The 57,671-nt window shown below is 71.6% G+C and carries 43 protein-coding genes and 3 tRNA genes (2 of these 46 cut by a window edge); 31 read left to right on the top strand and 15 right to left on the bottom strand.

Annotation, left to right across the window (positions count from 1 at the left end; translation table 11 throughout):
• A protein-coding gene (locus tag AC07DC_RS12355; RefSeq protein ID WP_478914316.1) for an acyl-CoA dehydrogenase family protein crosses the window boundary here: on the top strand, positions 1-188 show its 3' portion. It extends 979 nt beyond the left edge of the window; 188 of the gene's 1,167 nt are visible here — the last part of the coding sequence; its start codon lies beyond the left edge, outside the window; the stop codon is at positions 186-188.
• Positions 189-261: 73 nt separating this feature from the next.
• Here the strand turns inward: AC07DC_RS12355 and AC07DC_RS12350 are convergent, their stop codons facing one another.
• A complete protein-coding gene (locus tag AC07DC_RS12350; protein ID WP_478914315.1) occupies positions 262-1,989 on the bottom strand; it encodes a beta-N-acetylhexosaminidase in 1,728 nt (575 codons plus the stop codon).
• 178 nt (positions 1,990-2,167) lie between these two features.
• Between AC07DC_RS12350 and AC07DC_RS12345 the strand changes: the two genes are divergently transcribed.
• Entirely contained in the window at positions 2,168-2,443 is a 276-nt protein-coding gene (locus AC07DC_RS12345; protein ID WP_478914314.1) for a hypothetical protein, read from the top strand.
• Positions 2,444-2,531: 88 nt separating this feature from the next.
• The gene (gene glmS, locus AC07DC_RS12340; protein WP_478914313.1) at positions 2,532-4,346 is read left to right on the top strand and encodes a glutamine--fructose-6-phosphate transaminase (isomerizing); all 1,815 of its coding nucleotides are present in this window, start codon (positions 2,532-2,534) and stop codon (positions 4,344-4,346) included.
• Between the two features lie 302 nt (positions 4,347-4,648).
• On the opposite strand, the gene AC07DC_RS12335 is transcribed toward glmS, so the two are convergent.
• Entirely contained in the window at positions 4,649-5,170 is a 522-nt protein-coding gene (locus tag AC07DC_RS12335) for a universal stress protein (protein WP_138355048.1), read from the bottom strand.
• A 1,005-nt stretch (positions 5,171-6,175) separates the two neighbouring features.
• Between AC07DC_RS12335 and AC07DC_RS12330 the strand changes: the two genes are divergently transcribed.
• The 3 genes from AC07DC_RS12330 to AC07DC_RS12320 all read left to right on the top strand — a co-directional run bounded on the left by AC07DC_RS12330 (position 6,176) and on the right by AC07DC_RS12320 (position 8,207).
• Positions 6,176-7,459: a helix-turn-helix domain-containing protein gene (locus AC07DC_RS12330; RefSeq protein WP_478914623.1), complete on the top strand. Its 1,284-nt coding sequence runs from the start codon at positions 6,176-6,178 to the stop codon at positions 7,457-7,459.
• Positions 7,460-7,464: 5 nt separating this feature from the next.
• Positions 7,465-8,067 carry an oligoribonuclease gene (orn, locus tag AC07DC_RS12325; protein ID WP_478914312.1) on the top strand — a complete coding sequence of 201 codons (603 nt, stop codon included), beginning with the start codon at positions 7,465-7,467 and terminating at the stop codon, positions 8,065-8,067.
• A gap of 67 nt (positions 8,068-8,134) precedes the next feature.
• Positions 8,135-8,207, top strand: a tRNA-His gene (locus AC07DC_RS12320).
• A 132-nt stretch (positions 8,208-8,339) separates the two neighbouring features.
• Here the strand turns inward: AC07DC_RS12320 and AC07DC_RS12315 are convergent.
• Complete coding sequence (locus AC07DC_RS12315; RefSeq protein WP_478914311.1) at positions 8,340-9,398, bottom strand: LacI family DNA-binding transcriptional regulator; 1,059 nt, start codon at positions 9,396-9,398, stop codon at positions 8,340-8,342.
• A 261-nt stretch (positions 9,399-9,659) separates the two neighbouring features.
• On the opposite strand from AC07DC_RS12315, the gene AC07DC_RS12310 reads away from it, so the two are divergent.
• The 4 genes from AC07DC_RS12310 (at position 9,660) to AC07DC_RS12295 (ending at position 14,576) form a co-directional block, all read left to right on the top strand.
• Positions 9,660-11,006, top strand: coding sequence for an ABC transporter substrate-binding protein (locus tag AC07DC_RS12310; RefSeq protein ID WP_478914310.1), 1,347 nt, complete (start codon positions 9,660-9,662; stop codon positions 11,004-11,006).
• A gap of 124 nt (positions 11,007-11,130) precedes the next feature.
• Positions 11,131-12,141 carry a carbohydrate ABC transporter permease gene (locus AC07DC_RS12305; protein WP_478914309.1) on the top strand — a complete coding sequence of 337 codons (1,011 nt, stop codon included), beginning with the start codon at positions 11,131-11,133 and terminating at the stop codon, positions 12,139-12,141.
• Between the two features lie 4 nt (positions 12,142-12,145).
• Positions 12,146-13,063 carry a carbohydrate ABC transporter permease gene (locus AC07DC_RS12300; RefSeq protein ID WP_478914308.1) on the top strand — a complete coding sequence of 306 codons (918 nt, stop codon included), beginning with the start codon at positions 12,146-12,148 and terminating at the stop codon, positions 13,061-13,063.
• A gap of 55 nt (positions 13,064-13,118) precedes the next feature.
• A complete protein-coding gene (locus tag AC07DC_RS12295) occupies positions 13,119-14,576 on the top strand; it encodes a GH1 family beta-glucosidase (RefSeq protein WP_478914307.1) in 1,458 nt (485 codons plus the stop codon).
• 102 nt (positions 14,577-14,678) lie between these two features.
• On the opposite strand, the gene AC07DC_RS12290 is transcribed toward AC07DC_RS12295, so the two are convergent.
• From AC07DC_RS12290 to AC07DC_RS12280, 3 genes are all read right to left on the bottom strand, one after another.
• Positions 14,679-16,151 (bottom strand): cellulose binding domain-containing protein, encoded by a 1,473-nt coding sequence (locus AC07DC_RS12290; protein WP_478914306.1) that lies wholly within the window; start codon positions 16,149-16,151, stop codon positions 14,679-14,681.
• 126 nt (positions 16,152-16,277) lie between these two features.
• On the bottom strand, positions 16,278-17,672 hold the full coding sequence (locus AC07DC_RS12285; protein ID WP_478914305.1) for a sensor histidine kinase: 1,395 nt from the start codon (positions 17,670-17,672) through the stop codon (positions 16,278-16,280).
• Positions 17,669-18,358, bottom strand: coding sequence for a response regulator transcription factor (locus AC07DC_RS12280; protein ID WP_164295417.1), 690 nt, complete (start codon positions 18,356-18,358; stop codon positions 17,669-17,671). The genes AC07DC_RS12285 and AC07DC_RS12280 overlap by 4 nt, the downstream gene beginning before the upstream one ends.
• Before the next feature lie 96 nt (positions 18,359-18,454).
• Between AC07DC_RS12280 and AC07DC_RS12275 the strand changes: the two genes are divergently transcribed.
• Positions 18,455-18,994, top strand: coding sequence for a hypothetical protein (locus AC07DC_RS12275; protein WP_478914304.1), 540 nt, complete (start codon positions 18,455-18,457; stop codon positions 18,992-18,994).
• Positions 18,995-19,006: 12 nt separating this feature from the next.
• On the opposite strand, the gene AC07DC_RS12270 is transcribed toward AC07DC_RS12275, so the two are convergent.
• Together AC07DC_RS12270 and AC07DC_RS12265 are read right to left on the bottom strand one after the other, a co-directional pair.
• A complete protein-coding gene (locus AC07DC_RS12270; RefSeq protein WP_478914303.1) occupies positions 19,007-19,873 on the bottom strand; it encodes a spermidine synthase in 867 nt (288 codons plus the stop codon).
• 31 nt (positions 19,874-19,904) lie between these two features.
• Positions 19,905-20,264 (bottom strand): hypothetical protein, encoded by a 360-nt coding sequence (locus AC07DC_RS12265; protein WP_478914622.1) that lies wholly within the window; start codon positions 20,262-20,264, stop codon positions 19,905-19,907.
• A 250-nt stretch (positions 20,265-20,514) separates the two neighbouring features.
• On the opposite strand from AC07DC_RS12265, the gene AC07DC_RS12260 reads away from it, so the two are divergent.
• The gene (locus AC07DC_RS12260; RefSeq protein ID WP_478914302.1) at positions 20,515-21,852 is read left to right on the top strand and encodes a tetratricopeptide repeat protein; all 1,338 of its coding nucleotides are present in this window, start codon (positions 20,515-20,517) and stop codon (positions 21,850-21,852) included.
• Between the two features lie 315 nt (positions 21,853-22,167).
• Here AC07DC_RS12260 and AC07DC_RS12255 read toward each other — a convergent pair whose 3' ends face one another.
• Together AC07DC_RS12255 and AC07DC_RS12250 are read right to left on the bottom strand one after the other, a co-directional pair.
• Positions 22,168-22,776 carry a histidine phosphatase family protein gene (locus AC07DC_RS12255; protein ID WP_478914301.1) on the bottom strand — a complete coding sequence of 203 codons (609 nt, stop codon included), beginning with the start codon at positions 22,774-22,776 and terminating at the stop codon, positions 22,168-22,170.
• A gap of 37 nt (positions 22,777-22,813) precedes the next feature.
• Positions 22,814-23,515 (bottom strand): TetR/AcrR family transcriptional regulator, encoded by a 702-nt coding sequence (locus AC07DC_RS12250; protein WP_478914300.1) that lies wholly within the window; start codon positions 23,513-23,515, stop codon positions 22,814-22,816.
• A gap of 214 nt (positions 23,516-23,729) precedes the next feature.
• Between AC07DC_RS12250 and AC07DC_RS12245 the strand changes: the two genes are divergently transcribed.
• The 15 genes from AC07DC_RS12245 to AC07DC_RS12175 all read left to right on the top strand — a co-directional run bounded on the left by AC07DC_RS12245 (position 23,730) and on the right by AC07DC_RS12175 (position 44,259).
• Positions 23,730-24,725: a phosphatase PAP2 family protein gene (locus AC07DC_RS12245; protein WP_478914299.1), complete on the top strand. Its 996-nt coding sequence runs from the start codon at positions 23,730-23,732 to the stop codon at positions 24,723-24,725.
• Positions 24,726-24,746: 21 nt separating this feature from the next.
• Entirely contained in the window at positions 24,747-25,889 is a 1,143-nt protein-coding gene (locus AC07DC_RS12240) for a hypothetical protein (protein ID WP_478914298.1), read from the top strand.
• Entirely contained in the window at positions 25,880-27,442 is a 1,563-nt protein-coding gene (locus AC07DC_RS12235; RefSeq protein WP_478914297.1) for a hypothetical protein, read from the top strand. The genes AC07DC_RS12240 and AC07DC_RS12235 overlap by 10 nt, the downstream gene beginning before the upstream one ends.
• Positions 27,439-28,821 carry an AAA family ATPase gene (locus AC07DC_RS12230; protein ID WP_478914296.1) on the top strand — a complete coding sequence of 461 codons (1,383 nt, stop codon included), beginning with the start codon at positions 27,439-27,441 and terminating at the stop codon, positions 28,819-28,821. Before AC07DC_RS12235 ends, AC07DC_RS12230 begins: the two co-directional genes overlap by 4 nt.
• A 91-nt stretch (positions 28,822-28,912) precedes the next feature.
• The gene (locus tag AC07DC_RS12225) at positions 28,913-29,275 is read left to right on the top strand and encodes a hypothetical protein (RefSeq protein ID WP_478914295.1); all 363 of its coding nucleotides are present in this window, start codon (positions 28,913-28,915) and stop codon (positions 29,273-29,275) included.
• Positions 29,276-29,484: 209 nt separating this feature from the next.
• Positions 29,485-30,057: a bifunctional DNA primase/polymerase gene (locus tag AC07DC_RS12220; RefSeq protein ID WP_478914621.1), complete on the top strand. Its 573-nt coding sequence runs from the start codon at positions 29,485-29,487 to the stop codon at positions 30,055-30,057.
• Between the two features lie 57 nt (positions 30,058-30,114).
• Positions 30,115-30,188: transfer RNA gene (locus tag AC07DC_RS12215), tRNA-Lys, on the top strand.
• A gap of 153 nt (positions 30,189-30,341) precedes the next feature.
• Positions 30,342-31,070: a class F sortase gene (locus AC07DC_RS12210; protein WP_478914294.1), complete on the top strand. Its 729-nt coding sequence runs from the start codon at positions 30,342-30,344 to the stop codon at positions 31,068-31,070.
• 126 nt (positions 31,071-31,196) lie between these two features.
• A complete protein-coding gene (locus AC07DC_RS12205) occupies positions 31,197-32,582 on the top strand; it encodes an alpha/beta hydrolase (protein WP_478914293.1) in 1,386 nt (461 codons plus the stop codon).
• 13 nt (positions 32,583-32,595) lie between these two features.
• A complete protein-coding gene (locus AC07DC_RS12200; RefSeq protein ID WP_478914292.1) occupies positions 32,596-35,163 on the top strand; it encodes a phosphatidylglycerol lysyltransferase domain-containing protein in 2,568 nt (855 codons plus the stop codon).
• A gap of 32 nt (positions 35,164-35,195) precedes the next feature.
• The gene (locus AC07DC_RS12195; RefSeq protein ID WP_478914291.1) at positions 35,196-37,826 is read left to right on the top strand and encodes a phosphatidylglycerol lysyltransferase domain-containing protein; all 2,631 of its coding nucleotides are present in this window, start codon (positions 35,196-35,198) and stop codon (positions 37,824-37,826) included.
• Between the two features lie 280 nt (positions 37,827-38,106).
• On the top strand, positions 38,107-38,796 hold the full coding sequence (locus tag AC07DC_RS12190) for a hypothetical protein (RefSeq protein WP_478914290.1): 690 nt from the start codon (positions 38,107-38,109) through the stop codon (positions 38,794-38,796).
• A gap of 488 nt (positions 38,797-39,284) precedes the next feature.
• Positions 39,285-42,518, top strand: coding sequence for a bifunctional lysylphosphatidylglycerol synthetase/lysine--tRNA ligase LysX (lysX, locus tag AC07DC_RS12185; RefSeq protein WP_478914289.1), 3,234 nt, complete (start codon positions 39,285-39,287; stop codon positions 42,516-42,518).
• Positions 42,519-42,827: 309 nt separating this feature from the next.
• Positions 42,828-43,703: a polysaccharide deacetylase family protein gene (locus tag AC07DC_RS12180; protein WP_478914288.1), complete on the top strand. Its 876-nt coding sequence runs from the start codon at positions 42,828-42,830 to the stop codon at positions 43,701-43,703.
• Positions 43,704-43,830: 127 nt separating this feature from the next.
• On the top strand, positions 43,831-44,259 hold the full coding sequence (locus AC07DC_RS12175) for an OsmC family protein (protein ID WP_478914287.1): 429 nt from the start codon (positions 43,831-43,833) through the stop codon (positions 44,257-44,259).
• A 95-nt stretch (positions 44,260-44,354) separates the two neighbouring features.
• Here AC07DC_RS12175 and AC07DC_RS12170 read toward each other — a convergent pair whose 3' ends face one another.
• Together AC07DC_RS12170 and AC07DC_RS12165 are read right to left on the bottom strand one after the other, a co-directional pair.
• Positions 44,355-45,572, bottom strand: a complete 1,218-nt coding sequence (locus AC07DC_RS12170; protein ID WP_478914286.1) for a M6 family metalloprotease domain-containing protein — start codon at positions 45,570-45,572, stop codon at positions 44,355-44,357.
• Positions 45,573-45,612: 40 nt separating this feature from the next.
• Positions 45,613-46,788 (bottom strand): M6 family metalloprotease domain-containing protein, encoded by a 1,176-nt coding sequence (locus AC07DC_RS12165; RefSeq protein ID WP_478914620.1) that lies wholly within the window; start codon positions 46,786-46,788, stop codon positions 45,613-45,615.
• Between the two features lie 331 nt (positions 46,789-47,119).
• Here AC07DC_RS12165 and AC07DC_RS12160 point away from each other — a divergent pair, with 331 nt between their 5' ends.
• Complete coding sequence (locus tag AC07DC_RS12160) at positions 47,120-48,904, top strand: putative bifunctional diguanylate cyclase/phosphodiesterase (protein WP_478914285.1); 1,785 nt, start codon at positions 47,120-47,122, stop codon at positions 48,902-48,904.
• 123 nt (positions 48,905-49,027) lie between these two features.
• Here AC07DC_RS12160 and AC07DC_RS12155 read toward each other — a convergent pair whose 3' ends face one another.
• Both AC07DC_RS12155 and AC07DC_RS12150 read right to left on the bottom strand, forming a co-directional pair.
• Positions 49,028-50,755, bottom strand: coding sequence for a glycosyl hydrolase family 18 protein (locus tag AC07DC_RS12155; protein ID WP_478914284.1), 1,728 nt, complete (start codon positions 50,753-50,755; stop codon positions 49,028-49,030).
• A gap of 391 nt (positions 50,756-51,146) precedes the next feature.
• Entirely contained in the window at positions 51,147-52,271 is a 1,125-nt protein-coding gene (locus AC07DC_RS12150) for an LLM class flavin-dependent oxidoreductase (protein ID WP_478914283.1), read from the bottom strand.
• A gap of 301 nt (positions 52,272-52,572) precedes the next feature.
• Here AC07DC_RS12150 and AC07DC_RS12145 point away from each other — a divergent pair, with 301 nt between their 5' ends.
• Together AC07DC_RS12145 and AC07DC_RS12140 are read left to right on the top strand one after the other, a co-directional pair.
• On the top strand, positions 52,573-53,328 hold the full coding sequence (locus AC07DC_RS12145; protein ID WP_478914282.1) for an IclR family transcriptional regulator: 756 nt from the start codon (positions 52,573-52,575) through the stop codon (positions 53,326-53,328).
• Between the two features lie 122 nt (positions 53,329-53,450).
• On the top strand, positions 53,451-53,846 hold the full coding sequence (locus tag AC07DC_RS12140) for a nuclear transport factor 2 family protein (protein ID WP_478914281.1): 396 nt from the start codon (positions 53,451-53,453) through the stop codon (positions 53,844-53,846).
• A gap of 110 nt (positions 53,847-53,956) precedes the next feature.
• Here the strand turns inward: AC07DC_RS12140 and AC07DC_RS12135 are convergent.
• Positions 53,957-54,030: transfer RNA gene (locus tag AC07DC_RS12135), tRNA-Lys, on the bottom strand.
• A gap of 127 nt (positions 54,031-54,157) precedes the next feature.
• Between AC07DC_RS12135 and AC07DC_RS12130 the strand changes: the two genes are divergently transcribed.
• Positions 54,158-57,671, top strand: partial view of a S8 family peptidase gene (locus tag AC07DC_RS12130; protein WP_478914280.1) — the 5' portion only. The gene runs 239 nt beyond the window's last position; only the first 3,514 of its 3,753 coding nucleotides appear in the window; it begins with the start codon at positions 54,158-54,160; its stop codon lies off the right edge, out of view.

The following is a 57,671-nucleotide window of genomic DNA, read 5'->3' as shown; positions in this document are numbered from 1 at the left end:
AGCTGTACTCCTCGGAGATCGCGGTCACCAACGCCCGTGAGGCCACCCAGATCCACGGCGGGTACGGCTTCATGAACGAGTACCCGGTGGCCCGTATGTGGCGGGACTCCAAGATCCTGGAGATCGGCGAGGGCACCAGCGAGGTCCAGCGGATGCTGATCGCCCGCGAGCTGGGGCTCACGGGCTGACGAGGCGGACGGCTGACCGTCGGACCGGCGGCCGGTGGACCGCCGGTCCTGACGGGCCGCCGTCGGCCCACTGTCAGTTGGTCGGCCAGGGCACCTGGGGCGACCGGTAATAGCTGATGCCCAGGGCAGTCCAGCGCGGGCCCTGGGCGGCGAGCCGCACCTTGTAGGTGTCCCACTGGTGGGTGGCTGCCGGGGACCAGCCGATCTCGGCGATTCCCGGCAGTCGCGGGAAGGTCATGTAGTCGGAGTCCGCGCTGGTCACGATGGTCTCCGTCCACAGCGGCGCCTCCACACCGAGGACGGCGGAGGCGGGCGCGCCCTTGATGAAGGTGGCGGGGTCCCAGTTGTAGGAGTCCTTCACCTCGACGAGGCCGGCCCAGCTCAGGCCCAGGGAGGTGGAGGCGTTGTACTTCATGTCCAGGTAGGCGCGGTTGGCGGGCGAGAGGATCAGCCGCATTCCGGCCTTGGCCGCGTCCACGACCTCCTTCTCGTTGCCCTTCGTGCCCCAGTACTGGCCGATGGCCCCGGCGACCGGCTGTGCGCCCGCCAGCTGGTGCCAGCCGATCACGGTCTTGCCGTACTTGGTGACGATCGGCTGGATCCTGTCCATGATCGTCACGTAGTCGGCGTGGCTGGTGGAGTGCGCCTCGTCGCCGCCGATGTGCAGATACGGGCCCGGGGTGAGGGCGGCCAGCTCCCCCAGCACCTGGTCCGCGAACCGGTAGGTGACGTCCTTGGACACGCACAGCGAGCTGAAGCCGACCTTGATGCCCGTGTAGAGCGGCGGAGCGGTGCCGTTGCAGTTCAGTTCGGCGTAGGAGGCGAGTGCCGCGTTGGTGTGGCCGGGCATGTCGAGCTCGGGGACCACCGTCAGATAGCGACTCGCGGCGTAACGCACGATCTCGCGGTAGTCGTCCTTGGAGTACGAGCCGCCGGGTCCCCCTCCGACCTGTGTGCTGCCGCCATAGGAGGCCAGCCGGGGCCAGGAGTCGATCGCGATCCGCCATCCCTGGTCGTCCGAGAGATGCAGATGCAGCTGGTTGATCTTGTACAGGGCGAGCTGGTCGATGTACCGCTCGACCTGGGCGACGGAGAAGAAGTGCCGCGACACGTCCAGCATGCCGCCGCGATAGGCGTAGCGCGGCGCGTCGGTGATGGTGCCGCCCGGCACCTGCCAGGGGCCGCTCTGCACGGAGCGCTTCTCGACGGCGGCGGGGAGCAGCTGGCGCAGCGTCTGCACGCCGTGGAACAGCCCGGCGACCTCCTGTGCGCCGAGGGTCACCGACTGCGCGGAGACATCGAGCAGGTATCCCTCGGCACCGAGGGCCACACCCTTGTCGACACCCGCGGCGTCGCTGCTCGCCGAGCCACCCTTCGCCGCGTCACCCTTCGCCGCGTCGTTCTTCGCCGTACCGCTCTTCGCCGCGCTACCGCTCGCACCCCCGTTCACCACCCCCAGCTTGAGCACGATGCCGTCGCCGACCCCGTCGTCCGCGACGACCGGCAGCGGGTATCCGGTGGACGGCCGCAGCACGCCCGCGAGGTACTCGCCGATCTTCTGTACCGCGTCCGAGCTCCGGGGCACGTGGATGCGGGTGGCCGCGCCGATGACATAGGGAGTGCCGCCGGGCCGTACGGAGGCCGGGGCCGGGACGACCCGCCCCAGGGCGGTCGGCGAGGTGTCGGCCGAGTCGTCCGGAGTGGCCGGAGCGTCCGGGGCGGAGGAGCAGGCAGCGGCGGTGACCAGCAGCAACGAGCACAGGACCTGGGGCAGGAGATTCCGGACGCCGGGTCGTCTCACAGGGGGTTTCCCTTCAGCGGGCGGCGGAGAGTGCCGATGCCCCCTGGGTACCGTGCGCCCCCGGAACGGTCAAGGTGTAGACCAATTTCCCCACACTTTTGGCCCACCCCGACCCAACCCCTGCCCGAAATCGGGCAGGATTCTTGCAAATGGGCGATGATCACACCAGTATCTACGGATGCCCGAACGCCAGACGTCCTATGAGGACCTCGTCGACCACCTGGTCCGCACCACACCGCTGCACCGCGGTGAGGCGTCCCGGGTGGTCCAGGACGTGCTGGCGTACTTCGACGAGACGACGGAGCTGTTCGTCCGCCGCCGGCACCGCGAGCTCCAGGCCAAGGGCCTGGTCAACGCGGTGATCTTCGAGCGGATCACCGAGGAGCTGCCGTACCGCGCGGTGGCTCCGCCGGAGCTCTCCCTGCGGCAGCTGCGCCGCATCGTCTACGGCTGACAGACACACCCTGACATACCAGTACCACCCGGTGCCCCCGTGCGGGCGGGGCACCACCTACTGACATACGACGGAGAGGGACGACCATATGTGCGGGATCGTCGGATACATCGGTAAGCGCGACGTGGCTCCACTACTGCTGGAAGGCCTGCAGCGGCTGGAGTACCGGGGCTACGACTCGGCGGGCGTCGTCATCACCGGCAAGTCCGGGGTCCTCAAGACGGTCAAGGCCAAGGGCCGGGTCCGCGAGCTGGAAGCCCGTATCCCCAAGCGCTTCGCCGGCACCACCGGCATCGCCCACACCCGCTGGGCCACGCACGGCGCTCCGAACGACGAGAACGCGCACCCCCACCTTGACGCGGAGGGCAAAGTCGCCCTCGTCCACAACGGCATCATCGACAACGCCGACGACCTGCGCGCCAAACTGATCGCCGACGGCGTGGAGTTCACCTCCGAGACCGACTCCGAGGTCGTCGTGCACCTCATCGGCCGCTCGCAGGCCGACACCCTGGAGGCCAAGGTCCAGGAGGCGCTGCGCCGTATCGAGGGCACCTACGGCATCGCCGTCATGCACCAGGACTTCCCCGACCGCATCGTCGTCGCCCGCAACGGCTCGCCGGTCGTGCTCGGCATCGGCGACAAGGAGATGTTCGTCGCCTCGGACGTCGCCGCGCTGGTCAGCCACACCCGCCAGGTCGTCACCCTCGACGACGGCGAGATGGCCACCCTCAAGGCCGACGACTTCCGCACGTACACCACCGAGGGTTCCACCACCTCGGCCACGCCGACCACCGTGGAGTGGGAGGCCGAGTCGTACGACATGGGCGGCCACGACACGTACATGCACAAGGAGATCTCCGAGCAGCCCGACGCGGTGGACCGCGTGCTGCGCGGCCGCATCGACGACCGGTTCTCCACCGTGCACCTGGGCGGCCTGAACCTCGACCCGCGCGAGGCGCGGAGCGTCCGCCGGATCAAGATCCTCGGCTGCGGCACGTCGTACCACGCGGGCCAGATCGGCGCCCAGATGATCGAGGAGCTGGCCCGCATCCCCGCCGATGCCGAGCCGGCCTCCGAGTTCCGCTACCGCAACCCGGTCGTCGACCCCGACACCCTCTACATCGCGGTGTCCCAGTCCGGCGAGACCTACGACGTGCTCGCCGCCGTCCAGGAGCTCAAGCGCAAGGGTGCGCGGGTGCTGGGTGTGGTGAACGTCGTCGGCTCGGCGATCGCCCGCGAGACCGATGGCGGCGTGTACGTGCACGCGGGACCCGAGGTCTGCGTCGTCTCCACCAAGTGCTTCACCAACACCGTGGTCGCGTTCGCGCTGCTCGCGCTGCACCTGGGCCGCATCCGCGACCTGTCGGTCGCGGACGGCAAGCGGATCATCGCGGGGCTGCGGAAGCTGCCCGCTCAGATCGCGGAGATGCTGGAGGGCGAGGCGGAGATCGAGAAGCTGGCCGCCGAGTACGCGGGCGCCAAGTCGATGATGTTCATCGGCCGGGTGCGCGGCTATCCGGTGGCCCGTGAGGCCTCGTTGAAGCTCAAGGAGATCAGCTACATCCACGCGGAGGCGTACCCGGCCTCCGAGTTGAAGCACGGTCCGCTGGCGCTCATCGAGCCGGCGCTGCCGACGGTGGCGATCGTGCCGGACGATGATCTGCTGGACAAGAACCGGGCGGCACTGGAGGAGATCAAGGCGCGGAGCGGGCGGATTCTCGCGGTGGCGCACCAGGTGCAGGAGAAGGCGGACCACACCATCGTGGTGCCGAAGAACGAGGTCGAGCTCGACCCGATTCTGATGGGGATTCCGCTGCAGTTGTTCGCGTACCACACGGCCAAGGCGATGGGCCGGGACATCGACAAGCCGCGCAACCTGGCGAAGTCGGTCACTGTCGAGTAGGTCGCGGGTTGGTTGGTGGTTCCGGGGGCCGGGCCCTCCGGGGCGGGGCTTCGAAATCGACTGTTTAGGGCCTGGCGGCCCACAAATAGCTCGGCAGCATTTCGAAACCCCGCCCCTGCGGCCCCGGCCCCCTCACGTCCAAGCCACCGGGGGTGGGCGGGTCACGTGGGTGACGTGGCGTCCGCCGGTGGTGGGTGGGTCGGTGCATCAGGGGCGTGCGGGGCGCGAGCACGTGAGTGGCAGGGGCGTGCGTGAGCGCTCGCAGGTGGGGTGGGGCGCTGTGGGGACGCCTCTCGGTGGTTCTACGGGATGACGATGACCGGGCGCTGGGCTCGGCGGGCCAGGCGGCCTGCTACTGAGCCGAAGATGCGGCCGATGATGCCCTGGGTACCGCCCACGACGATGGCGTCGGCCTCGTACTCCCGGCCGACCTCCTCCAGTTCGTGGCAGATGTCGCCGCCGCGTTCGACCAGGATCCACGGGACCTCGGCGAGGTGGTCGGCGCAGGCGAGTTCCAGCCCCAGGACCTCGGTCCTGTGGTCCGGGACGTCGACGAAGACCGGTGGTTCGCAGCCGGCCCAGACCGTGGCCGGCAGGCGGTTGGCGACATGGACGATGATCAGCGCCGAGCCCAGTCTCCGGGCCATGCCGATCGAGTACGCGAGCGCCCGCTCGCTGGAAACCGAACCGTCGAAACCCACCACGACACCGTGCCGGAAGGCCGGGTCGCAGGACGAGCGCAGCTCGGGGGCCGCTTCGGGGAGCGCCGCCGATTCGGCGAGCGGCTTGCCTTCAGCGGGCTCAGGGAGCTCATAACCGGCCATGATGCGGTTTCTCGACAAGGGCGGCGTGGGGACGCCGACCGGCGGACAACGGCGGTGCTGCGGTCTTCACAGCGGCCTTCGCTGCGTCTTCGGTAATACCCTGACGGGGGCCGCGAGGCTGACCGGTTTCGGCCAGTTCGAGGCTTCCGATCCTGGTCACTCCAGAGTACGGCGGAGATGTATCCCTGCACAGACTCGTCAAGCTCTCGCAGGCATTACGTACCCGGAGTTTCCAGGAGAATGCCGGAGCCCGGCCGCGAGCGCAACGTCGCGCCGTCATCCGGCCGGACGAATCCGCGCGGCGGGAGCGACCGACCCGCGCGACCCGCCTCCAGAACGGCTCCAGGAGGAGTCGAGAGTGGCTCAGCCGCGGTGTGAAGCCCCCCGGAAGGTCCCCTGCCCGGCGTCGGGAGCACCCCAGACCTGCGGCGGACGCCCCACCGCACGAACGCCGCCCGCGCGCAAACCGAATTCTTCGCGGTACCGGCGTGAACAAGACATCCGCGCGGCAAGAGACCGGCAAATGGCCCGATAACGCCCCGACGACGCCGGCGGCCGTAAGGGGCGCACCGGGGCGGTTGGCTGGCCAGGGGGCGCACCACCCGGCGCCGGCCGGGGGTGCGCACAGGAGTGCCTACGTTTTTCAGCCAACTTCTGGCCGCAGTACCCCTGTTGGTAAAAGCGCTTGCTGACACGCCTGCCACCTGCAATGAAACGGCTCCAGGGGGCGCGAGGGGCGTCCCAGGCCACTGCGGGAGCCAGAGGCGTACTTCCCAGCAGGCTCGGTGAGTGGAACGCTTCGTGATCGAATGCTTCACGCCACGTGGTCAAGTCGACTTAGCGCCAGGTGGTGAAGTATTCACAACTGCCTCACCAGACACACCAAACACAGTAGATTTCGATCTTGGGAAATACGGCGGGGGAAACGTGCAGGACCGAGGGGCCGCGTCGATCGAGGGGGGCTTGAGCTCCATGATGAGCCAGGAGTCCAGGACCGGAACGACGATGGAGAACCTGTCGCCATCTGCCGGATCCTCAGTACCGTCAGCGTCGTCCCGCGCCACTCGCAAACTGTCGGCACGGCGGCGCGCCGAAGTCGTCGCCGTGCTGCTGTTCAGCGGCGGGCCGATCTTCGAAAGTTCCATCCCGCTCTCCGTGTTCGGCATCGACCGGCAGGACGCGGGCGTGCCCCGCTACCGGCTGCTGGTCTGCGCCGGCGAGGACGGACCACTTCGCACCACCGGGGGCCTGGAACTCAGCGCCCCGTACGGGCTCGAAGCGCTCTCACGGGCCGGCACCGTAGTGGTGCCCGCCTGGCGCTCGATCTCCCAACCACCGCCCCCCGAGGCCCTCGACGCGCTGCGCCGGGCCCACGAGGAGGGCGCCCGGATCATCGGCCTGTGCACAGGGGCGTTCGTACTGGCCGCCGCGGGGCTGCTGGACGGCCGCCCCGCGACCACCCACTGGATGTACGCGCCCACCTTGGCCAAGCGCTATCCCTCCGTTCATGTGGACCCCCGGGAGCTTTTCGTGGACGACGGCGACGTACTGACCTCTGCCGGCACCGCGGCCGGAATCGACCTCTGCCTGCATGTCGTCCGTACCGATCACGGCGCCGAGGCCGCGAACGCGCTCGCCCGGCGACTGGTCGTCCCGCCGCGCCGCAGTGACTGGCCTTCCAGCCAGCGCCACCTCGACAGGTCATTACCAGAAGAGATCGGGGGCGACCCGCTGGCCGAGGTCGTCGCCTGGGCGCTGGAGCACCTGCACGAGCAGTTCGACGTGGAGGCACTGGCGGCTCGCGCCTACATGAGCCGCAGGACCTTCGACCGGCGGTTCCGGTCGCTCACCGGCAGCGCCCCGCTGCAGTGGCTGATCACCCAGCGGGTACTGCAGGCACAGCGGCTGCTGGAGACGTCCGACTTCTCGGTGGACGAGGTGGCGGGCCGTTGCGGCTTCCGCTCCCCCGTCGCGCTGCGCGGGCACTTCCGCCGCCAGCTCGGGTCGTCGCCCGCCTCCTACCGGGCCGCGTACCGGGCCCGGCGCCCGCAGGACGACCCGGAGCGGCCACCTGCGCCGGCCGAGCACCTGCCGTCCCGCCGGGGCACCCCACCACAGCTCCTGACGGTGCCGGGCAAGCCCGACTCCGACGTGTACGCCCCACGGGTGCCCGAGCAGAGCCGCATGGACGGCTCCGAGGGCATCATCAGGGGGCGGCTGCGCGCGGAGCGCATCGCACGCGGCCGCAACCCGGCTATGCCTGGTCCACGCGATCGCCCCTTAGGGTGAGACCCATGAACGACCGCATGGTGTGGATCGACTGCGAGATGACCGGACTGTCCCTGGCCCACGACGCCCTCGTCGAGGTGGCGGCGCTGGTCACCGACTCCGAGCTGAACATTCTCGGCGAGGGGGTGGAGATCGTCATCCGCCCGCCCGCCGAGTCCCTGACGACCATGCCCGACGTCGTACGCGAGATGCACACCGCCTCCGGGCTCCTGGAGGAGCTCGACGGCGGTGTGACGCTCGAGGAGGCCGAGAAGCTGGTGCTCGACTACGTACGCGAGCACGTCTCGGAGCCGCGCAAGGCCCCGCTGTGCGGAAACTCGGTCAGCACCGACCGCGGCTTCCTCGCCCGGGACATGCCGGCCCTCGAACAGCACCTCCACTACCGGATCGTGGACGTCTCCTCCATCAAGGAGCTGTCCCGCCGGTGGTACCCCCGGGCGTACTTCAACAGCCCGGAGAAGAACGGCAACCACCGCGCCCTGGCCGACATCCGCGAGTCCATCGCGGAGCTGCGCTACTACCGCGAAGCCGTCTTCGTCCCGCAGCCGGGCCCGGACACCGACACCGCTCGGGCCATCGCGGCCAAGCACGTGCTGGGCGCCGAATAGCCTGAGGCGAGCACCCTCCCGGACCCTGTATGCTTCTTCAGGTCGGCGCCGAGAAGCGCCGGACATGGTGGGTGTAGCTCAGTTGGTAGAGCACCTGGTTGTGGTCCAGGTGGCCGCGGGTTCAAGTCCCGTCACTCACCCTGAAACGGTGAAGGCCCGGTCTGTGAAAACAGGCCGGGCCTTCGTCATGTCCCGGGTCTTCGGGGCGCGGTGGGGGCCCCGTCCCGCTGTGTCCGACGTCACACTTCTCGGTGAACGCCGCCCCCGTTCCGCTACGCCGAGTCCCGTCGCACCAGTTCCGTGGCGAGCACCACATGGCGCCGCACCGACGTGCGTTCCGCGATCTCCTCCAGGAGGACGCGGGCCATGGTGCGGCCCATCTCCTCGATGGGCTGGCGCACGCTCGTCAGGGCGGGGTCCATGTGGCGGGCGATGACGGAGTCGTCGAAGCCGACGAGCGCCACGTCGTCGGGGACCCGCCGGCCGGCCTCACGCAGCACCTGGAGCGCGCCGGAGGCCATGACGTCGGAGGCCGCGAAGACGGCGTCCACGTCGGGGCGCCGGGCGAGCAGCTCGCGCATCGCGCGCCGGCCGCCCTCCTCGGTGAAGTCGCCGCGGGCGACGAGCGACGCGTCGTCGCCCAGACCGGCCGCGTCGACGGCCTGGCGGTAGCCGTCGAGGCGGCAGCGGGCGACGTACATGTCGACGGGTCCTGTGATGGTGGCGACGGCGCGGCGGCCGCGGCCGAGCAGATAGCCGACGGCGGAGCGGGCGCCGCCCACGTTGTCCGAGTCCACGTAGGACACGGACTCCAGGTCGGAGCGGCGGCCGTTCAGGACGGCGGGCATGTCCAGCTGCTCCAACAGATCCGGCAGCGGGTCGTCCTCGTGCACGGACACCAGCAGGACGCCGTCGACCCGGTGGGCGCTGAGGTACTGGGCGAAGCGGGAGCGTTCCTTGGGGGTACGGATCAGCGTCAGCAGCAGCTGCATGTCGGTGTCGGCGAGCTCGGCGCCGACACCGCGGATGATGTCGGAGAAGTACGGCTCGGCGAAGAGCCTGGTCTCCGGTTCCGGGATGACGAGCGCGATGGCGTCCGTCCGGTTCCCGGCCAGCGCGCGGGCGGCGCGGTTGGGGACGTACCCCAGCTCGGCGATGGCGACCTCGACGGCGGTCTTGGCCCGGTCGCTCACCCGGGGGGACCCGTTGATGACCCGGGAGACCGTGCCGCGCCCCACTCCGGCGCGCGCGGCGACCTCTTCGAGCGTGGGCCGTCCGCTGTGCCGACCGTTCACGGTCACTTCCGCCTCCCGACATGACTGACGCGTCATCCTAGGCGCTCCGACGCGCCGTGCGTGAGAGCGCTCCCACGATCCCTCACGATAGCGGCCGCTCGGTGCCCGCTTTCGTTCAAGAAGTGATCGAAGGTCCGCTCCGGACACGTTCCGGCAACGAAATCGACTTCATACCTTGACACTTCCCCCTCCGAGGCAGGACTGTTCCGGCAAGCCTTCGTGGGAGCGCTCCCACACCTCGTCGTACACCCGAACGTCAGAACGAACGCCAGACCCACCCTGGACAAGGAGAGTGGAATGCGCACTTCCAGCGGCACTCGCGCCCGCAGGACCGCACTGATAGCGGTCGCGGGGCTCGCGACCTGCGCGACCCTTATCACCGGCTGCAGCAGCGACAGCGGCTCGGACACCGGGCAGAAGGGGAGCACCGGGACCGAGAACATCACCCTGCATGTCGGCGACTTCGGTTCGTTCGGCTACGACGACAAGACGGGCGCTGCCCTGTTCGCGGAGTACCACAAGCTGCACCCGAACATCACGATCGTCGAGGACAACGTCGCCGACGGCCAGAAGTACTGGGACGCGCTGAAGCTGCACCTGTCGCAGGGCAGCGGCCTGGCCGACGTCCAGGCGATCGAGGTCGGCTTCATCGCCGAGGCGACCGCCACGCTCGGGGACAAGTTCATCGACCTCGGCAAGGCCACCGGCGTCGACACCACCAAGTGGCTGGACTGGAAGGAGAAGCAGGCCACCACGAAGAGCGGCCAGGTGATCGGGCTCGGCACCGACGTCGGCCCGATGGCGGTCTGCTACCGCAAGGACCTGTTCCAGCAGGCCGGCCTGCCGACCGACCGCGAGGCCGTCGCCGCGCTGTGGGCCGGCGACTGGGCCAAGTACATCGCGACCGGGAAGCAGTTCAAGGCCAAGGCCCCGGCCGGGGTCTCCTTCACCGACTCCGCCAGCGGCGTCTTCAACGCGGTGGTCTCCAGCCAGGCGCAGCAGTACTCCGACGACCAGGGCAAGCTGATCTACGACACCAGCCCGGGTGTGAAGAAGGCCTGGGACCTGGCCGTGGAGGCGGCGCAGCAGGGCCTGAGCGGCAAGCTGCGGCAGTTCGACGACAAGGGCACCTGGAACGCGGCGTTCAAGAACTCGAAGTTCGCCACCATCGCCTGCCCGAGCTGGATGACCGGCATCATCAAGGAGCAGGCGGGCCCGGCCAATACGGCCAAGTGGGACATCGCCGCCGCCCCCGAGGCCGGCAACTGGGGCGGTGCGTTCCTGTCCGTTCCCAAGGCGGGCAAGCACACCGAGGAGGCGACCAAGCTCGCCGCCTGGCTGACCGCGGCCGAGCAGCAGGCGAAGGTGTTCGCCAAGAACGGCAACATCCCGTCCACCAAGGCCGGTCTCGACTCGCCCACCGTGACGGGTGCGACCAACCCGTACTTCGGCACGGCGCCGATCGGCAAGGTCTACACGGCGACCGCCAAGGGCGTCACACCGGCGCCGATCGGCCGCTACGACGGCCAGGTGAAGACGTACATCACCGACAACGGGATCCTCGACATCGAGCAGCACGGCACGTCCAAGGACAAGGCGTGGTCCAACGTGCAGGCGCTGGTCAAGGACAAGATCGACCAGTAGCCGGCGGGGCCGCCCGGCAGTGACCACTCCTGCCGGGCGGCCCGCCCCAATGACGCTGATCCGGTCGTGACCGTCAGTCCCGACCGTGACCGACCGACTGACCCGACCGGGAAGGACGCCACTCGTGGCCACCTCCGTCAGGGCGTCGGCCGACGGCAGTCCGCCGCCGGCCCGGCCCGTCCCCGCCTCCGCACCGCCGGGCACCCCCGGCACCCCCGCCGGCCCCTCCTGGCGCTCGCGGCTGTACCGCCTGGACCTCAAGGCGACGCCGTACGCGTACATCGCCCCCTTCTTCATCTGCTTCGCCGCCTTCGGGCTCTTCCCGCTGATCTACACGGGCTGGCTCTCGTTCCACCAGGTCGAACTGGGCGGCACCGCGCAGTGGCGCGGCTTCGACAACTACACCCGGCTGTGGGACAGCGAGTTCTTCTGGAACGCGCTGCGCAACACGTTCTCGCTGGGGGTGATCTCCACCGTCCCGCAGCTGCTGATGGCGCTGGGCCTGGCCCATCTCCTCAACTACAAGCTCCGGGCACGCGGGTTCTTCCGGGTCGCGGTCCTGGCCCCGTACGCGACGTCGATCGCGGCGGCCTCGCTCGTCTTCGTCCAGCTCTTCAATCCCGACTACGGGATGGTCAACCAGCTGCTCGGCCACTTCGGGGTGCACAACATCCAGTGGGAGGCCGACAAGTGGCCGTCCCAGATCGCCATTTCGACGATCGTCACCTGGCGGTGGACGGGGTACAACGCGCTGATCTACCTGGCCGCGATGCAGGCCGTGCCGGGCGATCTGTACGAGGCGGCCGCGCTCGACGGGGCGTCGCGCTGGCGGCAGTTCCTCAGCGTCACCATCCCGTCGATCCGCCCCACGATCCTGTTCACGATCATCGTCTCGACGATCGGGGCGACCCAGCTGTTCGGCGAACCGATGCTGTTCGGCGGCGGGTTGGGCGTCAGCGGCGGATCGGCGCACCAGTACCAGACGCTCAGCCTCTACATGTACGAGAAGGGCTGGCAGAACGGGGCGCTCGGACAGGCGTCGGCCGTCGCATGGGTGATGCTCCTCATCCTGCTGCTCGTGGGCGCCGTCCAACTGATCATCACGCGGGTCAACCGCAGGAAGCTGGGGGGCTGACCTCATGGCACACGCAGTCGCCGACCGGGCCGCGCACCGCTCCGGGAACGGTCCCGCCACTCCCCCGCGCAAACCACGGCGGTTCGCGGCCCGCGCCGGACGGCAGGACCACGCGGGGCCCGTCACGTACGCCGTCCTCGTGGTCGCCGCGCTGGTCTCGCTCTTCCCGCTGTACTGGACCGTTGTCGCGGCCTCCAGTACCGACACCCAGATCGTGCAGCCGCCGACCGAGCTGCTGCCCGGCAGCCATCTGATCGACAACCTGAAGATCGCCTGGGACCAGGTCCACATGGGCCAGGCGCTGATCAACTCCACGATCGTGGCGGGGTTTGTCTCGCTCAGCACGGTGCTCTTCGCCACGCTGGCCGGCTTCGCCTTCGCGAAGCTGCGCTTCCGGGGACGCAACGGCCTGCTGACCCTCGTCGTCGCGACGATGACGATCCCGCCGCAGCTCAGCGTGATCCCGCTCTACCAGATCATCACCGATCTGGGCTGGGTGGGCCGGCTGCAGTCGGTCATCCTGCCGTCGCTGGTGGCGGCGTTCGGGGTGTTCTTCATGCGGCAGTTCCTGGCCGAGGCGCTGCCGATCGAGCTGATCGAGGCGGCCCGGGTGGACGGGGCGCACAGCCTGCGGATCGTCTGGCACGTTGTGTTCCCGATCGCGCGGCCCGCCATGGCGGTACTGGGGATGCTGGTCTTCGTCCAGTCCTGGAACGACTTCTTCTGGCCGTTCATCGCGCTGAACCAACAGAACCCGACGGTGCAGGTGGCGCTGGCCGGGCTCGGGTCCGGTGACCACACCATCGACCACGCGGTCGTGCTCACCGGGGCGCTGATCGCGACCGTGCCGCTGCTGCTGGTCTTCGCGCTGCTCGGCAAACACATCGTGGGCGGCATCACCGCCGGCGCGGTCAAGAGCTGACCCCCCCGAAGGCCACCGCCCCCATCCGTCACGCTCACCTTGGGAGTGCCCCCGTATGACCGCTGTCCGTCCTGAGACCGCATCCACCGGTCTGCTCCGCTTCCCGCCCGGCTTCGTCTGGGGCGCGGCCACCGCCGCCTACCAGATCGAGGGCGCCGTGGCCGAAGACGGCCGCACCCCCTCCATCTGGGACACCTTCAGCCACACTCCCGGCCGGGTCCACAACGGCGACACCGGCGACATCGCGGCCGACCACTACCACCGGTTCCGCGACGATGTCGCCCTGATGTCCGACCTCGGCCTGGGCGCCTACCGCTTCTCCGTCTCCTGGTCACGGGTCCAGCCCACCGGCCGGGGGCCCGCCGTCCAGCGCGGGCTGGACTTCTACCGCGCGCTCGCCGACGAGCTGCTCGACAAGGGCATCACCCCGGTCGCGACCATCTACCACTGGGACCTGCCGCAGGATCTGGAGGAGGTCGGCGGCTGGACCGTACGCGACACCGCCGAGCGGTTCGCCGAGTACGCCGCGATCATGGCGGGCGCGCTCGGCGACCGCGTTCCGTACTGGACCACCCTCAACGAGCCGTGGTGCTCGGCGTTCCTGGGGTACGGATCGGGTGTGCACGCCCCCGGCCGTACCGAGCCGGACGCCGCACTGAAGGCCGCCCACCATCTCAATCTCGCCCATGGCCGGGCGATCGGGGTCCTGCGCTCCACACTCCCCGCCACCGCGCGGACCTCGATCACCCTCAATCTCCACCAGGTGCGCCCGCTCGACGAGTCGGCGGCGGCACTCGACGCCGCACGCCGGATCGACGCCGTCGGCAACCGGATCTTCACCGGGCCGATCCTGCGCGGCGAGTACCCCGCGGACCTGCTCGAGGACACCGCGCACCTCGTCGACTGGCAGGCGCTGGTGCGCGACGGGGACCTCGCCGAGATCTCCCGCCCCATCGACCTGCTGGGCATCAACTACTACACGCCCACCGTCGTCTCGGGTCCGCAGGCCGCGCCGGACGGGACACAGGCCGCCCGTTTCGACGGTCACGGCGCCAGCGCGCACTCCCCCTGGCCCGGCTCCGAGCAGGTCGCCTTCCATCTCCCGCCCGGCGAGACCACGGCGATGAGCTGGGCGGTCGACGCCAGCGGACTGTACGACCTGCTGCGGCGCACCGCCGAGGAGAACCCCGGTCTGCCGCTGATGGTCACCGAGAACGGCGCGGCCTTCGACGACTACGTCTCCCCCGAAGGGGCGGTGAACGACCCGCGGCGGATCGACTTCCTGCGCGGCCATCTCGCGGCCGTGCACCGGGCGATGGCCGACGGCGCCGATGTCCGCGGCTACTTCCTGTGGTCGCTGATGGACAACTTCGAGTGGTCCTACGGCTACAGCAAGCGGTTCGGGGCCGTGTACGTCGACTACGCCACCCAGACCCGGATCCCGAAGTCCAGCGCCCACTGGTACGCCCAGGTCGCGCGCACGGGTGAGATCGCGGAGCCTGACGCTCCGTAAGGGACGTGGCGTGGTGCGATGGTTCGGGGGTGCTGTCGCACCGCTCCACAGCACGGCGGCCCACCGGCGGGGAATCCCCGCCGGTGGGCCGCCGTCGTGCGATCAGCCGAAGGCGCCGAACGCCTTGGTGAAGGCGAGGTCGCTCTGGGCGATCGAGCTGCAGCTCGCGTCGGCGAAGTTCTTCGCACCGCCGGGGCACTGCTTGTCACGGGTCGAGGACCACATCGACAACCAGCCCAGGCCCTTGGACTTGGCGAAGTTCACCAACTGGGTCGCGTCGTCCACCTTGAAGATCTCGGTGTTGACGTCGTTGACCCCGAGCATCGGGGTGACCGCCACTGCCTTCCAGGCGGCCGCGTCCGACAGCCCGAGCACGCTCTTGACCTGTGCCTGCGTCGCCGTGGCGCCGTCGATCGCGTACTGGCCCATGTCGCCGCTGAACGCGGGTCCGTAATCCATCGCCATGATGTTGACGGTCGAGATCTTCACGCCGTTCTTCTTGGCGTCGGCCAGCAGGTTGATGCCGTCCTGCGTCAGGCCGGTCGGCATCGCGGGGAGGGTGTAGGAGACGTCCAGCCCGCTGTGGCTCTTCTGGAGCGCGGCGATGGCCTGCGCGCGGCGGCTGTTGGACGCGGTGTCCGGGAGCGCGCCGCCCTCGATGTCGAAGTCGACCTTCGTCAGCTTGAACTGGTCGACGGCCTTGCCGTACGCGGCCGTCAGATCGGCGACCGAGGTGCAGGCCGTGCCCAGCTCGGAGCCGGACGCCCCGCCGAACGAGACGCGGACATCGCCGCCCATCGCCCGCAGCGCGCCTATCCGGCCGGCCACCGAGTCGGCGCCGAGCTCCGTCACACCGCCCCACTTGGGGGTGCAGCCGCCGCCGGAGGTGATGAAGGCGAGGTTGTACTGCTTGACGCCGGTGCTCTTCGCGGAGCCGACCATGTCGTAGGCCGGGTAGAGCGAGGTGTCGATGTACGGCGAGAAGCCCGCGCCGGTGACCGGGGTACCACCGGTGTTGGTGGGGGTGGGGGTCGGCGTGCTGGACTTGGTCGGCGTCGGCGTCGGTGACGCGGTCTTCGTCGGGGACGGCGAGGCGGTCGGGGTCACGGTCGGGCGGCCGCTGGGGGTGGCGGTCGGGCCGGAGTCCACCGAACACTTGGCGTTGTTGATCAGGCAGTTGACCGGGTCGGCGGCCGTGCCGCCGGACGCCGCCACGAATCCGACGTCGACCTTCGCGCCGGGCGCGATGGTGGCGTTCCAGCCCTCCGGCTTCACGGTGATGTGCTGACCGCTCGCGGTGGACTTGCCGTTCCACAGCGAGCTGAGCGTGGTGCCGGCCGGCAGGTCGAACGACAGGGTCCAGTCCGACAGCGCCTTGTCCGACGAGTTGGTGATCTCGTACTGCCCGGTGTAGCCACCGGTCCAGCCGCTCGTCTTGGTGTAGGCGGCGCCGACCGGGGCGGCACTCGCTGACCCGGCCAACGCGAAGGCGCCTCCCGCCACGACACCGGCGGCGACGAGGCCACCGATCGCTTTGGTCTTGAACCCGGGTCGACGGCGATGCGTGCTGGCCATACCGGCCTGCCTTTCGTGGGGGGCGGGGTGCGGCACGACGCTAGCGCGGGCGGAACGGACAAAAGCCCTGACCACAGTGGGGGTTGAGGTTCTTTATGGCGCCCTTAAGGACGGCATCGGAGCGCGTTAAAGGTTCAGACCACTGGCGCTGGGCTTCTGCCCCGGTCTGCGACGGCGCCGTGCCACACGGTGACCTCGGCCGGGGTCGCCGGAGCCGGGGCGCAGCGCCAGCCAGACCCGGACCTCGGTGCCGCCGAGCACGGAGTGGCCGATGGCGATGTCGCCACCGGTGGACTCGGCGACCCGGCGCACGATGTCCAGACCCAGGCCCGTCGAGCCCGGTCCTCCGTCGCCCTGGCCGCGGCGCAGCGCGGCCGCGGGGTCCCTGATCCCGGTACCGGCGTCGGAGACCAGCACGATCACCGCATCCTCGCCGTTGTGCACGTCAACGGCGAAGGCGGTGCCCTCCGGGGTGTGCCGGAAGACGTTGCCGAGCATGGCGTCGAGCGCGGCCGCCAGCTCGCCGCGGGCCACCGGCACCCGGACCGGCCGGTCCACGCCCGCCGTGCGCGCCTCGCGCCCCTGGTCCTCGGCGAGGGCGGACCAGAACGCCATCCGCTCGCGGATCACCTCGGCCGCGTCGCACCCGGCCACGACCGGTGCGGTGATCTGCTGCTCGCGCGCGGTGCGGATGATCGTGTCGACCTCGCGCTCCAACTGCGCGACGGCCTCGCGGGTCTGCTCGGCGACGGGTCCGTTCCCGAGCGAGGCGGCGTTGAGCCGGAGCACGGTGAGCGGGGTGCGCAGCCGGTGCGAGAGGTCGGCGGCCAGTTCGCGTTCGTTGGCGAGCAGTTGGACGACCTGGTCGGCCATGGCGTTGAACGCGACGGCCACCGAGCGCAGTTCGGAGGGCCCGGCCTCCGAGACCCGGACGCCGAGGTCGCCGCGGCCGAGCGCGTTCGCCGCGTTCGCCAGCCGGCCCGCGGGCCGCACCATCCGGGTGCCGAGCCGGTCGGCGATGGCCACCGAGCCGACGATCAGGCCGATACCGACCGCCGCCAGCACGATCCACGCGGTGGCGACGCCCCGGGTGATGTCGCTGTCCGGGACGAAGACCTCGACGACCGCGACCGTGCCCGAGCTGACCGCGTTCGGCTGCAGCAGCGCGTACCCGCCGCCGACCGGGACGGTGGAGGCCCGGCCGCGGCTGGACGCGGCGTCCATGGCGGCGTCGGAGGAGCGGTGCCTGCCGATCTCGACCGGGGCGGTGCCGGGGGTCGCCGGCACATGCAGCGCCATCCGGCCGTCCGCGCCCGCCTGGGTGGAGGCGAGCGCCCGTTCCAGCTGAACGCGGTCGGTGGTGATGGCCAGCGCGGGGCCGATCGCGGCCGCCTGGCGTTCGGCGTTGGAGAACGCCCGGTCCCGGGCCAGCTCCTTCACCACCAGTCCCAGCGGTACGGCGAACGCCACGACGACCATCGCCGTCACCGCCAGGCACACCTTGACGAGCAGCCATCTCATGCCGGTGGCTCCAGCTTCACCCCGACGCCGCGCAGGGTGTGCAGATACCGCGGCCGGGCGGCCGTTTCGCCCAGTTTGCGGCGGAGCCAGGACAGATGGACGTCGATGGTCTGGTCGTCACCGTACGACTGCTGCCACACCTCGGCCAGCAGTTCCTTGCGCGCCACGACGACGCCGGGGCGCGACGCGAGGAAGGCCAGCAGGTCGAACTCACGGCGGGTCAGGTCCAGCGTCACCCCGTCGAGCTCCGCCTGCCGCCTGCGCACGTCGATCCGCAGCCCGCCGACGGCGAGCCGCGCGGTCTCGTCGGGCGCGGCCTCGCGGCCCCGCGCCCGGCGCAGTACGGCGGCCATCCGGGCGGAGAGATGCTCGACCGAGAACGGCTTGACGAGGTAGTCGTCGGCGCCCGCGTTGAGCAGCCTGACCACCTCCGCCTCGTCGTCACGGGCGGTGGCGATGATCACCGGGACATCGGTGATCCCGCGCAGCATCTTCAGCGCCTCCGACCCGTCCAGATCCGGGAGGCCGAGATCCAGGATCACGACATCGAAACCGACCTGCGCCACCTCGCGCAGCGCCTCAAGAGCCGTGCCCACACTGCGTACGGTGTGGGCCGCCTCAGTGAGGTGCCGGATGAGGGCGGAGCGCACGAACTGGTCGTCCTCGACCACGAGCACACTTGCCATGGCCCGCACGGTAGCCCATTCGGGGGACGCGGTACCGCTCCGTCCGTTTACCGCCCTCCGCGCTCGGGCCTGCCGCGCGTACGGCAGGATGTGCCGATGCAACGAGGATTGCTTCACGCCGGGGCCTGGACGCTCGCGACCACCGCCGCGGTGACGATGTCGTGGTTCGGGGTGCACTCCGTGCTCGCCGGCACCGCCTACGATCCACCGCGCGCGCTCCCGGTCTCCGATGCCGTCGCGGGGTCCTCCGCACGGCCGGTGGCCTCCTCCACGCACCGGCCGAAGCCGGCGCCGTCCACGACGTCGCCCGCACCGACCGTGCCGCCCACCACCAAGTCCGCGACGAAGGCGCCTTCCCTGCCGCCCGAGCGGCCCCCAGGTGCGTCGCACGACGCCTCCACCAGCAACACCACCGGCAATGTGCACAGCTACAAGGTCACCGGCGGCCGCGTCGTGCTCGACCTCGGGCCGTCCTCGGCCACCCTCGTCTCGGCCACCCCCGACTCGGGCTGGGCGATGAAGGTCTGGAAGCTGGACGAATGGATCCGGGTGGACTTCAGCAACGGAACCACCACCTCGTCGGTCTTCTGCACCTGGAACGGCCACCCGCCCGTAGTGGAGATGTACAAGGCCTAGAGGGCGCGCGGTTCAGCGGAAGACCGACTCCGGCGGAGCCGGGGACGGGGCGGCCGTCGCGTCCGTGACCGGGGTCGCGCCGCCGGCGAAGTCGGCGAGCGGGCGGCCGTGTTCGACGCGGCCGGGGTGCGGGTCGGAGGCGACCCGCCGGGTCAGCTCGGCGAGCGGCAGCTCGACGTCGGCGGCGAGCAGCACGGCGTTGCCGAACCGGCGACCGCGCAGCACGGCCGGGTCGGCGGACACACAGACCTCGGCGAACGCCGACCGCGCGGTGGCGATCTGGGCGCGCAGGAAACCGAGCGCGCCGCCGTCCGCGAGGTTGGCCGCGTAGAAACCGCCGGGCCGCAGCGCGCGCCTGACCTCGTGCAGGAATTCGGCGCTGGTCAGATGCGCCGGAGTGCGGGCGCCGCCGAAGACATCGGCGATGACCAGGTCGGCCCAGCCGTCCGGGACCTTCGCGAGCCCGGCCCGCGCGTCCCCGCCACGCACCTTGATCCGCCAGGTCCGGTCCCACGGCAACTCACGGCGGACCAGCTCGACGAGCGGAGCGTCGATCTCGACGGCCTGCTGCGTGGAGCGCGGCCGGGTCGCGGCGGTGTACCGGGCCAGGGTGAGCGCGCCGCCGCCCAGGTGCAGCACCTGCAGCGGGCGCCCAGGGGGCGCGACCAGGTCGATGATGTGGCCGAGCCTGCGCTGGTACGAGAAGTCCAGGTACGACGGGTCGTCGAGATCGACGTGCGACTGCGGGGCACCGTCGATGAGCAGCGTCCAGCCGCGCGGCCGCTCCCGGTCCGGGACCAGCTCGGCCTGCCCGCCGTCGACCGCGGCGCCGACCGCTTCCCGGGACTGCGCCCTTCCGCCCTGCTTCTTACCTGCCACCCGACCAGTATCGGCCAGCAGGCGGCTGCCGTCAGACGCCGCCGGCCAGCCTGATCGTGCGGGCCGCCTCGCCGAGCGCCGCCCGCAGGACGGCCGGGTCGGTGGCCGTGATCCGGCCGGGCCCGCTGTCCGGCGGCACCAGCCAGCCGGAGCCGGCCAGCGGCGGCTCGGCGCCGATCGAGAAGCCGCGGCCGTTGCTCCGGGTACAGGAACTGCCGGGCAGGTCCCAGCCGTCCGCGGTGCCCGGCGGCACCAGGAAGCCGATGCCGTCCCCCGCCTTGTCGTGCAGCACCGGCCCGACGCCGGTCCGCAGCCGCAGGATGTCGACGGCCTCCAGGCCCTGCTGGGTCGGGACGGTGACGAGATCGCACGGCGGCGTCGCCGGCGGCATCTCGCTCCGCTCCGGGCTCGGTTCGTGCCGATCGATGTCCAACAAGGGGCCCTCCTCGCGGGCGGACGCAGCACCGCCCTTACGAGAGGTACAACGCGCCTCCGTGTCAACAGCTACGCCCGGCTAACGCCGCAAGGGGTGGCATTTCATGGCGGATCGCGGGTGAGATATCCGTTTTGTAGGCAAACCCTCGGTATCTGCCCGGTCACAACGGGTACCGTCGTCGCGCCGTCCGCACCAGGAGTCCGCCATGGCTTCACTGTCCTCCAGCCCCGATCCAGCCCGAACCGCCACCATGGCCAACACGGCCTTCCGGCAGTTGCGCGGAGACCGTTCCCCCAGCGAGTTCGCGGCGGCGGTACGCCGCTGCGCCCGCGAGATCGGTGAACAGGTCAGCTGCGACGCCCGCTACATCGGGCGCGTGGAGGCCGGGGAGATCCGGTGCCCCAACTACGCCTACGAGCGGGTGTTCCGCCACATGTTCCCCGGCCGCTCGCTGGGCGACCTGGGCTTCGCCCCGCGCGAGGTCGTACGGGGCAGACGCGGCGGCGCACCACCGCAAGAGACGTACGAATTCGAGTTCGAGGAGAGCGACGTGCTGCGTCGCGTGTTCATGACCGGCGGCCCCGCCGTCATCGCGACCGCCCTGGTGTCCGGCTCCGCCGTGCACCCGCCCGCCGGCCGGGTCGGCGTCAGCGAGGTCCACGCCGTCGAGCAGGCCGTCCGGCACATCCGGCTGCACGACGACCGGCACGGCGCGGACGGCCTGTACGAACAGGCCGGCTCGGCCCTGCGCACCGCCTACCGGCTGCTCGACGAGGGCGCCTACAGCCAGTCCGTGGCCGACGGGCTGTACGCCGGCGCGGGTGAACTCGCCGTCTCCGTCGGCTGGTTGGCCCACGACTCCGGCCGGTTCACCGACGCCCGCTCCTACTACGCCGAGGCGCTCGCCACGGCCCGGGTCTCGGGCGATGCGGCCCTGGAGGCGCACGCGTTCTGCAACACCGCCTTCCTCGCCCGCGACGCGGACCGGCCGCACGAGGCGGTCCGCGCCGCACAGGCCGCCCAGGCCGCCGCCAAGCGCCTCGCCTCGCCGCGGCTGCTCTCCCTGCTCGCGCTGCGCGAGGCGGGCGGCCGGGCAGGACTCGGCGACCGCACCGGGTGCGAACGCGCCCTGTCCCGCGCGCAGTCACTGTTCGGGCGCGGCCCGTCCGACGCCGATCCGCAGTGGATGACGTTCTTCGGCGAGGCCGAACTCGCGGGCCTGGAGGCCCAGTCCTGGTCGGCGCTGGGCGACCACCGCCGCGCCGCGGAGGCCGCCCGACGCGCGGTGAGCCTCCAGGACCCGCACTTCACCCGCAACATCGCCCTCTACGGCGCCGAGTTGTCCGCAAACCTGGCCGCCGGCGGCCGCCCCGACGAGGCCGCCGCCGCGGGCTCACGCGTCCTCGACCTCCTCGGCCGCGTCCAGTCCTCCCGCGTCCGCGCCCTACTGGACACCACAGCCACCCGCCTCCGCCCCCACCACCGGACGACGGCGGTAGCCGACTTCCTGAGCCGCCAAACACCTCCGGCGGGGGTCCGCTGACCACGCTCCGCATGCGGCTACGTCGGCGCCCGCGACACCGTCACGCCTGCGGCGGGCCGCGCCGCCTCCGGCGGGGGTGCGGCTACGTCAGCGCCCGACCCAGCGTTGCGCCTGCGGCGGGCTTTCCCCACCCACCCGCCCGATACCGGCACCGATCGACGTACGTCGGCACCAGCGGACCAGCTGTGACGTGAGGGGGACGGGGCCGCAGGGAGGGGGGTCCGAAATGCTGCCGTGTATTTGTGGGCCGCCAGGCACGTAAATATACGATTTCGGACCCCCCTCCCGGAGGGCCCGGCCACCGACCCCACAACGTCACCCGAGGTGCCCCGTGTCGTTCCAGCGCTCCACCGCCGGATCCCCGTAAGCCCACCCCAGAACCGACAGCGACGCCGGATCCAACCTGATCGACGCCCCGAACGACGGATCCAACCCCAGCCACCGCGACCCGAGCGTCCGCAGAAAGTGCCCGTGGGCGAAAACGAGTACATCCCGGTCCGCCGACCGCGCCCACGCCACCACCTCGTCCGCCCGCCGCGCGACCTCCGCGAGGGACTCCCCGCCCACCACCCCGTCCCGCCAGATGTTCCACGCCGGCCGCCCCGCCGCGCGCTCACGCTCCGCGATCCCGTCGGGGGTCAGCCCCTCGTAGTCGCCGTAGTCCCACTCCATCAGCGCGTCCCACTCCTTGGCGCGGTCGCCGAAGCCGGTGAGCTCGCAGGTCTCACTGGCCCGGACGAGCGGGCTGGTGCGGACCTCGACGCCGGGCAGCGCCTCCCAGGGCGCGCGGTGCAGTCGCTCGGCGAGGAGCCGGGCGGTGCGGCGGCCCTCCTCGGTGAGGGGGATGTCGGTGCGTCCGGTGTGGCGGCCGGAGAGGGACCACTCCGTCTGGCCGTGCCGGACCAGAAGGATGCGCGGAGCCATGCGGAGGGCCTTTCATCACGTAATGGAGATCACTCCATCATCGCGCACCGCGCGCACCCCGACCGATGAGGCCGGTCAGCAGGCCGTCGAGGCCCAGCTCGTACTGGGCCATCCCCGCGTCCTGCGCGATGGCGAGCTCGGGGACGAGCTCGGTGAGAGCCGGGTAGCGGTCCGAGGGGAGGTCGGCGAGCCGGGCGCGTACCCGCTCGCGCAGACCGTCCTCGCACAGGGCGCGGTCCCGCCGGACGTTCCACAGCGCGGAGCCGACCGTGTACTGCATGAGGGCGACATGGGCGCGCGCGGCGTCGACGCGGTCGAGGCCGGCGGCGCGCAGCAGGCCGAGCATCCGGTCGATGACGGCGATGGCCTCGTCGCCGCGCATGGGCCGGGTGGTCAGCAGCTGCAGGGCCGAGGGGTGGTCGGCGAAGAGCCGGAAGACGCTGCGGCACACCTCGCGCAGCTGCTCGCGGGGGTCGGCGTCGCCCGCGCCCACGGCCGGCAGTTCGACCTCGCTGAGCAGCCGCTGGGCGACGGCGTCGCTGATCTCTTCCTTGCTGCGGAAGTGCGAGTAGACGGCCATCGTGCCGACGCCGAGCTGCGCGGCGAGCGCGCGCATGGTGAACGCCTCGGCGCCGTCACGGTCGAGAAGTGCGACCGCCGCGTCGAGGATCCGGTCCGGGTTGAGCGTGTTGCGAGGGGCGCGGCGCCGTGGGGAGCGCGCCGTCTGGGTGACGGTCATGCCATTCTCTTACTTCTCGCGGCGAGCAACCTGGGAGGGTGCCCCGGGCGTCTTCCCGCACGCATACCCGACCAAGACATGTTGAACACGGAACGAACGCTACGTGGCCAGGAATTTCCGGGGCGATGTGCGGGCTGTCTAGCGTACGACGTACGGTAGAGCCTACGACATGGTCCGCAAGGAGCCACATTCGCAGAACGGGGAGACCGGCCGCATGACGATCACCGCCACAGCGCCTCGCGCCTCGGCCTATCGGGGCCGGCTGCGCTGGTGGACCGAGCTGCCGCTCATCGCCGTCGTGTACGCCCTCTACTCGTGCGGCCGGCTCCTGGTCCGCGGCGACGTGGACAACGCCGTCAAGAGCGGCATCGACATCATGCGTCTCGAAGAGCTGATGCGGATCGATCCGGAGCGCTGGCTCAACGGCATCTGCACCAAGTACGCCGCCATCGGCGTCCCGGCGGACTTCGCGTACGCCTCGCTGCACTATCTCGTGACCCCCATCATCCTGGTGTGGCTGTGGCGGCGGCGGCCGACCCACTACCGCGCGGCCCGCACATGGCTGATGCTCTCCACCCTGATCGGGCTGATCGGATTCACCCTCACGCCCACGGCGCCGCCGCGGCTGCTCGACTCCAGCCACGGCTTCATCGACACCATGGCGCAGTACGGCTCCTACGGCTGGTGGGGCCAGGACGCCAGCGCCCCGCGCGGCCTGGGCGGTCTCACCAACCAGTACGCGGCGATGCCCAGCCTGCACGTCGGCTGGTCGCTGTGGTGCGGGATCATGCTGTGGCGCTACGGGCGGACCCCGCTGGTGCGCGCGCTGGGCATCCTGTACCCGCTGATCACGACGTTCGTGGTGATGGGCACCGCCAACCACTACCTGCTCGACGCGGTCGCCGGCGCGGCCGTCATGGGCATCGGTTACCTGCTGGCCCCGCAGGCCCTGCAGGCCGTCGACGCGCTGCGCGCCCGGTTGGCCGTCCGGTCCGGCGCCACCACCGCCGTCGAGGGCCACAGCCCGGTCGTGGCGGCCTCCGCCTCCGCCTCCGTCTCCAGCGTGAAGGCCCCCGCCTCGCCGGCTCCCAGGACGGCACCGCACGGCCCGGTCCCCGGCGGGGTCCCGACCCCGCGGACGGCGTCGGCGGACGAGCACAGAAGCGATCCCTCGGGCAGGTCTTCCGTGGGTCAGGGCCGATTGTCCTAGCCGGGTGCGAGACTTCCGCGGGTGAGCACTACGCACTATCTGCGGGAGCGGCTGGCCGAGTTGCGCGGACCGGCCACGTCACCACGTCCGCTCGACGCGCGGGCCCTCGCGGCCCTGGCCGCGAATCCCGGCTGCCGCCGCCGGGCCCTGCTCGACGCCGCCGGGATCGACAAGGGCGCGGTCGCGCAGGTGCTGGGCGCACCCGCCCCGTTCGGGCAGTCCCAGTTCGCCTTCGCGCGCGGCCATGCCTTCGAGGCCCGTGTCAAGGCAGAGGAGTGCGCCGAGCTGCTGCGGCTGCTGGGCGCCCCCGAGGGCAGCGGCGCCCTGCTGCCCGACCTGTCGGCCGCCGGCCCTGAGGGCCGCACCGCCAGGACGCGGCTGGCGCTGGCGGAGGCGACGTCCGCCGGCTGCTGGACGCTGCTGGACCACCCTCTGCTGGCGCTCGACGTGGCGGGTTCCGCCGCCTACCTGGAGCCGGACGCGGTGGCCATCGCGCCGGACGGCTCCTGGACGGTGGTCGAGGTCAAGTCCTTCCCGATCCTGGACGGCGGCGCGGACGCGGTGAAGGTGGGCGCCGCCGCCCGCCAGTCCGCGGTCTACGTGCTCGCGCTGGAGCGGGTGGCCGGGCTCCTGGAGGAGACCGCAGGTCCCGTGCGGGTCTCGCACGATGTGCTGCTGGTGTGCCCCAAGGACTTCTCCAACCTGCCGACCGCCCAGTTCGTCGACGTGCGCAAGCAGCTGTCGGTGACCCGTCGGCAGCTGACCCGGCTGACCCGTATCGAGGAGATCGCCGCCGAGCTGCCGGACGGCACCACGTTCGACCTGCGCTGGTCCGCGGACGGCCGCACCCCGACCCGGCCGGTCCCCGAACTGACCGCCGCCGTCGACGCGGTCCCCGCCGCGTACTCCCCCGAGTGCCTGGCCGCCTGCGAGCTGGCCTTCCACTGCCGCGACCGCTCCCGCGCCTGCGGCTCCGTCGAGTCCCTCGGCCGGGGCCTGCGCGGCGAGCTGGGCACCCTGACCACGGTCGAGGCCGTCCTGGCCGCCGCCCTCGGCACGGACGCCGGCAGCGCCGACGCGGACCCCGCCGTCGCGGCGCTGCGCCGTGCCGCCGTGCTGCGCGCCGAGGCCCTCACCGCGGCCGGGGGTGGCACATGTCACTGATCGGGATCCTGGCGCGGGCCGAATCCGTGGTCGCGGGCCGGGCGCAGCCGGTGGCGACGGTCCGGCACCGGCACCTGTCGCAGCATCCGCTGGTGTTCGTGCCGCTGACCACGGCCGGCGAGGTGGGCGCGCCGCTGGGCGCGCTGGTGGGCCGCGACCGGGAGGCGCCCAGCCTGCTGGTGGTGCCGCAGCCGCGCGACCGGGACCTGCGGTTCGACTTCCTCGCGGCGCTGGCGACCACGGTCATCGCGCACATGGACCGGTACGCGGACGCGGTGGAGACCGAACCGGCGACGCGGAACCGCGAGGAGTCCGAGGTCTGCGCGGACGCCCCGCAGATCATCGTGCCGAACGTGGCGGCGGCCGATTACGTCCGGCTGCTCGGCCGCTCCACCCGGTTCCGGCGCACGGCGGAGGAGAATCCGGACGAGCCCTACCCCGTGCCGTCGCGGGTGCCGCTGTCCGGGCGCTGGCTGACCCACTACGGGGAGCGCGCCCGGACCCCCGGCGCCTCGCTGCTGCTGTCGATGACGGAGCTCTTGTCGCGCCACTGGGCGACCGGCCAGAGCAATCTGGAGGACCAGCACCTGGGCGCGCTGCTCGGCTGGATCGACCCTCCCGAGGGCATGACCGGCGCCGACGCCGCCCGCCGCGCGGAGACCGGACGCGGACCGGACGGCCTGCTGCTGAGCCCGCCCGCCGGCCCGGCGACCGACCCCGCCTTCGACAACACGGTGCTGGCGCCCGCGATGTCCCGCTTCGACGCGGCCCGCGCGGCGGCGCGCGCGGCCGGGCAGGAGCGCTCCGCGGCGATGTCCGTCGCCGAGGCCGAGGTGCGGGCGCTCGTCGAGAGCCAGTTGCGGCCCACCTGGGACGATGTGTGGCGCGGCCTCGACCTGCTGCGCGCGCTGCCCGAGGGCGGGCATGTGGAGGAGCGCTGGAAGCGCGACCGCTGGTCCTACACCGGGCACCGGGACCGGGTGCGGGCCGGTGAGCCGCCGCAGCCGAAGCGGGACGACGCCATCGCGGCCGCGCAGAAGCTGATGGGCCGCGAGACGGCCCAGGTGCGGCTGGAGGCGCAGGAGGCATTGGACGATCCGCTGGTGATGGCGGGCCGCCGGCTGTCGGGCGAGGCGTTCGCGGGCGAGGTCACCGACGTGGTGATGGCGTACAGCGAGGCGAAGGTGCCGCGCCCGCGCCCGCTGGTGACGGTCGCGACCGGCGACGTGCCGCATTTCGACGCCGACGCGAAGCTCTACCGCGCGCTGCCCGGCGGGAAGACCCAGGAGGCGCGGTTCGTCGAGTGGCCGGCGGCCGGCGAGGTCACGGTGCGGCTGCTGAACGGCATGGGCCGGGGCAAGGTCCCGGACGAGGGATCGGTGCCGGCGCCCGGCGACCACGTCTGCTGGACCCTGTTCGAGCACGCGCCGCGCGGCGGACCCGAGTTGCCCGACCCCGAGGACACCCCGTGGACGCACGGCGGCCCGCCGCAGTCCGCCGCGGCGCCGGCCGCCCCCGCACCCGACCCCGTCACCGTGGAGGACTTCCTGTGAGCCGCACGACGGAGGACTCTCCGCCCCACGGCACGGCCCGCCCCGCCCCGCGCGATCCCGGCGCGGAAGCCACGGCGGTCACGGAGGCGATCCTGCGCGACACGCTGCACGGCTCGTCGCGCGGCGTCGTCGTCGACTCCCCGCCGGGCGCGGGCAAGTCCACGCTCGTGGTGCGCGCCGCGCAGGAGCTGGCGGCGGCGGGCGAGTCACTGATGGTGGTGGCGCAGACGAACGCGCAGGTGGACGATCTCGCGGACCGGCTGGCGACCGCCGATCCCGGGCTCTCCATCGGCCGGCTGCACGGCAGCGAGTCGCCCCCCGATCCGATGCTCGACCGGCATCCGTCGATCGTGAAGTCCCAGAAGGTCGCCGATCTCGCCGCGCAGAAGGTGGTGATCGCGACCTCGGCGAAGTGGGCGTACGTCAAGACCACCGATCTGACCTCCCCCTGGCGGCACGCGATCGTCGACGAGGCGTACCAGATGCGCTCGGACGCGCTGCTGCAGGTGGCCGGGCTCTTCGAGCGGGCGCTCTTCGTCGGCGACCCGGGTCAGCTGGACCCGTTCAGCGTGGTGGGCGCCGACCAGTGGGCGGGGCTGAGCTACGACCCGTCGGCGAGCGCGGTGGTGACGCTGCTGGCGCACAATCCGGGGCTCCCGCAGCACCGGCTTCCGGTGTCGTGGCGACTGCCGGCGTCGGCGGCGCCGCTGGTGTCGCGGGCGTTCTATCCGTACACGCCGTTCCGCAGCGGCACCGGGCCGGGCGTCCGGCGGCTGTCGTTCGGTGTGCCCTCGCAGGGCACGGGGCCGGACGAGGCGCTGGACGAGGCGGCCGCGTCGGGCTGGGGGCTGCTGGAGCTGCCGGCCCGCCACACTCCCCGGACGGATCCGGAGGCGGTGCACGCGGTGGCCCAGGTGGTGCGGCGGCTGCTGGACCGGGGCGGGGTGACGTTCAGCGAGCGCTCGCCGGAGCCGGCGCCGCTGACCGCGGACCGGATCGCGGTCGGTACGGCGCACCGCGACCAGGCGGCGGCGGTGCGGGCGGCGCTCACCGCGCTGGGCGTCTCCGGTGTCGCCGTGGACACCGCGAACCGGCTGCAGGGCCGGGAGTTCGACGTGACGGTCTTCCTGCACCCGCTGTCCGGCCGCCCGGACGCGACGGCGTTCCATCTGGAGACGGGCCGGCTGTGCGTGCTGGCCTCCCGGCACCGGCACGCCTGCATCGTGGTGTGCCGGGCGGGTGTGGCCAGGCTGCTGGACGAGCACCCGTCGACGGAACCGGTGCAGCTGGGCGTCACGGTGAAGTTCCCCGACGGCTGGGAGGCGAACCACGCCGTGCTGGCGCACCTGGACGAGCACCGGGTCCCGTACCGGACGTAGACCCGGTGCGGAACTGCACTTCGGACGGCCCGGAGGCCCACTTGCGCGGGCGCGGGACAATGGAACGCGCGAATCCCTTGGAGGTAGGTACATGTCCGAGCCGCAGTCGGCTCACGACCGGCGCGACGCTGTCCCGCCGGCTACCGCACGGCGCCTGCGCCCCGCGGAGCTGCTCTTCGAGCCCGCCCAGGCCCTCGAGGACGAGGAGCACTTCTTCGACCTGGAGTCGCTGGACGATCCGCGGCAGCTGCTGGCGCGCTCCACGGAGCTGGCGCTGGCCTTCCGCGCCGCCGCCGACCGGGCGACGGAGTACCAGGCGATAGCCGCGGCCCAGCTGGCCGATCCCCGGCGGTTCGACCGGCTGACGTATGCCGCGATCGCGGAACAGTCGGGCTGGACCGAGGACTACGCGAAGAAGATGGTCGAGTTCGGGACACGCCTGCAGGAGCGGTGACCGGAAGCGGTCCCTGAACGGGTTTTCGAGCCGGTGATTGTGTCAAGCGCCTACAACCGTCTGGCATATGCAGGATGCGCAAGGTACCGGACGGCCGGCGTTCCTGTCCCGTATTCGTCCGATTCACATCAACGCAGTGCGAGCGGCCGGTACCTCTAGGTGTTATGAGCGAATGGCAGTGGGATACCTGGAGGCACCCGGACATCACCATGGCCGGCGACCCGACGGACCCTGTACGGCAGTCGCACACCGCGTTCGTCACCGCGGCGGGAGCCGCCTGGCTCGCCTCCGCCAGCGCGTTCCCGCGCAGCGTCCAGGCGCTCTGGAGCGCCCGCCCGACAGCGCCCAGCGTGCTGCCGTGCGGCACCGTCTTCGACGTGGTGAACCTCCCCGCGCTCTTCGGGCGCCGGGTGCTGGAGCAGTTATGGGCGTCAGGACCCGGAAGCGGGCCGGTCGCCCTGCACCGCGGCCGGGTGCTGCTACTGGTCGCCCCCGGGTCCGCGCAGCGGCTGCCGTCACTGCTCGGCTGGGAGGAGTGGGGCAGCTCCGTGCCGCCGCTGATGTGCCACGGCCTCGGGGACGCGGTGACCGTGCCGCCGCTGTACGGCGACGAGACCGGCCTGGACACCGAGGGCGGCTCGTCGCGCTGGGTGGTGGCCCCCGACACCCGTCACCCCTGGCTCCCGGGCCCCGACGTGCTGCTGTGGGCCTGTATCCGCGCGGCCCGCGCCGTAGCCCGTACGACCGCTTCCGCACCGGCTCCCTCGGCCTCTCCGGCCTGATCGGGATATCGATTTTCACTCCGCCGGAAGCGGGTGCTAATGTCTGTCTCGCAGCACGCGCCGCTAGCTCAGTTGGTTAGAGCAGCTGACTCTTAATCAGCGGGTCCGGGGTTCGAGTCCCTGGCGGCGCACCTACGGAAACTCCGTTGACCTGGGCGTTCCTCCTTCGGGAGGGGCGCCTTTCGTCATTTCTCGACACAGTGCCGTTGCGGTACGGGTCCGGTACGGGAGCGGCCCGGCGCGGTAACAAGGCCAGGGAGAGACCGTCTCCAGGAGGCCCCGCCATGCCGCTGCCGCACTACCGTCCCCCCGACGCGCCCGACGGCGCGCGCGCGGACGCGTGGCGTCCGCCGGCCCGCCGCGTCGGCCGGATGGCGGCGGGCTTCATCGCGGTCACGGTCGTGACCGGGGCGTGGCTGCTGCGCGACGGCACGCAGGAGCGGGAGCCGCCGCTGCCCGCCGCGGCCGAGGCGGTCTCCGCGGCCCCGCGGGACCCGGACGGCACGGGGCCGCCGGAGGCGGTCCTGCCGCCGCGCGTGGCGCCGCTGCCCGCCGCCGCCCCGGTACGGATCCGCGTCCCGGTCATCGGGGTCGACGCGCCCGTCATGCGGCTCGGGCTCGACGCCACCGGCCATCTGCAGACCCCGCCGCAGACCGAGCGCGGGCTGGCCGGGTGGTACGCGGACGGGGCCGCGCCCGGCGCGGCGGGTGCGGCGGTGTTCGCCGGGCATGTGGACACCCGCGAGGGGCCCGCGGTCTTCTACCTGCTGGGCGGGTTGCACAAGGGCGACCGCATCGAGATCGACCGCGCGGACCGCCGCACCGCCGTGTTCACCGTCTACGGCATCGAGGTCTACGAGAAGCAGGACTTCCCCACGGATCGGGTCTACGGCGCGACGCCGGACGCCGAGCTGCGCGTGATCACCTGTGGCGGCTCCTTCAGCGAGGCGTCGGGATACCGGGGCAATGTCGTGGTCTACGCCCGGCTCACCGGATCCACCCGCCCGGCCTGACGCACCGGCACACCACCTGCGGAATCCCTCTCCACCAGCGCGCCCACCCCCGGAACGGCCGGTTGGCCGATCCGGGGGCACACCACTGGCAGGTGAGTGAACTATGTCCTAGTTTAAGTATTTCTGATGCCATTTCTGAATCTGCGCGTCACCGGGGAGGCCCCTGTGCGACAGCCGCTGGCCATGACCGGTCCGATGGACTGGTCGCTCACCAACGGCGCCGTGCCCTGGATCGTGCTCGTGATCGGCCTGCTGTCGCTCTGCTGGCTGCTCGTGGTCCGCCGCCGCTCCTGGTGGACCCTCACCGTCCCGCTGATCGCCCTCGGCACCGCCGTCGCGGTGTTCGTCGTGCAGTACCTGGAGGACAACTCCTGGCGGCTGATCGCCGACGAACTGCCGCTCAGCGTCCTGGTGTGGATCGGGATCGGGGTGTTCGGCCTCGCCCTGGGCGTGGCCCGCTGCTGCTACGCACCCCGCTGGCCGATCCGGCTGGCCGCGCTGCTCGCGGGGCTGCTCGTCCTGCTGGCGGCGTGCTCGGAAGTGAACAGGTACTACGACCAGTACCCCCGGCTCCGCACCCTGGTGACCGCGCTGACCCGGCAGAGCACCGACCTCAAGACGGCCGGTGGCGGCGGCAAGCAGAACAACGCCGTCCGCACCCCGGAAGGGGGCACGCTCGAATCGGTGTGGAAGCCGCCCGCGGACATGCCCGACAAGGGATCGCTGTCGAAGGTGCGGATCCCCGGCACCGTCTCCGGCTTCGACGCGCGCGACGGCTGGGTCTATCTGCCGCCCGCCTACCGGACCAACCCCCGCGCGCTCCTCCCCGTCATCGTCCTGATGCCCGGTCAGCCCGGATCGCCGCAGGACTGGCTCGACTCCGGCCAGCTGGCCGACACCATGGACGCGTACGCCGCCCGGCACCACGGGCTGGCGCCGGTCGCGGTCTCCGTCGACACCCTCCACTCGCCGCTCAACAACACCATCTGCGTGGACTCCAAACGCGGCAAGGTGCACACCTATCTCACCCAGGACGTGCCGGCCTGGATCAAGGCCAACCTCCAGGTCGCCGCCGCCCCCAAGTCCTGGGCCGCGGGCGGCTATTCGCTCGGCGGCACCTGCTCGCTCCAGCTGGCCGTCACCGCTCCGGAACTCTTCGGGTCGTTCATCGACATCTCGGGGCAGCGCGAACCGACCCTGGGCGACCACCGGCACACCATCGACGAGCTGTTCGGCGGAAGTACGGCTGCCTACGACGCCATCAGCCCGTTGAAGATCATGCAGACGAAGTCGTTCTCCGGCACCAACGGCCTGTTCATCGTCGGCTCCTCCGACGGCACCTACGCGCCGCAGCAGCGGGACGCGTACGCGGCGGCCCGCAAGGCCGGCATGAACGCCACGTACAAGGAGCTGCCCGGCGGCCACAGCTGGGCGGTCTGGCGGCCCGGCCTCGCCGTGGGGCTGGACTGGCTCGGCGGCGTCACCCATCTGACCTCCCCCTCCAGCGGCTGACGGGACTGCAGCGATGACCGATACGCAGGCGCGGACCCGGGAACACCCCGAGGGCCCGGAGCCGACAGGACCCAGTACACCGAAGCCGCCCGGCCGGTGGCGGTCCTGGGCGGCCAACACCAGGCGCGGCGCCGGGGCGCTGCGGCGCGCACCCGTCACCGCGACGCTGATCGCCGCCCTGTGGATCGTCGGCGCGGCCACCGGATCGCTGCGCTCGGGCCCCGACGACCAGCTGTTCGACAACGTCGGCGTCGGCTGGGAGACCCTCGCACAGGGCCACTGGTGGACCCCGCTCAGCTCCGGCCTGTGGTGCTCCAGCCTCGTCATGTATCTGATCAGCACCGCCGCGCTCGCCGTCCTCTGCACCCTGGCGGAGCGCCGGATGGGCTCCGCACGCACCCTGCTGGCGCTGGTGGCGGCCCAGGTGGCCGGCACGCTGCTCGGGGTGTGCCTGGCCAAGCTCGGCGACCTGGCCGGCGAGGACTGGCTCGAACTGCTCTCCCTGGAAGCGGCGGTCGGCCCCACGGTCGCCGTGGCGGGAGTGACATTCACGGTGAGCGGCACGATGACGGCGCTGTGGCGGCGCCGGGTGCGCCTGGTGCTGGCCGCGGTCGTACTGGTCCTCGCGCTGTACCTGGGCACCCTGCTGGACGTACTGCAGGTCACCGGCGGGGTGATCGGCCTGGCGGTGGGCGCGGTGTTCTGGCACCGGCTGCCGCGCCGGCCGGCCGGCGCGTCGCACTCCGAGACCCGGGTGCTGGTCGGGCTGTTCATCGCCGTCGCCGCGATCGGCCCGGCCCTGACGATGCTCTCGCCCGACGCGCTCGGCCCGCTGGCGACCTTCCGCGATCTGCTCGTCACCTCGCACCCCGACGCCCAGGCGGTCAAGGACGCCTGCGCCGCCTCGGTCCGGTCCTGCGACCAGATCCACGCCGAGGAGCACTTCTACCAGTCCCCCGCGATCCTCATGACGGTCATGCCAGCGCTGCTGCTGCTCGTCCTCGCCGAAGGGCTGCGGCGCGGCCGGCGGCTGGCCTGGATCCTGGCCATCGTGGTCAATCTGGCGCTGATGGCGATCGTCCTCTACGAGCTGATGGACTTCCTCGACACGCTGGACCTGACCACCGACGCGGGCCGGGACGACCGGAACTGGGTGACCCGCGCCTGCGTCGTGCAGATGCTGCTGCCCGCCGCCTCGATCGTCCTGCTGGTGGTCACCCGGAGCCGGTTCCAACTGCGGCTGCCACGCTCCTCGGTCCGCAGGCTGGCCGCTGTCGTCGGCGGCAGCGTACTGGTCGTCGCGGCGGTCTACGTGGGCACCGGCTACGCGATCCGCGATCAGTTCTTCCCCGCCGGCACCTTCCCCTCGCTGTGCCAGGGGCTCGTCTCCGTCTTCCTGCCGCCCATCTACAGCGACCTCGCCGACCAGGGCCCCATCCCCGTCGGCTCGGGCGCGGAGTGGCTGTACGAGTACTGCGGCCTGGTGCCCTGGCTGGTCGCGCTCATCGCCCTGCTGGTGGTCTTCCGCAGCAACCGGCTGCGGTCCTCCGACGAGCAGGCCCGGCAGGCCCGTTCGATCCTCACCGCACACGGCGGCTCCACGCTCTCGTACCTGTCCACCTGGCAGGGCAACCACTACTGGACGTCCCCCGGCGGCGACGCGGGCGTGGCCTACCGGGTGCTCTCCACCATCGCGCTGACCACCGGCGACCCCTTCGGGGAGGCGTCGGCCCGGCCGCGCGCGGTGGGCGAGTTCGCCGCCTTCTGCGACGCGCGCGGCTGGACGCCGTGCTTCTACAGCGTCAACGAGGAGTCCAGGAAGGCCGCCGAGGCACTGGGCTGGAAGTCCCTGCAGGTCGCCGAGGACACCGTCGTCCCGCTGGCCGATCTGGAGTTCAAGGGCAAGAAGTGGCAGGACGTCCGCACCGCGCTCAACAAGGCGGGCAAGGCCGGGATCACCGCCGAGTGGTGGCGCTTCCCGGACGCGCCGCTGGCGCTCACCGAGCAGATCCGGGCCATCTCCGAGGAGTGGGTCGCCGACAAGGGGCTGCCCGAGATGGGCTTCACCCTCGGCGGACTCGACGAACTCGACGACCCCGAGGTCCGCTGTCTGATCGCGCTGGACGCCGACCGGACCATCCACGGCATCACCAGCTGGATGCCGGTCTACCGGGACGGCAAACCGATCGGCTGGACGCTGGACTTCATGCGGCGCCGCTCCACCGGCTTCCGCGGGGTCATGGAGTTCCTGATCGCCTCCTCCGCGCTCGGACTGAAGGAGGAGGGCGCGGAGTTCATCAGTCTGTCCGGGGCACCGATGGCCCGGGTGGACCGCGGCGAGGCGCCGGCGCCGCTGCAACGGCTCGTCGATGTGTCGGGGCGACTACTGGAACCGGTGTACGGTTTCCGTTCATTGCTCGCGTTCAAGGCAAAATTCCAGCCCGACTACCACCCTATGTACATGTGCTACCCCGATCCGGCCGCTCTGCCGACCATCACCCGCGCCATCGGCAAGGCCTACCTTCCGCACATGACGGCGGCTCAGGGCGTACGGCTGGTCCGCCAGCTGTCCGGCTCCTGAGCCGGGGTCCGATCCCGGTTTGAGGTGACGCCATGTGGGACTGGTTGGTCGACGCCTACCGGACGAGGATCGTCGACAACGGTCGCGAACCGCTCTTCCTGCTGCTCGTCGGGTTGATCGGCTCGTTCCTCTTCATCCGCTTCAGCGTGCGGATGATCCGGCGCGGAGTGAGCTGGTGGCCGGGGAACGTCAACCCGGGCGGCCTGCACATCCACCATGTCGTCTTCGGCCAGGCCATGATGCTCATCGGCGGCATCGGCTCCTTCGCGGTACGCGGCGGCGTCGTCGCGCACAACCTGCTGGCAGTGCTGTTCGGCATCGGCTGCGGGCTGGTGCTCGACGAGTTCGCCCTCGTCCTGCACCTGGAGGACGTCTACTGGAGCGAGCAGGGCCGCAAGTCCGTGGACGCGGTGATCCTCGCCGTCTCGGTGATCGGCCTGCTGCTCATCGGGGAGGCCCCGCTGGGCGGCTTCGTCGGCGGGGTCAACGGCGAGCAGATCGGTGTGGCGGCGGTCCTGCTGGGCTTCGTGGTCATCTGCCTGATCAAGGGCAAGGTGTGGACGGGGCTGATCGGCGTGATGATGCCGCCGATCGCGATCATCGGGGCGCTGCGGCTGGCCCGCCCGGCCAGCCCCTGGTCCCGCTGGCGCTACCACTCCCGGCCCCGGCGGCTGGCCCGCTCCGAGCGCCGCGAGGACCGCGTCCACCGGCGGCTGGTCGCGTTCAAGACCACCCTGATGGACGCGGTCGCGGGCGCCCCGCACCTGAAGTCGAAGACCGAGAGCGCCCCCGTGCCCCGCCCGACGGTCGTCGACATCCCGCCGTCCCGGATCGAGGTGTGGCTGCGGCCGTTGCAGCAGCCGGGCGCGTGGGTCGCCGTCTGGTACCTGCGGGCCGCCGCCGTGGTGAACGTCCTGACCGGGCTGATCGCGCCCTTCCGTGAACGGGTGCACCGGGCCACCAACGGGGAGTTCTTCACCGCGTTCCTGCTGAGTCCGGGCTTCACCGGCGCCGCCCTGGCCTTCCTGCTCGCGGTGACGCTGCGCCGCCGCAAGCGCGCGTCCTGGATCGTCGCCATCACGCTGGTCTGGGCATACCTGGCGCTGTGCCTGCTGGCGTTGGACCTGCTGCCGGAGGCCCGCGCGCACCCCTTCAACTGGATCTCCCTCGGCCTCACCCTGCTGCTGGCTCTCGCGCTGGGGGTGTCCCGGCGGGCGTTCAACGTGCGGGGCGAGCGCGGCAACGTCGCCCTCGGACTGGTGTCGCTGCTGATCGGCAGCGTCGTCGCGGTGGGCCTGGGCACCGTCCTGGTGCACACCACCGACGCCGCGCCGCCCGCGAGTTGGCGCTCCTGCCTGCACTACGCCGTGCTGCGCGTGCTCACCGTCTCCAGCCTGTTCGACCTGCCCGAGATCACCGTGCCGGGCTGGACCGACCTCGCCATCAACCTGCTGAGCGTCACCCTGATGCTGATGGTGCTGCTCGCCTTCTTCCGCTCCCCGCGCGGCCGCGCGCGGCTCCGGCCGGAGGACGAACAGCGGCTGCGGGACCTGCTCGCCGAGTACGGCGAACCCGATCCGATCGGGTACTTCGCACTGCGCCGCGACAAGTCGGTGAGCTGGTCGTCCGGCGGCCGGGCCGCCGTGCTGTACCGGGTGGTGAACGGGGTCGCGCTGGCCTCCGGCGATCCGATCGGCGACCGCGGGCAGTGGCCGGCGGCGATCGACGGCTGGCTGGCCGACGCCCGCCAGCACGCCTGGATCCCGGCGGTCACCGGCGCCGGCGGGGGCGCCGCCGAGGTCTATGAACGGGCCGGGCTGAAGGCGCTGGAGTTCGGCGACGAGGCGGTGGTCGACGTCGCCGCGTTCGCCGGGACATACCTGGGCACCTCCGCGGAAGGTACGGACGGCGACGGGGAGCTGCGGCCGCTGCGCGAGGCTCACCGGCTGATCCGCGACGCCGGCTACACCGCCGTCGTCCGCCGCCACCGCGACATCCCCCGCGACGAGATGGCCGATCTGGCCCATCTCGCCGACGCCTGGCGGCGGCACGCCAGTGAGCGCGGTTTCTCGGTGGCCCTGGGCCGGCTGGGTGACCCCGCGGACGGCGAGTGCGTGATGGTGGAGTGCCGTGACCCGCAGGGGCGTACGTCGGCGCTGCTGAGCTTCGTGCCGTGGGGCCGGCGCGGCCTCTGCCTCGACCTGATGCGCCGCGACCGCGAGTCCGGCAGCGCGCTGATCGACTATCTGATCACCGAACTGCTGCTCCTGGGCGGGGCGGACGCCGAGCCCGTACAGGGCATCGAGCGGGTGTCCCTCAACTTCGCGGTCTTCCGCTCGGTCTTCGAGAAGGACGGCAAGGTCGGTGCGGGCCCGCTGCTGCGGCTGTGGCGCAAGGTCCTGCGGCTGCTCTCCCGCCGCTGGCACCTGGAGGCCCGCTACCGCTCCTACGCCGCCTACCTGCCGCAGTGGCGCCCGCGCCACCTGCTGTACGAGCGGTCCGCGGAGCTGCCCCGTATCGCCGCCGCCACCGCGATGGCCGAGGGCTTCCTGACGGCGCCGCGCCTGCCGCGGCTGGGCGGCGCGCCGTATCCGGCGGCGCCTGCGGCGGTTGCCGGGGCGCCGGGTTCCACGCCGGACGGTTCCGGGTCCGGCCCGAACTGAGGCGGGCCGGATGCGGCTTGCCGGGGGGCCGGGAGCCTGGTGCCGGACGGATGCGTGTCACCCGACCGGCGGTGGGGCCGGGATCCGTCCAGGACACGGCTCGGGCACCTCCCTGACCTGCGCCTGCCGTGTCGGACCCGTTCGTCCGCTGGTCCGTTCGGAGTAGTTCTGACGCATCGTCAACAGGCACCGGACGCGCCGTCCGGGTGTCCTCGGAAGGAAGGCAGGTTCCTGCCTGCCCCACGGAATCACCGTCCGTGACCGCGCCTTGGGAGACACGATGCGCTCACAGCACCTACTCGCCGGTTCCGCCCTCGCCGCGGTCATCGCGCTGAGCGCGGCGGGGGCCGCGTCAGCCGGGTCGGCCGCGTCGCCGGAGCCCGTCGCACCCGTCGAGACCACGGATCCGTCGGCGCCCGCCGAGCTCTCCACGCCCGTCGAGCCCGTGGGGCCGGCCGATCCCTCCTCGCCCGCCGAACTCTCCACGCCCGCCGTGCCCCTCACACCGGAGGTGCCCACCACTCCGTTGGTGCCCGTCGGCAACCCTGTGGTCGTCCAGCCGGACCCGGTGGCCCCCGGCAGCCAGTTCTCGGTGTTCGACGGGGGCAACTGCACCGGAACGACCGGCGTCGCCACGTTCACGTCTCGCACGGGCGGCTCGGCCATCCCGCCGGTCACCCTCTCCACGCTCAGCAACCAGGTGGGCGGCGTCGGCAGGATCCCGGAGGGCACCGAGCCGGGCCAGTACGAGGTCTCGGTGACCTGCCAGAACGGCACCGCCGCCAAGGAGGGCCCGTTCACCGGCACCTTCACCGTCTCGTCCCGCAACCCCAAGGGCGCCGTACAGACCGGCATCGGCGGCGGCATCGGCATGGACCCCGGCGAGACCGCCCTGGGCGCAGCCCTGGTTGCCGCCGCCCTCACCGGCACAGTAGTCTTGGGCCGCCGCCGCACCCGAGGCGAGAGCTGACAGACCGCCTGCGGCGGGGAGATGGTTGCCCGCTTCCCGCCGGTCGAAGGCCGGCACCGGGCTCCCGCACCGCGTCACTCATCCGGCGGACGCCGCCGCGTCCATAACCGGCACCAGCCGCTCGCCGCCCTGCACCCCGCCCAACGCCTGGCCCAGGCCCACCCCCTAGCCCGGCCGGCGCTTGAGGCCCACCCCCAGTCGTGCGACGCCCGCCCGAGCCCCACCCTCAACCCGCCCGGCGCCCGACGCCCACCCCCAACCCGGCGACGCCCGCTGCCCCTCCCCAGCCCGGCCGGCGCCTGAGGCCCACCCCTGCCCGCCCGGCCCCACGCCCACCCCCTAGCCCGGCCGGCGCTTGAGGCCCACCCTCCAGCCCGCCCGGCGTTTGAGGGCAGAGGGCGGGTGGGTGGGGAGATGCCCGCCGCAGGCGGGGGGGCCGGGGGGGGCGCCCCGGTTGCGGAAATTGGGGGGGCGGCCAGCATGGTCGTATGGAGGAACCCCGCTGGAAGCGCTCGGTACCGGGGTGGTTCGGGGAGTTCTTCGCCTCACTCGCCATCTTCTGCGCCGTCCTCGCCGTAGTCGGCCCCCTGCACCGCCTCCTCGAACCCGTGCGCCGCTGGGTGGAGATCCTGACGGTGCCGGCGTCCGCGAACCTCGCCTACGCGGCGTTCCTGATCCTGCTGGCCGGGGCGCTCGCGGCGCGCAAGCGGGTGGCGTACTGGATCGTCGTGGTGTTCCTCGGGTTGACAGTCCTGGCCAACGTGGTGCTGATCTTCTTCTGGGAGTGGAGCGCGATCGCGGCGCTGGTGATCACCGGCGCGGCGCTCACCGTGCTGGTGATGGCGCGCGGCGAGTTCTCCGCGCGGGTGCGCAAGGGCGCGTTCTGGCGGGCGCTGCTGGTCCTGCTGGTGGGCCTGGTGATCGGCGTGCTGGCCGGCTGGGCACTGCTCTCGGTGTTCCCCGGCACGCTGACCGGGAAGGACCGGCTGCGGTGGGCGATCAACCGGGTGGTCGGTGGGGTCAACGACCTGCCGGACAACATCGGCCATCCGCCCTTCTGGACCAACTTCTGGCTCGGTCTCTTCGGCGCGCTCGCGCTGCTCGCCGGCGCCGCCGCGCTGTTCCGCTCGCAGAAGGTCGAGGCGGCGCTGCACGGCGACGACGAGCCGCGGATCCGCGCCCTGCTGGTGAAGTACGGGGAGCAGGACTCGCTCGGCTACTTCGCCACCCGGCGCGACAAGTCGGTGGTCTTCTCCCCCAGCGGGAAGGCGGCCGTCACCTTCCGCGTCGAGGTGGGCGTCTGCCTGGCCAGTGGTGACCCGTTGGGCGACACCGAGGCGTGGGGGCCCGCCATCGAGGCGTGGCTGGAGCACGCGGCGAAGTACGGCTGGGTGCCGGCCGTGATGGGCGCGGGCGAGGAGGGTGCGAAGGCGTACTCCCGGGCCGGACTCGGGGCGCTGGAACTGGGCGACGAGGCGGTGCTGGAGGTCGGCGAGTTCGATCTGGAGGGCCGCGAGATGCGCGGCACCCGGCAGGCCGTCAACCGGGTGCGGCGCACCGGTGCGTCGAGCCGGATCCGCCGCCACCGCGAGCTGTCGCCCGAGGAGCTGCGCGAGGTCGTGGAGCGGGCGGACGCGTGGCGCGGCACCGATACCGAGCGCGGCTTCTCGATGGCGCTGGGGCGGCTCGGCGACCCGGCCGACGGCGACTGCCTGCTCGTGGAAGCGCTGGACGGCGCGGGGCAGGTCATCGCGCTGCTGTCGTTCGCGCCGTGGGGCCGGGCCGGGGTCTCGCTGGACGTGATGCGGCGCGATCCCGCCGCCCCCAACGGGATCATGGAATTCATGGTGACCGAGCTGGCCGCGCAGTCGCCGCGGCTCGGCATCCGGCGGATCTCGCTGAACTTCGCGGTCTTCCGCTCGGTCTTCGAGGAGGGCGCCCGGATCGGCGCGGGGCCGGTGCTGCGGCTGTGGCGGCGGCTGCTGCTCTTCTTCTCCCGTTGGTGGCAGTTGGAGGCCCTGTACCGGTCGAACGTCAAGTACCAGCCGGAGTGGTATCCGCGCTTCCTCTGCTACTCCGAGGCGAAGGACCTGGCCCGCATCGGCCTGGCCTCCGGTATCGCCGAGGGCTTCGTGGAGATGCCGCGGCTGCGTTTCTGGCGGGATCGGAACTACGCGCAGGGTCAGGCCGCGGTGACCTCGTTCGTCCCGCTGGAGGAGGCCTCGGCCGCCGCCGCGGACCTGGCGGCGGCGGTCGAGGCCGGCCGGGAGGCCGGTTCCGGACGCCCCGAGCAGGTACGGGTACGGCTGCGGAAGCTGGAGCGGCTGCAGGAGGCGAAGACCGACCCGTACCCGCCCGGCATCGTGCCCACGCACACCCTGGCCGCCGCGGCGGCGGCGCCCGCCGGCACCGAAGTGCGGCTGGCCGGACGGGTGTTGCGGCTGCGCGACCACGGCGGCGTGGTGTTCGTGACGTTGCGGGACTGGTCGGGCGACCTGCAGGTCCTGCTGGACCGCGACCGTTTCACCGCCGGAGGGATGCGTTCGTTCGGCTCCGACATCGACCTGGGCGACCTGTTGGGCTTCGAGGCGGTGATGGGCGCGAGCCGGGCCGGCGAGGTGACCGCCACCGCGTCGACCTGGCGGCTGAACGCCAAGTGCCTGCACCCGCTGCCCGACAAGCGCCGCGGCCTGACCGATCCGGAGGCGCGGGTCCGCCAGCGCTATCTCGACCTGGTGGTCAGCCCCGACGCCCGCGACGTGCTGCGGGCCCGCAGCGTCGCGGTGCACTCGGTACGGGAGTCGCTGGTGGAACGCGGCTATCTGGAGGTCGAGACGCCGATGCTGCAGCCGGTGCACGGCGGCGCCAACGCCCGCCCGTTCACCACCCACATCAACGCCTACGACCTGGACCTGTATCTGCGCATCGCCCCGGAGCTGTACCTCAAACGGCTCTGCGTCGGGGGCGTCGAGAAGGTCTTCGAACTCGGCCGCACCTTCCGCAACGAGGGCGTCTCGTACAAGCACAACCCCGAGTTCACGATGTTGGAGGCGTACCAGGCCTACGCCGACTACGACTCGATGCTGGATCTGACCCGCGAGCTGATCCAGCGGGCCGCGACCGCCGCCAACGGCTCGCAGACCGCCCGCCGGGAGGGCGGCGAGGTCGACCTGTCGGGGCTGTGGCCGGTGCGGACCGTCAACGACGCGATCTCGCAGGCGCTCGGCGAGGAAGTGACCGCCGACACCCCGACCGAGGTGCTGCGGCGGCTCTGCGACCGTGCGGACGTCCCGCACTCCCCCGGCGACGGGCGCGGCGACATCGTGCTGGAGATGTACGAGCGGCTGGTCGAGGAGCGCACCACCGTCCCGACCTTCTACAAGGACTTCCCGCTGGACGTCTCCCCGCTCACCCGGCAGCACCGCGGCGATCCGCGGCTCGCGGAGCGCTGGGACCTGGTCGCGTACGGGACCGAGCTGGGCACCGCCTACACGGAGCTCACCGATCCGGTCGAGCAGCGCCGTCGGCTCACCGAGCAGTCGCTGCTCGCGGCGGGCGGCGACCCCGAGGCGATGGAGTTGGACGAGGACTTCCTGACCGCCCTGGAGTACGCGATGCCGCCGACCGGGGGTCTGGGCATCGGCGTCGACCGCTTGGTGATGTTCCTTACCGGCCGGTCGATCCGCGAGACCCTGCCGTTCCCCCTGGTCCGTCGCCGCTGATCTGCGGATATACCCACCCCAGGGGGGATACGGAACCGCCCGATATTGGCCGAACGGACGAGGGCGTCCGCCGCGGGCTGCGCTTACGGTGGGAGCACGGGACGAACGAAAGGGCCGGTCCGGTGTGCGGACCGGCCCCTTCAGGCCTGAGCGAGTGGGTCGCTCTACCAATGAGCTACGGCCCCGTGCATGGAGCCGGCTGGACTCGAACCAACTTCTCCCCACTCTTCAAAAATCATAACAATCCCCCTATTTTCCGCAATTCGGACAGTCGCGGTACGGGGGCATGGCATCGATGGAGGTACAACCGTGGCGCCGAGCAGCGCGAAGAAGACGACCGCCACCGTTCTGGGGGTGACGCTCGCCGGAGCCGCCCTGGCGGCATGCGGCGCCCAGCAGGACACCCGCACGGCGCCCGTCTCCGCCCCATCGCCTGCCCGGCCCTCCGCCACGATCCCCCACCAGACCCGGACGGGCACGCCGCCCGCCACGTCCTCGGCGCCCGCCTCGTCCCCGGCGACCACCCCGTCCTCGTCGGCCACCACCCCGTCGTCCGACGACGCGCCCGGCAGGCCGCACATCAGCCGGGAGATACAGCACGGCCTGGAGGACGGCGGCAAGTCCGTGGCCCTCACCTTCGACGACGGCCCCGACCCGCGCTGGACTCCGCAGATACTGGCCCTGCTCGCCCGGCACCACGCGAAGGCCACCTTCTGCGAGATCGGACCCAACGCCCAGGCGCACCCCGCCGTGGTCCGGCAGATCACCGCGGCCGGCCACCGGCTCTGCGACCACTCGGTGCACCACGACGAGCACCAGAGCGCCAAGTCCGTCGACTACAACACGCACGAGATCCTGGACGCGCGCCAGGAGATCACCGACGCCGCGGGACCCGGCGCCGAAGTGCCGTACTACCGGGCACCCGGCGGCGATTTCAAGCCATGGATACGGGAGATAGCCGCCTGCCACGGCATGCGCCCGCTGGGCTGGACCTCCGACTCCGACGACTGGAAGCGCCCCGGGGTGGCCGCGATCGTGCACCACGTCAACGCCAACCTCAGGCCCGGCGCGATCGTGTTGATGCACGACGGCGGCGGCGACCGCTCCCAGACGGTGCAGGCCCTCTCCCAGGTGCTGGACCAGCTCGACGCCCAGCACTACACGTACAGCTTCCCCGGCCGCTGACCTTCCCGGGGCCCTGGCCCTTCCGGGTCGCCGACCCCTCCGCGCCGGGGGCCTTTCCCTGCCGGGGACCCGGTGGCGAGGTAGCGTTCAAGAGGCGTTTCCCGCTCTCTCTTGGAGGCTTGTGACCATGGCAACCACCCGCACCGCGACCACCCAGTGGAAGGGCGCCCTCCTCGACGGCTCCGGCACCGTCTCCCTCGACTCCTCCGGGGTCGGCAGCTACGAGGTCTCCTGGCCCTCGCGCGCCGAGGCGGCCAACGGCAAGACGAGCCCCGAGGAGCTCATCGCGGCGGCGCACTCGTCCTGCTTCTCGATGGCCTTCTCCCACGCCCTCGCCGGCGCGGGCAGCCCTCCGGAACTGCTCCAGACCCAGGCCGACGTGACGTTCCAGCCGGGCGAGGGCATCACCGGCATCGTCCTGTCCGTCAAGGGCACCGTTCCGGGCATCAGCGCCGAGCAGTTCGAAGCCCTTGCCCAGGACGCGAAGGCCAACTGCCCCGTCAGCAAGGCCCTGGCCGCGGTGAACATCACCCTCCGGGCCGAACTCCTCGCCTGACGGCCGCCGCACCCGCACTGCCCCCGGCGCGGTGCGCCGGCTCTCCCCCTCCGGAGAGCCGGTGCGCCGCGCCGGGGTCGTCAGTGGCGGGGTCGTCAGTGGCGGGTCACCCGGACCTCCCATTCGCCGGTGGCGTCGCGGCCCAGGACCCGGACCGTCAGGCCATCCGCCGGGTCGGCGAAGGACTCGCCCACGCGGAAGGACGCGTCGTTGAGGGAGTTGAACGATCCGCTGCTGAAGTCGCAGGCGCTGGTGGTGGGATGGGAGTCCCGGACGGTCACCGGGCCGGCGCCGGAGTCGATGTCGGTACGGACCTGGTAGACCAGTACGCCCTCGCGGCAGGCCTCGCGGTCGTTGCCGGACGCCTGCCGGGCCTCGATCACATAGGCGCGGGTCCGCCCGTAGGGAACGACAACGGCCTTGCGGCCGCCGGGCAGTGAGACGGCGCGCAGCGCGTACGTCCATTCGCCGCGTACCGACGCGCAGGCGATCTGCGAGTCGTCCAGCCAGCCGAGCCGCCATTTGTGCCAGGCGAGCAGGTCGCCGCCCAGGCCCCAGTCCAGCGACATGGTGTCCCACTGACCGGCGAGGGTGTCGGTGCGCTGGAAGTCGTCGGCCGCGTAGAGGTCGGGGAGGCCGAAGGCGTGGCCGTTCTCGTGGCTGAGGACGCGGGAGCCCGACTGGTCGTGGCCGTAGATCAGCGAGACCCGGTCGAGTCGGGCGCCGTCGTCGGTGGTGGCGGCCGAGGCGCCGGTCCAGGTGACCGACAGGACGGCCTCGTCCGCGGGCGGGCCCGCGTTCGGGGTGACGAGGATGTTGACCAGGTCGTAGCCGCGGAAGTTGATTCCCCGGTCGGCCACCGAGAGCAGATCGCGCATCATCGCCATGTGCGCGTCCCAGCCGTAGCCGCGGCCGATCCCGTACGAGGAGAAGGGCCGGGGCATCCGGATGTAGTGCATCACGGGCGTCGACTCGTAGCGCAGCTTTCCGTACGAGCCGCGGTCGAACCACTGCTGGACGGCGGGGAAGAACTCCGCGTACCGCTCACTGGCGCTGTACGGCGCGGGCGCGTCGGAGAAGTCGATGAAGAGGGTCAGGGCCCGTACCCGGCCGGTCGACGGGGCGAACTCGCTGCCCACCCCGCGCGCGAACCGGTCGGGAAAGCCCTCCGACATCGCGGTGCCGGGTGTCGCGCGCAGGGCGCACGGCCGGGCGGCCGTCGGCGGGGAGTAGGCGGCCCGCGGCCCGGAAGCGGCCGTACTGCCCACCGCGAGCAGCGCGACAGCCCCGAGGGCGGCTGCCTTGAGCCACACGCCGGGTATCCACGGTATTCGCCCATCGGTCGCCACCGCGCTATTCCTGGCCGACCTTGACGACCCAGGAGCCGTCCAGGGAGCGGGCGGCGACCATCACGTGCACATGGCCGGCTTCGTAGGTGTAGGACTCGCCCGCGGCGAGCGGCGCGTCGGCCAGCGGCGGGTAGGAAGAGCGGTCGTGGCAGGCGGAGGTGGCGGGATGGCCGTCCAGGACGGAGACGGGCCCGTCGCCGGACTCGGTGTCGGAGCGCACCTCGTAGAGCAGCACGCCCTCCCGGCACAGGCCCACGTCGTTACCGGTCGCGGTGCGCGCCTCGATGGCGAGCGCGGTGCGTTGCCCGGTGCGGACGACGACGAGCTTGGTGCCGCCCGGGGTCTCCAGCGGCGACAGCTCGTGCCAGCTGGTGCCGGACCGGGACACGCACTGCACCTGGCTCTCCCGCAGCCAGCCCAACCTCCACTTGTGCCAGGCGAACGGCTCCGGGGCCAGGCCGAACTGGCTGCCCATGAGGTCCCAGTCGCCCACATGGGTGTCCCAGTCGGCGTCGCTGCCGATGGCCGGCCGGGAGTACAGGTCGGGGAGGTCGAAGACATGGCCGGTCTCGTGGGCCAGCACGTTGTGGTCCGGCGGGTGTTGCTCGAAGACCGTGACCAGCCGCCGCAGATCCTTGCCGTCGGCCCGCATCGGGGTGGCCAGGTTCACGACCTTGGTGGCGTCCGCGTCGACGCCGGGGGCGTCCGGGTCCGCGACGAGATAGACGAAGTCGTACGCGGCGAAGTCCACCGAGGGGTCGGCCGTGGCGATCGCGTCCCGCAGGTACCGGGAGCGGTTGTCCGGGCCCCAGTCGCGCCGGATCTCGTAGTCGGTGGACTTCCGCGGCATCGTGAACCAGCGGTCGAGGGGGTGGGCGCGCAACTGGAACTGCCCGTAGGAGGCCAGGTCGTAGAAGTGCGACGTGGCCGGGAAGTGGTCGGCGGCGACCTCGGCGGGGGTCAGGGCCGGCACGGCGTCGGGGAACGAGAGGAAGATCATCACGGCGTCCAGGGCCGCGTGCGGCCGGGAGTACGTGGTGTTCCACGTGTCCACTCCTTCGGAGTGGTGGGCCGAGGTGCGCGGCAGGGCACAGTCGCCGCCGGGTGCGGCGGTCGCGGCGGGCCCGGCGACGAGCGTCCAGGCGACGACGGCGGCAAAGACACTCGCCGCCGCCGCCATCGCGCGCAGGGGTCGCCGCCGCGCCCGTATGAGGAAGCCTGACCGCCGCACATGGACCTCCGGGGAGGAATCGTGAGCCCGTTCGGGCCGCCCACACCACGTTGCTATGAATTAAGGCGATATGTCCTGTTGGGTTGCTCCGCATGGGGTGATTCGCGCTCGATCACTGTGCGTAATGGCCAATCCGAATCGGTCAGTTGCTCGCCGCAATCGTGCAGAAACGATCAATCCGTCAGCCTGCGTGCCGAGAATCACCACGACGGCGCTGGATCCGCCGCTCCGCCAGCGCCTATGATCGCCACCGAGACCAGCGCGACACGGGGAGCGGGCAATGGGCGGACCCTCGGGCGGCCCCAGCGCCGAACCCGACATCACACCGGTAATGCTCACGCAGAGTAATGGCTCACCACCGGGGCCGCTCGGTTCCACGACCGGTGAACCGCGCGACTACCGCGCCGCCTTCACCGCGGCCCGGCTGCCCATGGCGCTGGTGGACCGCGACGGCTGGGTGCTGGAGGCCAACCAGGCGCTCGGCGCGCTCCTCGGCACCAGCCCCGCCCGGCTCGGCAACCGCGTCGCCGCCGGGCTGCTGGGACTGGCCGAGGACGATCCGGCACGCATCGCCTACCGCGAGGTGCTGAGCGGCCGCCGCGACCAACTGCGCTGCACCCGCCGCATCAAGCGCCGGGACGGCGGCTGGCTGTGGGCCGAGGTGACGCTCACCGGCACCGGGGGCGGCGGCGGGACCTGCGGGACCGCGCTGCTCTCCGTCGAGGACGTCGGCGAACGCCACCGCCTGCGCGAGCAGTTGCGCCATCTGCAGATGCACGACTCCGTCACCCGGCTGCCCAACCGGGCGCTGTTCTTCGAGCGGCTCTCCGCCGCCCTCGACGGCGCCGGCAGCAGGACCGGCCGGATCGGGCTGTGCTACCTCGACCTCGACGGCTTCAAGGCCATCAACGACACCCTCGGGCACCGGATCGGCGACCAGCTGCTCGCCGCCGTCGCCCAGCGGTTGCTGGCCTGTGCGGAGCCCGGCGGCAATCTGGTGGCCCGGCTCGGCGGCGACGAATTCGCCCTGCTCGTCAGGGACTCCACCGGCACCGGACAGGCCACCGTGCTGGCCGAGTCCGTACTCACCGCACTGCAGCGGCCGTTCGACGTGGACGGGCAGCGGCTCGCGGTGTCGGCGAGCATCGGTGTGGTCGAACGCGAGGTGGCCGGCAGCTCCGCCACCGGCCTGATGCAGGCCGCCGACACCACGCTCTACTGGGCCAAGGCCGACGGCAAGGCCCGCTGGACACTCTTCGACCCCGAGCGCAACGCCCACCGCATGACCCGGCAGGCGCTCTCCAGCACGCTGCGACAGGCCGTCGAACGCGGCGAGTTCATCCTGGAGTACCAGCCGCTCGTCGGGCTGGACAGCGGTGTACTGCACGGTGTCGAGGCCCTCGTCCGCTGGCAGCACCCGCACTTCGGGCGGCTGGCACCGGACCGGTTCATCGGCCTCGCCGAGGAGAACGGCTCCATCGTCCAGCTCGGCCGCTGGGTCCTTGCCGAATCGTGCCGCCAGGCGCGGGTCTGGCAGAAGGACCACCCGGACGACCCGATCTTCATCAGCGTCAACGTCGCGGTCCGCCAGGTCTGGGACTCCGACCTCGTCGCCGATGTCGCCGCCATCCTGGAGGAGACCGGACTGCCGCCGGAACTCCTGCAGTTGGAGCTGACCGAGTCCGCCGTCATGGGCTCGGCCGGCCGGCCGTTGCAGGCCCTGCACGCGCTGAGCGAGATGGGGGTGCGGATCGCCATCGACGACTTCGGCACCGGTTACTCCAACCTCGCCTACATGAGCCGGCTGCCCGTCTCCGCCCTCAAGCTCGACGGCTCCTTCGTCCAGGGCTTCCGCTCGGCGGAACACCCCAATCCCGCCGACGAGACCATCGTCGAGGCCCTGGTGGAACTCGCCCACCGGCTCGGGCTCACCGTCACCGCCGAATGCGTCGAGAACGCCGAACAGGCCGAGCGGCTGCGGCGGATCGGTTGCGACACCGGTCAGGGCTGGCACTACTCCCGCCCCGTCGCGGCCGAGCGGATCTCCGAACTGCTCGCGGGCTGACGGCGGCCGGTCGTGCATCGCGCACGGTCCGGCACCGGCCGGCGTCCGTCCGCCGCGCACCGCACATGCCGGAGCCCGCGTCCGTGGGGGGAAGGGACGCGGGCTCCGGATGGGGCGGTCAGGTCAGCAGGCTCCGAGGTCCTGCCACACGCCCCATTCGCCGGTGGTGCCGGGCTCCTCGCCCGTCGTCCACCACTTGGCCTTCCAGTTGTGGCCCTTCCAGGAGACCGTTCCGCTGGCGTTGGTGTAGATCGCGGTCGAGCTCCAGGAGGCCGCCGTGCAGGTGCCGGTGGGCGGCGTCGTCGGCGGGGTGGTGGGAGGCGTGGTCGGAGGCGTCGTGGGCGGAGTGGTCGGAGGCGTCGTCGGCGGGGTGGTCGGCGGCGTGGTGGTGCCGCAGCCGCTCGCCGAGCCGCCCACCGCGCTGCTGATCTTGTTGAGCAGCGTGGTGCCGGTGTCGAGGTCCAGGAGCGAGTACATCATCGCGCCGGCCAGTCCGCGGCAGTGCGCGTAGTCCGCGCGGGCCTGGATCGACTGGGCGTTGAGGCCGGTCCAGAACTCCGTGCCGTTGTAGAAGTACGAGGACTTCGACGCGTCGTCCCAGAAGGTGGTCGCGGGGTTGTCGACGATGCCGCCGAGCTCCTTGTAGTACGCGATACCGGGCTGCTGGCTGAGGCTGCGCGCCGGGGCGGGGCCGGTGGCGGGCTGGCCGAGACCGTGGTTGGCGCCGGCGGTGACGCCCGTCCAGCCGCGGTAGTAGAGCTCGTAGCCCAGCGTCAGCTTGTTGGCCGGGAAGCCGCCCGCGATGCCGTACGTGGTGTTGCCGTCGAGCCAGGAGTTCACCGCGTTGGTGACGTTGTACTTCTCGGTGCCCGGTGCGATCGGGTCGGTCGGGTCGGTGGCCGACTGGACGAGCGGCGACTGGTGGTACACCGGTCCGTCGGCGTCCCAGGCACCGTGCATGTCGTAGGTCATGATGTTCGCGTAGTCGAGGTACTGCCCGACCTTGTCGGTCTCGATGTGCGCGATCTTGTCCTGGCCGGCCGGCAGCGCGGCGGTCAGCAGCATCTTCTTGCCGCCGTTGGCGGTGCCGTATGCGTCGAGCTGCTTGCGGAACTCGGCGAGCAGCAGCGTGAAGTTCTGCTTGTCGGCCGCGTCCACGTGGTTGCCGAGGTGGCCACCCATCGAGCCCGGGTACTCCCAGTCGAGGTCGATGCCGTCGAACACGCCGGCCCCGGAGCCGGGGCCGCCGAAGCCGCCGTCGACGGGCAGGTTGCCCTTGATGTACTGGTCGACGCAGGAGGTGACGAACTTCTTGCGGCTCGCGTCGGTCTTCGCGGCGTCGGAGAAGTACTTGGAGTACGTCCAGCCGCCGATGGAGATGTTGACCTTCAGCTTCGGGTACTTCGCCTTGAGCTTCCGCAGCTGGTTGAACGCGCCGGTGATCGGCTGGTTCCAGGTGTCGGCCACCCCGTCGACGCTGTCGGCCGCGCCGAAGGACTTCTGGTAGTCCGCGAAGGAGTCGCCCGCGCCGTCACCGGCGCTGGGGTTGTTCTCGTCCTGCGAGGCGGCCTTGTTGGCCTCGAAACAGGTGAGGTCGGTCGGGTGGATGTTCCCGAACGAGTAGTTGATGACGTCCAGCTTGCTCGCTATCCCGCGGGTGTCGAGGTCCTTGGGGTAGAAGGCGTTGCCGTACACGCTCCACTGGTCGTAATAGGCGATCTTCACCCCGCCGCTGCTCGCGGCCGCGGCGGCCGGCTGGGTGTCGGTACCCGCGGCGCTCGCCGGGGCGAGCCCGCCGACGAGCGCGGTGATCGCGCCGAGGGCGAGGGCCGCACTGGTGGCGGCAGCCACGAGTGATCTTTTCTGGAGCTGCACGAAAGGCCTCCGGGGGGAGAGGGAGGAGCAGGGGGCTGCGCCATGAATAGCGCTCCTGAGATGCTCCGGTCAATGGTCTGAACCAGACTTAGGACTAGACCAATTGACGCGTTACCTACCCGCGGGAAACCGCCTCCGGCCAGCGAAAAGCCGCCTGTCGCAGGTGCTGACAAGCGGCTTTAGGCTGAGTTAAGGATGCGGAACATGACCTTCCGGGGGACGAACCACACCTCTCAGGGAAACCCAGCTTTAACCGGCGAAGCGATCGGCAGGGCGTTCTTGGGGGCGGCCTGCGGGGTGGCCCGACGGTCGGGCCGCGAGGCCGCCGCCGGGTGGCCGGAGAGACCTGCGATCCGCCGCCGAGTCCCTACGAACCGCCCGGCAGCCCGTACGCGTCCGCGATCAAAGCGTAGGACCGCAGGCGCGCCGCCGGGGTGTGCGCGTTGGCGGTGATGATCAGCTCGTCCGCGCCGGTCCGCTTCACCAGGGCGTCGAGCCCGTCGCGCACCTCCTCCGCGCCGCCGTGCACCACATTGACGAGCCAGGAGTCGATGAATTCCCGTTCCAGGGCGCTGAATTCGTACGCCGCGGCCTCCGCGGGGGACGGGATCAACCCCGGCCGCCCGGTGCGCAGCCGCAGCATGCCCAGCGCGCCGGTGAGCACCTGGCGGCGCGCCTCGGCGGGGTCGTCCGCCGCGAGCGCGGAGACGCCGATCGCGGCGTAGGGGCGGTCCAGGACCGCGGACGGGCGGAACGATTCGCGGTAGAGCTCCAGCGCGGGCACGGTGTTGGCCGCCGAGAAGTGGTGCGCGAAGGAGAACGGCAGACCCAGCGCGCCGGCCAGCCGGGCGCTGAAACCGGAGGAGCCGAGCAGCCAGACCGACGGACGGGACGCGGACTGCACCCCGCCGGCGACGGAGCCCTGCACCGGTCCGGGGATCGCGTGGATGCGCGCGTAGCGGTGCCCGTCGGGGAAGTCGTCGTCCAGGAACCGGGTCAGCTCGGCGAGTTGCTGCGGGAAGTCGTCGGCGCCGTCCGGGCGGTCGGTGCGGCGCAGCGCGGCGGCGGTGGCGCCGTCGGTGCCGGGCGCGCGGCCCAGACCCAGGTCGATCCGGCCGGGGGCGAGCGCCTCCAGGGTGCCGAACTGCTCGGCGATCACCAGCGGGGCGTGGTTGGGGAGCATCACTCCGCCGGAGCCGAGCCGGAGCGTCCGGGTGTACGCGGCGAGGTGGGCGAGGATCACGGCCGGGGAGGAACTGGCCACACCCGGCATCGAGTGGTGCTCGGCGACCCACATCCGGTGGAATCCGCGGGCTTCGGCGAGCTTGGCCAGTTCGACGCTGGCGCGCAGGGCGTGCGTCGCGGTGAGACCGCTTCCCACGGTCGCCAGGTCGAGCACCGACAGCGGCACGGGCGCGCTGCCGCGGGCTGCTCCGCGGATGTCATCGGTCGGCTGCGGTTCGTCTCCCACGGGGGCGCCTCTCTCGGTCATGTATTCGCCTGCGGCAACTTGAACCGGAGACCCACTCCGGTTATTCCCGGCCGATCTTCGCCCCGATCCGTCCTCGACAAGGCCGCTGTCATATGCCGTTGCGGCGCTTTCCTGCATATACGCACGAAGCCCACCAATCGCCCGGTCAACGGCCTCTCCCTCGACGGCTGTTGCGGCTATCGTGGGGAATGGCTCGGCTGCCGGGTCCGATCGGTACACCCGTCGGCCGTGACCAGCAGCTACGGCCGTGACGTACGGCACGCCGCACCGGACGCGAACGGCACACCTGCAGGGGGATTCCGTGGCGCTTGAGTACCGACAGATCGCGCCGGTGTACGCGGTCCAGTACGCGCTGCGCGTGCTGGAGGCGGTGGACCGCCACCGGTACGGCGTGACAGCCGAGCAGCTGGCCCGCGAGATCGGCGTGCCCATCGGCTATCTCTCACACCTGCTGGCCATGCTCAAGCGCGAGCGCTATCTCGCGTTCCTGCCCGGTGGCGGATACGTGACCGGCGAATCCCTCGTGCTGCTGGGCGCCGTCGACCGCGAGCAGGCGCTCGCCGACAAGCTCAACGCAATCCTGAACGAGCTGCGCGACGAGGTCGGCGCCGCGGTCTATTTCGGCCGTTACGACGACGGCGAGGTCACGGTGGTGGACGTGGCCGACGGGCCGACCACCCCGCGCGTGAACGAATGGGTGGACTTCCGCTCCTCCGCCCACGCCAGCGCGGTCGGCAAGTGCCTGCTCGCACAGCTCGACCACCGCAGCCGCCGCGAACACCTGTCCCGGCACCGGACGGCGCGGCTCACCTCCCGTACGGTCGTCAACGAGAAGGCCCTGCTGACCGAGCTGGAGAGCCGGCCGGCCAGCCACCCCATGCTCGACCTGCAGGAATACGCGGTCGGCACGGTCTGCGCGGCGGTCCCGGTCACCATCGGGAAGACCGTCGCCTGCCTGGCGCTGTCGATGCCCACCTCCCAGGCGCACCGCCTCAAGCCGGCCGTCGACACCCTGAACGAGCGCGCGGCACCGGTGCTGCTCTCGCTCAGCTTCTGATCCACCGGACCGGGCACTCCGGCAGGCGGGGCCTTCGGCGTGGGTGGTCCGCCGGGCCGGGCGGTGAGAGGGTTGTTACGTCAGCCCTTATCCCTGTCTGTCCAGGAAGGTGGCGAAATGCCATGGCTGAACACCCGAACGCCGCGCTGGTCCGCAAGGGCTATGAGGCGTTCTCGGCGGGCGACATGGAGACTCTCGGTGGAATGATGACGGCCGACTGCGCGCACCATGTCCCCGGGAACAGCATGCTGTCCGGTGACTTCAAGGGCCTGGAGGCGGTTCTCGGCTACTACGCGCAGCTCGCCACGGAGACGACCGGCACTCTGCGCGTCGAGTTGCGGAAGCTCTTCGTCGACGGCCGGGGTCATGTGATGTCGGTGCACCAGATCACCGCCGAGCGGGCCGGCAAGAAGCTCGACATGGCGGGCGGCATCGTGTTCCGCGTCATCGGAGACAAGATCACCGACCTCGACGAATGCGTGGAGGACATCGCGGCGGCGGACGACTTCTGGGCCTGACCACGCACGGCCGAAACGACCACAGAAAACGACCACAGAAACAACGCCGAGAACGACCAAGGGCGCTCTCCCGAAGGAAGAGCGCCCTTGGTCGATCACTTGCCTCGCTGTGCGCCGCCAGGGACTCGAACCCCGGACCCGCTGATTAAGAGTCAGCTGCTCTAACCAACTGAGCTAGCGGCGCGTGCTGACATGGAAGATCGTACCCGATGCCCCGGGGTGCTGAAAAACCGGCGGCGGATCTCCGCCAGGCGGGATCCTGCCAGGCCGTGCCGGTGCGCGACGCGGCTCCGGGCCGATAGATCATGTGCATGACGCCGATAAGACGCCGTGCCTCCCTGCTCGCCAGCGCCACCGCGCTCGCGCTCAGTACCGGAATCCTCCTTCCCACGACCCCCGCGGCGGCCGCCCCGGGCGCCACCCCGCGCACCGCGGTACCGCAGGCCAAGACGTACGACATCACCCTGGTCACCGGGGACGTCGTGCACTTCGCCGACGGGGCCGGCACCCTGGACACCGTCACCGTGGACCGCCCGCACGGCGCCCCAGGTGGTGTGCACATCCAGCAGGCGGGCGGTGAGACGTACGTCCTGCCCGACGAGGCGCTGCCGCTGCTCGCCGCCGGCAAGCTCGACCGCCGGCTGTTCGACCTGACGGCGCTGGTGAAGATGGGCTACGACGACGCACGCTCCGGCGGCGTTCCCCTGATCGCCACCTACTCCGCGGCCGCCCGCAACGCCCGGTCGCTGCCCGCCGCCCCCGCGGGCAGCGCCACCACCCGCCTGCTGCCGAGCATCGGCGGCGCGGCGCTCAAGGCGCGCAAGAAGGAGACCCGGGCCTTCTGGCAGGACGTCGTGGCCGCACCGGCGACCGCGGCGGCGGGCGCCAGGTCGCTCGACAACGGCATCGACAAGCTGTGGCTGGACGGCCGGGTCGAGGCGAGCCTGAAGGAGTCGGTTCCGCAGATCAACGCGCCGCAGGCGTGGGCACAGGGCTACGACGGCAAGGGCCGCAAGGTCGCCATCCTGGACACCGGGATCGACGACACCCACCCGGACCTGAAGGACCAGGTCTCCGCCGAGCAGAGCTTCGTCCCCGACCAGGCCGTCACCGACAGGAACGGTCACGGCACGCACGTCGCCTCGACGATCGCGGGCACGGGCGCCGCCTCCAACGGCGACTACAAGGGCGTCGCGCCCGGCGCGAAGCTGCTGATCGGCAAGGTGCTGTCCAACGAGGGCTCCGGCGAGGACTCCTGGATCATCGCCGGCATGGAGTGGGCCAAGGCCCAGGGCGCCGACGTGGTCAGCATGAGCCTCGGCTCGCCCGTTCCGGACGACGGCACCGACCCGATGTCGCAGGCGGTCGACAACCTCTCGGCGAACGGCGGGCCGCTCTTCGTCGTCGCCGCCGGAAACGCATACGAAGCCGGCTCCATCGGCTCTCCCGGCTCGGCGGCCGCGGCGCTGACCGTCGCCGCCGTGGACAAGCAGGACGGCCGCGCCGACTTCTCCAGCATGGGTCCGCTGAGCGGCTCGTACGCGCTGAAGCCGGACATCTCGGCGCCCGGCGTCGACATCACAGCCGCCCGCTCGCAGGCGCTCGCCTCCGGCAGCGGCATGTACCAGACCATGTCCGGCACCTCGATGGCCACCCCGCACGTGGCCGGCGCCGCCGCGATCCTCAAGCAGCGGCACCCCGACTGGAGCGCGCAGCAGCTCAAGGACGCGCTGATGAGCTCGTCCAAGCAGCTCACCGCCTTCACACCGTACGAGATGGGCACCGGGCGGCTCGATGTGCTCGCCGCCGTCGACGCCACGGTCCAGGCCACCGGCTCGGTCGGCGCCGCCGTCTACAAGTGGCCGCACGCCGGGGCCGCGAGCACCACCCGCACCATCACCTACCGCAACAACGGCACGGCCGACGTCACGCTGAACCTGGCACTGGACCCCGCCGCCCAGGCGGCCGGCGCCTACACGCTGTCCGCGAGGACGGTCGCCGTCCCGGCGGGCGGCACCGGCACGGTCACCCTCACCCTCGACCCCGCGACCGTCCCGTCCGCGACCACCTTCTCCGGCCAGGTCACCGCCACCGACGCGGCCGGCGGCAAGGCCGTCGCACACACCGGTTTCGCGCTCACCAAGGAGCAGGAGCTCTACGACTACACGATCAAGCTGACCGGACGCGACGGGAAGCCGGCCGCCGGCCGGGTCGTCCTCGCCGAGAAGGACAGCCCGTACCCGTCGCCCATCGACGTGGCCGGCGAGCGCACCCTGCGGCTGCCGCCCGGCACGTACATGGCCTACGCGGAGCTCGAGGTCGCCGGCGACACCCCGGACTCCCGCGGCCTGGCGGTGCTCACCAGCCCCGAGACCGTGCTCACCAAGAACACCACGGTGGCGCTCGACGCGAGCACAGCGCACAAGGTCAGCGCCCGCGTCCCGCAGGAGACCGAGCAGCGGCAGCTGCACCTGGACCTGGCCCGCACCTTCTCCAACGGCAACCTCATCCGCGACGCGTACATCGTGCCGCCCGCATTCGACACCATCTACGCCGCGCCCACCGGGAAGGTCACCGACGGCACCTTCTCCTTCGTGACCCGCTGGCGGCTCGGTGAGAAGCAGGTCGACGCCTCGGCGCACGGCCGTGACATCGAGCTGACGCCGCAGGCCGGCGCCACCGTCACCGACGGCTCGGCCAAGCTGCGCGTCGTCACCGCGGGCAAGGGCGCGGCGGCCGACTACAAGGGCCTGGACGCCAAGGGCAAGGCCGTCGTCGTCACCCGAAGCGACGACGCCTCCCCCGCCGACCGGGCCGCGAACGCCGCGGCGGCGGGCGCCAAGCTGCTGATCGTCGTCAACGACGGCACCGGCCGGCTCTCCGAGTACTACGCGGACGACGCGGGCACCAGTACCCCGCTCGGCGTCGTCTCGATGATGCGCGACGCGGGCGCCCGGCTCGTCGCCGACGCCAAGGGCGGCAAGCTCACCCTCGACGTCACGCAGCGCACCTACCCGCGCTACCTCTACGACCTGCTCTCCCAGCAGGACGGCGCGATCCCCGACCGGTCGCTGGCCTACACCCCCGACCCCAAGCGCGACCTGGCCCGGATCGACGCGAAGTACGACGGCGACCGGCAGCGTGCCGGCGGCGGCTTCCGCTACGACATCCCCGCCTGGGGGCCGGGTGTCGGCTTCGCAGAGAAGGAGTCCTACCCCAGCGAGCGCACCGAGTACGTCTCGCAGCAGCACGGCGCCGGCTTCTGGTACGAGGACCACGCCGTCTACAAGCCCGACTACTCGGACGAGCTGTTCGAGATGCGCGGCGGCAACGACCACTTCACCGCGGGCCGGCACTACACCACCGAATGGTTCGGCGGGGTCCAGCGGCCGCGCCTGGGCCAGGCGTTCTGGGGCCCGAACCGCAGCATCTACAACGACATCCAGTTCAACATCACCCTGTGGACGGACGCGGGCGCGGGCCATTCCGGCTCGATGCCGTCGGACGAGTACAACGGCGCCACCACCTACGCCGCCTACCAGGGCGACACCCTGATCGAGCAGGGCATCGGCCGGGCCGGCGGGCTGTGGAACGTCTCCCCGCAGACCCTCCCGTACCGGCTGGTGCTGGACTCGTCGCGGGACGCGAAGGAGTGGAAGAGCTCGATTCGCACCCACACCGAGTGGGGCTTCGTCTCCGGCGCGCTCCCGCAGGACGGTGCGTGGCAGGAGGACGTCAAGCTCCTGCAACTCGACTACGACGTGGCCACGGACACCGCCGGCGACGTCAAGGCCGGGCAGTGGACGCAGATCGGGCTCTCGTCCG

It is taken from the genome of Streptomyces sp. NPDC045021, from assembly GCF_056432645.1.
This window is presented reverse-complemented; position numbering and strand designations above follow the sequence as displayed.

Excerpts from the sequence above, each read along its gene's own strand:
- AC07DC_RS12265 (WP_478914622.1), bottom strand. The coding sequence starts at position 20,264 with ATGCCGCCGGCGACGCCGCCGTGCGATCTCGTCACCGTCCCGACCCAG.
- AC07DC_RS12345 (WP_478914314.1), top strand. The coding sequence starts at position 2,168 with ATGCCCGAACGCCAGACGTCCTATGAGGACCTCGTCGACCACCTGGTC.
- lysX (WP_478914289.1), top strand. The coding sequence starts at position 39,285 with ATGGAGGAACCCCGCTGGAAGCGCTCGGTACCGGGGTGGTTCGGGGAG.
- AC07DC_RS12310 (WP_478914310.1), top strand. The coding sequence starts at position 9,660 with ATGCGCACTTCCAGCGGCACTCGCGCCCGCAGGACCGCACTGATAGCG.
- AC07DC_RS12175 (WP_478914287.1), top strand. The coding sequence starts at position 43,831 with ATGGCAACCACCCGCACCGCGACCACCCAGTGGAAGGGCGCCCTCCTC.
- AC07DC_RS12275 (WP_478914304.1), top strand. The coding sequence starts at position 18,455 with ATGCAACGAGGATTGCTTCACGCCGGGGCCTGGACGCTCGCGACCACC.
- AC07DC_RS12200 (WP_478914292.1), top strand. The coding sequence starts at position 32,596 with ATGACCGATACGCAGGCGCGGACCCGGGAACACCCCGAGGGCCCGGAG.
- AC07DC_RS12220 (WP_478914621.1), top strand. The coding sequence starts at position 29,485 with ATGGCCGGCGACCCGACGGACCCTGTACGGCAGTCGCACACCGCGTTC.
- AC07DC_RS12205 (WP_478914293.1), top strand. The coding sequence starts at position 31,197 with ATGCCATTTCTGAATCTGCGCGTCACCGGGGAGGCCCCTGTGCGACAG.
- AC07DC_RS12250 (WP_478914300.1), bottom strand. The coding sequence starts at position 23,515 with ATGACCGTCACCCAGACGGCGCGCTCCCCACGGCGCCGCGCCCCTCGC.
- AC07DC_RS12285 (WP_478914305.1), bottom strand. The coding sequence starts at position 17,672 with ATGAGATGGCTGCTCGTCAAGGTGTGCCTGGCGGTGACGGCGATGGTC.
- AC07DC_RS12150 (WP_478914283.1), bottom strand. The coding sequence starts at position 52,271 with ATGACCGAGAGAGGCGCCCCCGTGGGAGACGAACCGCAGCCGACCGAT.
- AC07DC_RS12295 (WP_478914307.1), top strand. The coding sequence starts at position 13,119 with ATGACCGCTGTCCGTCCTGAGACCGCATCCACCGGTCTGCTCCGCTTC.
- AC07DC_RS12245 (WP_478914299.1), top strand. The coding sequence starts at position 23,730 with ATGACGATCACCGCCACAGCGCCTCGCGCCTCGGCCTATCGGGGCCGG.
- AC07DC_RS12335 (WP_138355048.1), bottom strand. The coding sequence starts at position 5,170 with ATGGCCGGTTATGAGCTCCCTGAGCCCGCTGAAGGCAAGCCGCTCGCC.
- AC07DC_RS12165 (WP_478914620.1), bottom strand. The coding sequence starts at position 46,788 with ATGGCGGCGGCGGCGAGTGTCTTTGCCGCCGTCGTCGCCTGGACGCTC.
- AC07DC_RS12260 (WP_478914302.1), top strand. The coding sequence starts at position 20,515 with ATGGCTTCACTGTCCTCCAGCCCCGATCCAGCCCGAACCGCCACCATG.
- AC07DC_RS12235 (WP_478914297.1), top strand. The coding sequence starts at position 25,880 with ATGTCACTGATCGGGATCCTGGCGCGGGCCGAATCCGTGGTCGCGGGC.
- orn (WP_478914312.1), top strand. The coding sequence starts at position 7,465 with ATGAACGACCGCATGGTGTGGATCGACTGCGAGATGACCGGACTGTCC.
- AC07DC_RS12160 (WP_478914285.1), top strand. The coding sequence starts at position 47,120 with ATGGGCGGACCCTCGGGCGGCCCCAGCGCCGAACCCGACATCACACCG.
- AC07DC_RS12140 (WP_478914281.1), top strand. The coding sequence starts at position 53,451 with ATGGCTGAACACCCGAACGCCGCGCTGGTCCGCAAGGGCTATGAGGCG.
- AC07DC_RS12330 (WP_478914623.1), top strand. The coding sequence starts at position 6,176 with ATGGAGAACCTGTCGCCATCTGCCGGATCCTCAGTACCGTCAGCGTCG.
- glmS (WP_478914313.1), top strand. The coding sequence starts at position 2,532 with ATGTGCGGGATCGTCGGATACATCGGTAAGCGCGACGTGGCTCCACTA.
- AC07DC_RS12190 (WP_478914290.1), top strand. The coding sequence starts at position 38,107 with ATGCGCTCACAGCACCTACTCGCCGGTTCCGCCCTCGCCGCGGTCATC.
- AC07DC_RS12290 (WP_478914306.1), bottom strand. The coding sequence starts at position 16,151 with ATGGCCAGCACGCATCGCCGTCGACCCGGGTTCAAGACCAAAGCGATC.
- AC07DC_RS12195 (WP_478914291.1), top strand. The coding sequence starts at position 35,196 with ATGTGGGACTGGTTGGTCGACGCCTACCGGACGAGGATCGTCGACAAC.
- AC07DC_RS12255 (WP_478914301.1), bottom strand. The coding sequence starts at position 22,776 with ATGGCTCCGCGCATCCTTCTGGTCCGGCACGGCCAGACGGAGTGGTCC.
- AC07DC_RS12300 (WP_478914308.1), top strand. The coding sequence starts at position 12,146 with ATGGCACACGCAGTCGCCGACCGGGCCGCGCACCGCTCCGGGAACGGT.
- AC07DC_RS12315 (WP_478914311.1), bottom strand. The coding sequence starts at position 9,398 with ATGACGCGTCAGTCATGTCGGGAGGCGGAAGTGACCGTGAACGGTCGG.
- AC07DC_RS12280 (WP_164295417.1), bottom strand. The coding sequence starts at position 18,358 with ATGGCAAGTGTGCTCGTGGTCGAGGACGACCAGTTCGTGCGCTCCGCC.
- AC07DC_RS12210 (WP_478914294.1), top strand. The coding sequence starts at position 30,342 with ATGCCGCTGCCGCACTACCGTCCCCCCGACGCGCCCGACGGCGCGCGC.
- AC07DC_RS12225 (WP_478914295.1), top strand. The coding sequence starts at position 28,913 with ATGTCCGAGCCGCAGTCGGCTCACGACCGGCGCGACGCTGTCCCGCCG.